We start from the raw sequence: 57,433 nt of genomic DNA, 5'->3' as shown, positions 1-57,433 counted from the left end.
GGCATGCGACGCGGAGCGGCGCACGATAGTTGAGATTCCGCATGCTCCAGCCATATAACCATTTAAAACTATTACCCTTTCTTCGCTGTCTCTGACTTAACGCCACTCAGAGCACACGCAAACGGATGAGCAGACCCACCGATTTCGCTCGACGATGGTTTCTCGCCCGGGGCTGGAAGCCGTTCGCTTTTCAGAAGGAGGTCTGGGCGGCGGTGAAGAAAGGTGAGTCCGGCCTGCTGCATGCCAGTACCGGCTCAGGCAAGACTTATGCAGTCTGGTTTGCCGCGCTCAACCGCTTTGCCAAAGCCAATGCGCTCACCGCTGACAACAAACCTCGTAAACGCAAACCGCCCGCTGAACCGCTGAGTGTGCTGTGGATCACGCCCATGCGCGCCCTGGCCGCCGATACCGCACGCGCCCTTGAGGCGCCGTTGGCCGAACTGGATATCCGTTGGTCGGTGGGCTTGCGCACCGGCGATACCAGCGGCAGCGAACGCGCCCGGCAGAGCCGGCGATTGCCCTCTGCCCTGATCACCACCCCTGAAAGCCTGACGCTGCTGCTGACTCGTGCCGATGCCCAGGTCGCCTTGTCGACGCTGAAAATGGTGGTGGTGGATGAATGGCACGAACTGATCGGCAACAAGCGCGGCGTGCAGCTGCAATTGGCACTGGCGCGTCTGCGGCGATGGAATCCGCAACTGATCGTGTGGGGCATTTCGGCAACGCTGGGCAATCAGGAGCATGCGCAGCACGTACTGATCGGCGACGGCGGCGTGACCGTGCAAGGCAAGATCGTCAAGGATTTACAGGTCGATACGCTGTTGCCGTCCTCCATCGAACGCTTCCCGTGGGCCGGGCATATGGGCCTGCGCATGCTGCCGCAAGTGGTCTCCGAGGTGGATAGCAGCGCCAGTTGCCTAGTGTTCACCAATACAAGGGCGCAATCGGAAATCTGGTATCAGGCGCTACTCGAAGCGCGCCCGGACTGGGCCGGATTGATTGCCCTGCATCACGGGTCGCTGGCGCGAGAGGTCCGTGACTGGGTCGAACGCGCGCTGAAAGAAGGCGCGCTCAAGGCCGTGGTGTGTACATCGAGCCTGGATCTGGGCGTCGACTTTCTGCCGGTCGAGCGCGTGTTGCAAATCGGCTCGCCTAAAGGTGTCGCACGGCTGATGCAGCGTGCCGGACGCTCAGGCCACGCGCCGGGTCGCCCTTCGCGTGTCACGCTGGTGCCGACCCACAGCCTGGAACTGGTCGAAGCTGCTGCCGCTCATGACGCCGTCGCCGCGCGGATGATCGAGCCGCGCGAATCACCACAGCAGCCGCTGGACGTTCTGGTCCAGCATCTGGTCAGCATCGCGCTGGGCGGTGGCTTCATGCCCGATGAGCTGTTGACCGAAGTGCGCAGCGCCTGGGCCTACCGCGACCTCAGCGACGAGCAATGGCAATGGGCGCTGGCCTTTGTGCGCAACGGCGGCCACTCACTGACCGCCTACCCCGATTACCGCCGCGCCGAACCGGATGAACAGGGTATCTGGCGTGTTCCCGATGCGCGTCTCGCCAGGCGCCACCGCATGAGCGTCGGCACCATCGTCAGCGAAGCCACCGTTAACCTGAAGTACTGGAAAAAAGGCGGCGGTGGCGGCTCGCTGGGCAGCGTTGAAGAAGGTTTCATCGCCCGGCTCAAACCTGGTGACGGCTTTCTGTTCGGCGGGCGCCTGCTGGAGCTGGTCCGGGTGGAAAACATGACCGCCTACGTCAAGCGGGCTACGGGCAAGAAAGCCGCCGTGCCACGCTGGAACGGTGGTCGAATGCCACTTTCCAGCGAACTGGCGGACGCCGTGGTGGAGAAGTTCGATGCGGCGGCACGGGGTGAATTCACCAGCCCGGAAATGCAAGCCATCAAACCCTTGCTGGAAGTGCAGCAACAATGGTCCGGGCTACCGCAACGCGACACGCTGCTGGCTGAAACCCTTAAATCCCGTGAAGGCTGGCACCTGTTTCTCTACCCGTTCGCCGGTCGGCACGTGCATTTGGGGCTGGGTAGTCTGCTGGCCTGGCGTCTGAGCCAGCATCGACCGTTGACCTTTTCCATCGCCGTCAACGACTACGGGCTGGAACTGCTCAGCGCCAGCGAGATTGACTGGGCCCAGGCATTGCAGGCTGACCTTTTCAGCGAGACCGATCTTTTGGCCGACATTATTGCCAGTCTGAATGCCGGCGAACTGGCGCTGCGACGCTTTCGCGAAATTGCCCGCATCTCGGGACTGGTGTTTTCCGGCTACCCGGGTGCGGCGAAAAGCAATCGACAACTTCAGGCATCGAGCGGGTTGTTCTTTGAGGTATTCAAGCAATACGACGCTGACAACATGCTGCTGACCCAGGCCGAACAGGAAGTGCTACGCCAGGAGCTGGATCTGCAGCGTCTGGAGCTGACATTGCGCCAGATCAACAGTCGCAGGCTGGACCTGCATGCGATAAAGCGCGCGACCCCGTTGGCTTTTCCTCTACTGGTAGAGCGCTTCCGCGAAAGTCTCAGTTCGGAAAAACTCGCTGACCGCATTGCGCGCATGGTCCGCGACCTGGAGAAAGCCGCAGGTCCGGAGCATGAGCAATGAAGCCGTACGTCGCGATAACACTGGCGGGAGAAGAGCTGTGGCTGCTGGCCGACAAGGCCATCTACTACCCCGCAGAACGATCCTTGCTGATTGCCGATGCGCACTTTGGCAAGGCAGCGGCCTACCGCAAGCTGGGTCAACCAGTGCCACACGGCACCACTCAAGCCAATCTGCGACGACTGGACAGCCTGCTCGATGCGTATGCCTGCGATCATCTGATCTTTCTGGGCGACTTTCTGCACGCGCCGGAATCACACGCAGCGGGCACGCTCGCGGCACTGGAACAATGGCGGGGCGAACACCCGGCGCTACGCATTACCCTGATCCGCGGCAACCATGACAAACGGGCGGGCGATCCACCCGCCTATCTGGGCATTGATGTGGTTCCCGAACCCCTGATGCTGGGCCCTTTTTCCTTGCAACACGAGCCTGACCCACACCCGCAATTGCACGTACTGGCCGGGCACGTTCACCCGGTTTACCGGCTGCATGGGCGTGGCAGGCAAAGCTTGCGACTCGCGTGCTTCTACCTGGGCCCAAGCGTCAGCCTGCTGCCAGCGTTCGGTGAGTTTACGGGTGGGTTTCAGATTCGTCCGGCGCAGGAGTGCTCAGTCTATGTGACAGGCGGTTATGCGGTATGGCGAGTAGTGTAGCGTCGCTCTCAGCCGTATAAGACAAGAGTCCCCTGCCCCTCACAAGGAGAAGCAGGGAACCGGTAATCAGGCAACCGGAGCAGGTGGCGGCTCGTCAGGAACGGTAGGTCCACCTGGCTCAGTGGGCTCCGGAAAAGGAGTATCTGGCCCTGGATCACCCGGAATGCCACCACCGACCACATTCAGCTCGGGAAGCAGGTCTGAATGAGCCATCAATGACCAGGCCAGCAGCCCGATCTCGTTAAGCGGAGATTCAACCTGTTCAGAGATTTTGAAAGTAGTCTTCATAGGGCACTCCAGATCAAAGGCCGTCGCACATATCGATTATGCGAAAGCATGTGAGCAGATAGAGTGCGAAATAGAGTATTAATTCAATTCCACTAATCACCTGACCGGCAAATCAGGTGCGAGGCAGGGTGACGCCGCGCTGGCCCTGGTATTTGCCGCCTCGATCCTTGTAGGACACTTCACATTCCTCATCGGACTCAAGGAACAGCATCTGCGCCACGCCTTCATTGGCGTAGATCTTGGCCGGCAATGTCGTGGTGTTGGAGAACTCCAGCGTCACATGGCCTTCCCACTCTGGTTCAAGCGGCGTGACGTTGACGATAATGCCGCAACGCGCGTAGGTGCTTTTGCCCAGGCAGATGGTCAGAACGTTCCGCGGAATGCGGAAGTATTCGACGGTGCGTGCCAGTGCGAACGAGTTGGGGGGAATGATGCACACGTCGCTCTTGATATCGACGAAGCTTTTTTCATCAAAGTTTTTCGGATCGACCGTGGCCGAATTGATGTTGGTAAACACCTTGAATTCGTCGGCGCAACGCACGTCGTAGCCGTAGCTGGACACGCCGAAGGAGATCACCCTGTCAGCCCCTTCACCACGTACCTGGCGCTCGACGAAGGGCTCGATCATCCCGTGTTCCTGCGCCATGCGGCGAATCCACTTGTCCGATTTGATGCTCATGGCGGTGTCCTGAATAGCGAGGTAAAAAAGATATCCGGCATCTTACCGGGCCGGGGCCGACGGTTCAAAGGCAACCGGTAGCGAGTTTGCGTGACAGGCCGGGCTCTTTCACTGCGAATGGAAATAATCATCAACAGACCATTGGCACGTTCGGAAAAAAGGGTTAAGGTGGCGTCACTGTGTTGCTTGTGTCACTGAGAATCTCTACACGATGTTGAATTTCGATCCAACCATCTCCATGAATTTTCCAGCTCTTTGCACTCAGTCTCGGCCAGGGCTCTTCCTACGCCGCAGTTAACTTTGTCCAAGGAGATATACTATGTCCAATCGCCAAACTGGTACCGTTAAGTGGTTCAACGATGAAAAAGGCTTCGGCTTCATCACTCCACAATCCGGTGACGACCTGTTCGTGCACTTCAAAGCTATCCAATCCGACGGCTTCAAAAGCCTGAAAGAAGGCCAACAGGTTTCTTTCATCGCTACCCGCGGTCAGAAAGGCATGCAAGCTGAAGAAGTTCAAGTTATCTAACTTGTACTGATTCGCTTAAAACCCCGCCCTTAAAAGCGGGGTTTTTTATTGCCTGTCGTTTGAGCATCTGCTTACCCGTAAAGCCATGCACCAAGCCTGACCGAGAGACGCCAACTCGCTGCGCCTCCCCGCCAGAACATCGCTACAGCATCAATCGTCGCTGACAGAAATGGTCGGCATCGCCGGGCTTACAGCTTCCTGCAAGACGATTCGTGCGCCAACGTGACGCGCCAACTCCTGATACACCATCGCAATCTGACTTTCAGGCTCGGCAATAGCGGTAGGCTTACCGCCATCTGCCTGCTCGCGAATCAGCATCGACAACGGCAGTGATGCCAACAACTCGACATTGTACTGCGACGCCAGCTTCTCGCCCCCGCCCTCACCAAACAGATGCTCGGCATGGCCGCAGTTGGAGCAGATGTGCACCGCCATGTTTTCCACGACGCCCAGCACCGGGATGTTGACCTTACGGAACATCTCGACACCCTTCTTCGCATCCAGCAAGGCCAGATCCTGAGGCGTAGTGACAATCACGGCACCGGCAACCGGGACTTTCTGCGCCAGCGTCAACTGGATATCGCCTGTGCCGGGCGGCATGTCGATAACCAGATAGTCCAGATCATTCCAGGCAGTCTGCGTGACCAGTTGCAGCAACGCCCCTGAAACCATCGGCCCGCGCCAGACCATAGGCGTGTTGTCATCGGTCAGAAACGCCATCGACATGACGTCAATGCCATGAGCCTGGACCGGCACGAACCACTTCTGGTCCTTGATCTTTGGCCGCGTGCCTTCGGCAATACCGAACATCACACCCTGACTCGGCCCATAGATATCTGCATCGAGGATACCGACCCGTGCACCCTCGCGAGACAGTGCCAGTGCCAGATTGGCCGCCGTGGTGGACTTGCCGACACCGCCCTTGCCCGACGCGACAGCCACGATATTTTTCACATTGGCTAGACCGGGGATCTGACTCTGCGCCTTGTGCGCGCTGATCACGCTTTTAATGGCAACCGTGGCCGAGCTGACGCCGTCCAGGTTCTCGATGGCGGTTTTCAGCACTTGCGCCCAGCCGTTCCTGAACAGGTCGGCGGCATAGCCCAGTTCGAGTTGCACGCTGACCTGCGCACCCTGGATATCGATGGACCGCACGCAACCGGCACTGACCGGGTCCTGATTCAGATAAGGGTCGGTGTACTGGCGAAGAATCGTCTCCACCGCTGCGCGATTGACTGCGCTCATGGGCTTACTCCGTAAAAGACTGAGTGAAACAGCCGGCTATCGTACCTGTTCTGTCCGTAGCCGACATGATTTCACTGAACCCTGCCCAACCGTTCAGGAGCATTCACGCAACCGAGCGGGGTGAAAAAAATCGCTCAGACCTTTATAGTGGCCGGTCTCCGTTTCACTTCAAGTAGCCGAGCCCCATGTCCGAGCCACGCAAGATTCTCGTTACCAGCGCCCTGCCCTATGCCAATGGTCCCGTTCACCTTGGCCACATGCTCGAGTACATCCAGACCGACATGTGGGTGCGCTTTCAGAAGCACCGCGGCAACCAATGCATTTATGTCTGCGCGGACGACGCTCACGGTTCGGCAATCATGCTGCGCGCTGAAAAAGAAGGCATTACGCCAGAACAGCTGATCGCCAACGTCAAGGCCGAGCACAGCGCCGACTTCGCCGATTTTCTGGTGGACTTCGACAACTTTCACTCGACGCACTCGGACGAAAACCGCGAGCTGTCGAGCATGATCTACACGCGTCTGCGCGACGCAGGTCATATCGCGACGCGTTCGGTGACGCAGTATTTCGACCCGGAAAAGAAAATGTTCCTGGCCGACCGCTTCATCAAAGGCACCTGCCCGAAATGTGCGGCTGAAGATCAGTACGGTGACAACTGTGAAAAGTGCGGCGCAACCTATGCCCCGACCGACCTGAAAAACCCCAAGTCGGCAATTTCCGGGGCCACGCCGGTACTCAAGGACTCGAAGCACTTCTTCTTCGACCTGCCTGCATTCGACACGATGCTCAAAAGCTGGACGCGCAGCGGAACCCTGCAGGACGCCGTCGCCAACAAGATCGCCGAATGGCTGGACAGCGGCCTGCAGCAGTGGGACATCTCCCGCGATGCGCCGTATTTCGGCTTCGAAATCCCCGATGAGCCGGGCAAATACTTCTACGTATGGCTGGATGCACCGATCGGCTACATGGCCAGCTTCAAGAACCTGTGTGCACGTCGTCCGGACCTGGACTTCGACGCGTACTGGGGCAAGGGTGCGACCACCGAGCTCTATCACTTCATCGGCAAGGACATCGTCAATTTCCACGCCCTGTTCTGGCCAGCCATGCTGGAAGGTGCGGCCTTGCGCACGCCGACCGGTATCAACGTACACGGCTACCTGACCGTCAATGGTCAGAAGATGTCGAAATCGCGCGGCACCTTTATCAAGGCACGCACCTACCTCGACCACCTACCGCCCGAGTACCTGCGCTATTACTACGCGTCGAAACTGGGTCGTGGCGTCGACGACCTGGATTTGAACCTCGAAGACTTCGTGCAAAAGGTCAACTCTGACCTGATCGGCAAGGTCGTGAACATCGCCAGCCGTTGTGCCGGGTTCATCCACAAAGGCAACGCCGGTGTAATGGTCGAGGCCAATGCGGCTCCCGAATTGACCGATGCCTTCCTCGCGGCAGCCCCAAGCATTGCCGACGCCTACGAAGCCCGCGACTTCGCCCGCGCCATGCGCGAAACCATGGCTCTGGCGGATCGCGCCAACGCCTATATCGCGGAAAAAGCGCCGTGGGCGCTGGCCAAACAGGAAGGTAAACAGGATGAGGTGCAGGCGGTCTGTGCGCTGGGTATAAACCTGTTCCGCCAGCTGGTCATTTTCCTCAAACCGGTATTGCCGAATCTGGCCGCCGACGCAGAGAAATTTCTCAACGTCGAGCCGCTGACCTGGGAAGACCACAAGACCTTGCTGGGCAATCATCAGCTCAATCCGTTCTCGGCCCTGATGACCCGCATAGATCCACTCAAGGTAGAAGCCATGGCTGCTGCTTCCAAGGAAGACCTGACCGCTACCGACACTACCGCGAGCAGTGCGCCTGCCGGTAATGGCGAACTCGCCAAAGACCCGCTGTCGGCGGAAATCGACTTTGACGCTTTTGCCGCCATCGATCTGCGTGTTGCACTGATTCTCAAGGCCGAACACGTGGAGGGTGCCGACAAGTTGCTGCGCCTGACCCTGGACATCGGCGACGAGCAGCGCAATGTCTTTTCCGGCATCAAGAGCGCCTACCCGAACCCGTCCGAACTCGAAGGCCGTCTGACCATGATGATCGCCAACCTCAAACCGCGAAAAATGCGCTTCGGCATTTCGGAAGGTATGGTGATGGCGGCAGGTCCTGGCGGCGAGGAGATCTATCTGCTCAGCCCGGACAGTGGTGCAAAACCCGGCCAGCGCATCAAGTAAACCCGGACAAGGCCCGGTATCCAGCTATCAGGCGGATACCGGGCCTTTGCGCATTCGCAAACCTCCCGGTCTGTCCGATAATGCTGCATCCTCGATAGACAGAACACCTGTTGGTCACCTGGCAAGATCATGACTGAATTGATTCGCCTGCTTCCCGGCGTGGACCTCATCCGCAGTATCGACGCCCTTCTGCCGCAGACTCAGTGCGGCAAGTGCGGCCATCCCGGCTGCAAGCCCTACGCCGAAGGCATCGCTGGCGGTGAAGCCATCAACAAATGCCCGCCGGGCGGGGACGAAACAATAGCCCAACTGGCAGAGCTGTTGGGTGTTCCGGCTCTGCGGCTGGATATGGAACGCGGTGCAGCCCCTGCGCAGGTTGCGTTCATTCGCGAAGCAGAGTGCATCGGTTGTACCAAATGCATTCAGGCCTGCCCCGTAGATGCCATTCTCGGCGCATCCAAGCTGATGCACACCGTGATTATCGATGAATGCACAGGCTGCGATCTGTGCGTTGCGCCATGCCCGGTGGACTGCATTGAAATGCATCCGCTGCCACTGGCAACGGTCACGCCCATCGTGGGTGGTCTGGCCCCTACACCCGAGCTGCAGGAGGCGCGGCAGCGCAAGCGTAGCCATGCCCGGAAGCGTTTCGAAGCACGAAATGCGCGCCTGCACCGTGAACAGCAAAAACGGCTGGCAGAGCGCCTTGCGCGGTCGCAACGCATTGAATCCGCTCGTGACGTGCTGCCTCATTCCGCCGTTGCACTCGCCCGAAACGACAAACCTGCCGGACCGGATGAAGCGGTGAAAAGAGCCCGTATTGCCGTGGCCATGAGCCGCGCGCAGCTCAACAAGTCGCTCAAGGCCTTCGGCCATCCACCGATTGCCGAGCAGGCCGCCAGGCTCGTGGAGTTGCAGCGCGAATACGAAGCCGCCGAGCAAACACTTGCAGCACTTCTGCCGCCTCCCGCACAGTCTAATTCCGAGGAAAAGCTCCGTCCATGAATGCCGCAAAACGCCAGGAAATCTTTCGCAGGCTGCATGAGGACAATCCGGACCCTAAAACCGAACTGGCCTACACCACGCCTTTTGAGCTGTTGATCGCCGTCATCCTTTCTGCCCAGGCCACTGACGTGAGCGTCAACAAGGCCACGGCGAAGCTGTACCCGGTTGCCAATACGCCACAAGCCATATATGACCTGGGCGTCGAGGGGCTGTCCGAGTACATCAAGACAATTGGCCTTTACAACAGCAAAGCCAAAAACGTAATTGAAACCTGCCGGATGCTGGTGGAGCTGCATAACAGCGAAGTACCGCAGACCCGAGAAGCACTCGAGGCATTACCGGGCGTAGGACGCAAGACTGCCAATGTCGTGCTCAACACTGCTTTCCGTCAGGTCGCGATGGCTGTAGACACTCACATCTTTCGCGTCAGCAACCGTACGGGCATCGCGCCAGGGAAAAATGTGGTGGAGGTGGAGAAGCAATTGATGAAATTTGTGCCAAAGAACTATCTGCTCGATGCGCACCACTGGCTGATCCTGCACGGACGCTACGTTTGTCAGGCACGCAAGCCGCGATGCGGCAGTTGCCGCATAGAAGACCTGTGCGATTACAAGGAAAAAACGTCCGACGATTGAGCCAGACAGGTGGTTGCTATCCTGTCGATTGAAAAAATCTTTTTTACCCGCTTGTGGATTGTCGATATAAGAGGCGCCAGAGAGCCCAAGCCCTGGAGTCGACTTCATGAGCACTGACAACGAGCAACTGGACGTGGACGATGACCTTGTTTCCGTCGAAACGGATGAAACCGAAACAGCGACTATTGAGCCGGCAAAGACCAATCTGAGCAAACGACGCACCATCGACAACCTGCTTGAAGAGCGGCGCTTGCAGAAACAGCTGGCCGACTACGATTTCGACTTCTAGACAAGCGTAAAAAACCTCGCACCGGCTTCCTGCCACCTACCGTTCCATTCAGGCATTTGAAGCCTCTCACAGAAGAGGCTTCAATACGTGACTGGCTGCTCTTCACCCGCTCCACATACGTGGGCACCAGGCACGCTTCCTTCTCAAACAGACCGGTTATTCAGACCAGCCCGTTACGCTGGGCGAGCTCGATCAGATCGACCAGTGAATGCGCGTTGAGCTTGAGCAACAAACGCGTTTTATAGGTACTGACGGTTTTGTTGCTCAGAAACATACCGTCTGCAATTTCCTTGTTGGTCTTGCCTCTGGCCAGTTGTTGCAGAACCATCATCTCCCTGCCGGAAAGTCGGTCAACCATGTCCGACTCGCTCGCGTTGCCCATACTGGAACGAACCGTGTGCAACGCCTGATTGGGAAAGTAGCTGTACCCCGAGAGTACCGCCTTGATAGCGCTGAGCAGCTCGGTCAGGTCCTGTTGCTTGCAGACATATCCGGCGGCCCCTGCCTGCATGCAGCGCATGGAAAAGTGGCCGGGTGCCTGAGACGTCAGAATCAGGACCTTGAACGGCAATGTCATGGCTGACAGTCGGGCAATAACTTCCAGCCCGTCGAGCTTGGGGATACCAATATCAAGAATGACGATATCAGGAAGGTGCTCACGAGCCAGTTGCAGCGCATCCACACCGTTGTCAGTCTCCGCAATGACCTCATAGCCATGACGCTCCATCAGCATGCGTACAGCAAGGCGAATGACGGGATGATCATCCACGATCAGCACTTTATTCATGGGCAGTCCATTTTTCGCTATTCGAATTTTCAGAGCCAGCACAATAACTTAGTCGTTTACTGCTTTGCATGGCGCTCACCCTTGTGGACTGACAGCCAAAGACCATTCCTACAATTACAGCAGAAACTTCCTACAAAACTCGGCAGGAACGTACATTTTTTATTAATTTTCACAGAGCCTTCCTTTTCGGAATCTGGTGATTTTTTATTGCTGGCGGCTACGGCATAAGCATCACAGCGCCAGTAAGTAAATGCATGCAGCAAACCCAGCCAAACTTTTACGTTCAAAAATGACCTTGCTGCATCTGTTAAAAGTATCGCCACACTGTTTTTGCGTTAGCGTCAGAACACGCCGGGCACATGGCTTATCGCCAGCAAAAACAGCCGGAAAACTGTAGAGGCCTTGCATCCGGATGCCCTACCCGAAACCCCATGATGGAAAATCAGTGAATACACACCACGCATTACATACGCAAACGGGGATTAAAAATTACACATCGATTCCGGAATTTCGTACAAATATTTATTTAAGGACGCTCCTTACAGGCATGAAGGAAAGTTCCTACAACCGAAGCGCACAACATAAACGCGGCGTGCCAATTGAACCATTGCCGACAAACGCCAAATAATGATAGTCCATCCCCCTTGCATTGTCGCAAGATCTTACACACACCATAGCATAACCCTACATCATTCAAGACCATAAGCAGCTCTTTCGACAAGTAGCAAATACCATTTTCTATTTCAAATCCAGACACAGGGAATCGAATAGGAAACGTACTACAAAATTCACGGACACAACATTACAGCACGTAAGACTTTATAAAGAGCGACAAATCAATTCTGGCGGCACACCATTTTTCACTTGCAAATTTTATTACCAGTCGTTACTTTTTTAACAGAGACTTTATTACTTACTGCCATTAACCATGTGCAGCCCTATGAAACACTATCATTGGGTCATACACGTTTGCAGTTCATGAGCGGCGCGTTTACACGCACTTGGTGTATCACGCGAACCGGCTGAATTCAGGTGTTGCGTACACGGCTCATCAGGCGACACTGCCGCGTGACAAACTCTGAGTGCCTGGCAACTCTTTTGAATGGGCCCTGTGTATAACCATGTTCAAAAAGGGATACACCATGAATACTAGATACGCGCGCACGCGCTCATCAATACCCACCGCTTCCGAGTTAATCACCGCTGTGGAAAACTTTGTTGCCAAAGGCGGTATTATTGCAGTCATACCCGATGGAGAGATGGCAGGCGCATCAAACCCGTCCTCGACCGATATAGCGCCAACCCTGCCAGACGGGCCTGAACACGCTGGCAAGCTTGAACAACTCAAATACTTGGCCGCCAAGGGCGCAGGCTTTACAGCGCTGCAATATTCATTACGCATGAATAAAAAAGACGTTCGCCAACTGGCTACCGAAAACGGTGTGACGATCACTGTCAGTCAGCCCATGCTCACCACCCGCAGGGAGGCCCGTCATGACGCTACGGATATCGACGACGTGGTGGCCGGCCACGCCATGCATTACTCGGCGCTGGGCTATACCGCAGCCGAGATTGCCCAGGTACTGGACCTGAGCCTTCGCCAGGTATGGAATATCGGCAAGGCCTATCGATTCGAGTTCAAGCAGCAACGCGAGAGCGACACGACCTGAAGCCCGACTCTAAAACAGGTATCGAGTGCGTAAGTTTCGACTGCCACGCAGAAAGCACCAGGCACCCTGCTTTTAACTTCGACAGCCACTGTAGGAAAAAACCAAAAGCAGACCTGCACTTTTCGCCATGAACGGTAAGAACGAATTTAATGAGTACATGCGCGGCGATACATAATCGCCTGCACCCGGCGAACTGCTGCTTACATGACTTGCCGATGGAAATACTCTGTCAATATCAAACGAGTACTGCGACGCCGAAAACACACTGAGCGTCCGGCAGGACGGTCTAGAAACACTCATGAACAATGAGCAACTTGTCAGAGAGCCTGAATTCGAGAAATGGCTACAGACGTTGACGCTTTAAAGGCGTGACGGGGAACCTGGATTTAAAGTGCAGCCCTGCAAGGGCTGCACTCATCGAACAACCAGCAGTATCAGAACAGCTTACGGCCTTTATTCGCAGCAATACGCATACGCAAGGCATTGAGCTTGATGAAGCCTGCCGCATCGGCCTGATCATAGGCACCTGCGTCATCTTCGAAGGTAGCGATATTGGCATCGAACAACGAATCGTCCGACTTGCGACCGGTAACAATCACATTGCCTTTATAAAGCTTCAGACGTACAACACCGTTCACATGGGCCTGAGACGCGTCGATCATCTGCTGCAGCATCAGACGCTCCGGGCTCCACCAGTAACCTGTGTAGATCAGGCTGGCGTATTTGGCCATCAGTTCGTCCTTGAGGTGGGCGACTTCACGGTCCAGAGTGATCGATTCGATGGCGCGGTGAGCACGCAGCATGATGGTGCCGCCCGGCGTCTCGTAGCAGCCACGGGACTTCATGCCCACGTAACGGTTTTCAACGATGTCCAGACGTCCGATGCCGTTTTCGCCACCGATGCGGTTCAGGGTCGCCAACACAGTGGCAGGCGTCATCTCAACGCCGTCCAGCGCAACGATGTCGCCATTGCGGTAGGTCAGCTCCAGATAAGTTGCAACGTTCGGCGCGTCCTCAGGAGACTTGGTCCAGCGCCACATGTCTTCTTCGTGCTCGGTCCAGGTGTCTTCCAGCACACCGCCCTCATAGGAGATGTGCAGCAGGTTGGCATCCATCGAGTACGGGGATTTCTTCTTGCCGTGGCGCTCGATCGGAATGTTGTGCTTCTCGGCGTAGTCCATCAGCTTTTCACGAGAGAGCAAGTCCCATTCACGCCACGGAGCAATCACTTTGACACCTGGCTTGAGCGCATAGGCGCCCAGCTCGAAACGCACCTGATCGTTGCCTTTACCGGTGGCACCATGGGAAATGGCATCAGCGCCGGTTTCGTTGGCGATCTCGATCAGGCGCTTGGCGATCAGCGGGCGAGCGATGGAAGTGCCCAGCAGGTACTCGCCTTCATAGACGGTGTTGGCACGGAACATCGGGAACACGAAATCACGCACGAACTCTTCGCGCAGGTCATCGATGTAGATTTCTTTCACGCCCATGGCCTGAGCCTTGGCGCGTGCCGGCTCGACTTCTTCACCCTGACCCAGGTCAGCGGTAAAGGTCACCACTTCGCAGTTGTACGTATCTTGCAGCCACTTGAGGATTACCGAAGTATCCAGGCCACCGGAATACGCGAGAACTACCTTGTTTACGTCCGCCATGCCATCACTCCACCGGGTTGTACGGAAAACCGCTGATTCTACCGTTCAAACCAGCAAATTTACAGGGGCGCGACAGCTTGTGACGACAAGGCGACGTTTGGCAGGAGCCTTATGCAGCCATCAGGACGTGTGCGCTGCACTGACCGCAGAGGCTACCGGCACCGGACGCTCATCGGGCGCAACACGCTCCAGATGCACGTTCACGCGGCGGTTGCGCGCACGATTGGCCTCATTGGTGTTGGGCACCAGCGGGTAGCGTTCGCCATGAAAGCGCAGGGTGATTTGCTGCTCGGGGATGCCCTGAGCCTTGAAGTAGTCCATGACCGCCAGCGCACGGCGGCGGGAAAGGTCGCGGTTGGTGAGCCGATTGCCACTGTTGTCCGAATGGCCGTCAAGCTCGATACGGTTAACCGTCGGGTCGGCCTTCAAATAAGCCACCATGTTGTCCAGACGCGCCTTGGCATGGGCATCCAGTTCAATACCGCCACCGGGAAATCCTACTTCAGCCTGTTTGACCTGATCGAAGTTCATCGGCAGAAGTTTGGCTGTGCACGCCTGGTAATCACTGAACGCCTTGCTGAACTTGACCGGCAGCAGGCGCACTTCCATCTGGCCACCGTCACGGGTGTAGTGACGGATAAGCGGGCTGCGACCGTCCATCAGACCACTGATCAGACGCCCGGCCTGTGCCTGGGAAGTATTGAAGGGTATGTCGCCATTGCTGACGCGCACCGACCCCAGATTGATATCACCACGCCCCGGCTGCCACGGTGCGGCGGCGGCCAGCAGCGTTGCGGAACCGTTGCCCAGCATGTTGTAGGAAGCCTTGAGGCGAAACGTCGCCTGCTCACCGGCACGGCGCACGAACTCACCGGCACCGAAGTCGGTGATCGGCTGAGTCAGGCGGCATTCGAACTGATCGCCTTCGACCTTCCACTCGATGCTCTCCAGACGAGTCTGGAAACTGATAGCCATCGCCGGGAGGCTGGCAAACATGCTGAGCAGGGCTAAATATCGCTGGCGCACGGGAGGCTCCACTGGAAATAAACGCGAAACAAAAAATGACTGACTGACAAGGGGGCTATCGGTAACTTCGTGCAAAACTTGATAGCGGATGCCTGAGAGAGTCTTTTCCGGTAGCATTCCCAGCGAGTTTGACCCGCCTGGAATCCCCAATGTCTGACCGCCTGACCCTCCTGCGTCCCGACGACTGGCACATTCACCTCCGTGACGGAGCTGTCTTGCCTCATACCGTTGCTGACGTAGCGCGAACTTTTGGCCGCGCAATCATCATGCCCAACCTCGTGCCTCCGGTGCGCAACGCGCAGCAAGCCGATGCCTATCGTCAGCGCATTCTGGCTGCACGCCCGGCCGGCAGCCGCTTCGAGCCGTTGATGGTGCTGTACCTCACCGACCAGACCACGCCCGACGACATCCGTACCGCCAAGGCCAGTGGCTTCGTGCACGCCGCCAAGCTGTATCCGGCCGGCGCGACCACCAACTCCGATTCCGGTGTCACCAGCATCGACAAGATTTTCCCGGCGCTCGAGACCATGGCCGAAGTCGGCATGCTCCTGCTGGTACACGGGGAAGTGACGCGCGGCGAGATCGACGTGTTCGACCGCGAAAAGGTCTTCATCGATGAGCACCTGCGTCGTGTAGTCGAACGCTTCCCGACCCTGAAAGTGGTGTTTGAACACATCACCACCGGTGAAGCGGTGCAGTTCGTCAATGAAGCATCAGCCAATGTCGCGGCGACCATCACCGCGCATCACCTGCTGTACAACCGCAATCACATGCTGGTTGGCGGCATTCGCCCGCACTTCTATTGCCTGCCGATTCTCAAGCGCAATACGCACCAGACGTCCCTGCTCGACGCCGCCACCAGTGGCAGCGGCAAGTTCTTCCTGGGCACCGACTCGGCACCGCACGCCCAACACGCCAAGGAAAACGCTTGCGGTTGCGCCGGTTGCTACACCGCCTACGCGGCCATCGAATTGTATGCAGAAGCTTTCGAGCAGCGTAACGCGCTGGACAAGCTGGAGGGCTTTGCCAGTCTTCACGGTCCGGAGTTCTACGGCCTGCCCGCCAATCAGGACACCATCACGCTGGTGCGTGACGAGTGGACCGCCCCTGCCAGCCTGCCGTTTGGCGAGTTGAACGTTATCCCGCTGCGCGCTGGTGAAAAACTGCGCTGGCGCCTGGAGGAACACGCGTGAGTGAAGATCATTTTGACGACGAACACGAAGGCCACGGCGGTGGCGGCGGTTCTCGTCACCCGATGGCAGCACGCTTTCGCGGGTACCTGCCCGTGGTCGTCGACGTAGAAACCGGCGGTTTCAACTCAGCCACCGACGCACTGCTGGAAATTGCTGCCGTGACCATCGGCATGGATGAAAAAGGCTTCGTGTTCCCGGAACACACCTATTTCTTCCGCGTCGAGCCGTTCGAAGGCGCCAATATCGAAGCCGCTGCGCTGGAGTTTACCGGGATCAAGCTGGATCACCCGTTGCGCATGGCGGTCAGCGAAGAAACCGCAATGAACGACATCTTCCGCGGCGTGCGCAAGGCCCTCAAGGCCAATGGCTGCAAACGCGCCGTACTTGTCGGCCACAACGCCAGCTTCGACCTCGGCTTCGTCAATGCCGCTGTCGCGCGAATGGACATGAAGCGCAACCCGTTTCACCCGTTCTCAAGCTTCGACACCGCTACCCTCGCAGGCCTGGCTTACGGTCAGACCGTGCTGGCCAAGGCCTGCCAGGCTGCCGGAATCGACTTCGACGGCCGCGAAGCCCACTCGGCTCGCTACGACACCGAGAAGACTGCAGAGCTGTTCTGCGGCATCGTCAACCGCTGGAAGGAAATGGGCGGCTGGGAAGACTTCGACGACTAACGTCGGCACGGCAGTGAATGGACCGGCTTCGCGCCGGTTTTTTCATGCCTGCCTGAAACGTGATGGCTGGATGCGCTCAGGATGAAAACAACCGCTCATCGTTCTACCTGAATCGAACCCAAAACAGTTTTGACAAGCATTCTCATTAACATTAAGCTCCTCGGCACCAAGCAATAAACCAGCGACGGTCAATAGCTTATGTATGTTTGTCTTTGCCAAGGTGTCACAGACGGTCAAATCCGGGATGCAATTCTGGAAGGCTGCTGCAGTTATCGTGAAGTCCGTGAAACGCTGGGTGTTGCGAGTAAATGCGGAAAATGCGCCTGCCTTGCGAAGGAAGTGGTGCGTGACACGCTGACAGAACTGCAAACCACTCAGGCATCGCTGGCGTATCCAGCAGAATTTTCAGCCGCCTGAATCCCCCTCTTTTAAAGAACCGGGCACCCTGCCCGGTTTTTTTATGCCTGTAATTCAAGCGCTTAGCGTCAAGATGCGGAACTCAAACATTCTTATTCCTATTTAAATTCACTTATTATTCAACAACTTAGGTTTGACAGGCGTTTAAGCGCGGCTCACACTCGGCGCTTATATACACAAGCCACCGGCAGGACCTCGAACATGAAAGGCGACATTACAGTCATCCAGCATCTCAACAAGATCCTCGGAAACGAGCTGGTCGCCATCAATCAGTATTTCCTGCATGCGCGCATGTATGAAGACTGGGGTCTGAAAAAGCTCGGCGGCCATGAGTACAAAGAATCCATCCATGCGATGAAGTATGCCGACAAGCTGATCAAGCGCACGCTGTTCCTTGAAGGGCTGCCAAACCTGCAGGATCTGGGCAAGATCCTGATTGGTGAGCACACCAAGGAAATGCTCGAGTGCGACCTGAAGATCGAGCAGAAAGGCCTGGCTGATCTGAAAGCGGCCATTGCTCACTTTGAAACGGTAGGTGACTTCGGCAGCCGTGAACTGCTGGAAGACATCCTCGAGCCCAAGGAAGAGCAAATCGACTGGCTGGAGACCCAGCTGGGTCTGATCGTCAAGGTCGGTATCGAGAACTACCTGCAGTCGCAGATGGGCGACTGATTCACCGGTTGCGCTGCAATGAAAAAGCCCGCCTCAATCGAGAGCGGGCTTTTTCTTGTGCGTAAAACCATGCTTGGGCGCAGGGCACGATAATCTCGACTATCGTGCCCACGATGCAGCGCAAGGCTTTACTCGGCTTTGGCGGCCGATGCTTCCTTGACCAGAGTTTGCAGCGAACCATCAGCCATCATTTCGGTGATGATGTCGCTACCGCCGACCAGTTCACCAGCCACCCACAGTTGCGGGAAAGTCGGCCAGTTGGCGTACTTTGGCAGGTTGGCGCGAATTTCAGGGTTTTGCAGAATGTCGACGTAGGCAAATTTTTCGCCACACGCCATCAATGCCTGGGAAGCCTTGGCCGAAAAGCCGCATTGAGGGGCATTCGGAGCGCCTTTCATGTAAAGCAGAATGGTGTTGTTGGCAATCTGCTCTTTGATCGTTTCGATGATATCCATGGAGCACCTCGGCTGAAATATCCGACTCAGTTGTCGGCACGGTGGCGCATTGTAACGAAATCCCGAGCATGACGCTCTGTCTTGAGCCTTAACAGGCAGCCACCTGTACCGGCACACCGTTCAACGCCGCATTGCCGGAGAGTACGTCGAGTTGCCGTTCGTCGGTCAGGTCATTGGCGCTCACCCCTGGCTGACTCCGGGCGATATCCATTTTCACCCCGGTACGCGAATGTCCCCAGCCATGCGGCAGGCTGACCACCCCGGGCATCATGTCGAGACTGCCCAGCACCTGCACCTCGATCGTCCCGACCCGAGAGCTGACCCGCACCTGCTGGCCATCGTTCAAACCACGACAGGCAAGATCGTCAGGGTGCATCAGCAATTGATGCCGGGGCTTGCCTTTTACCAGCCGGTGATAGTTGTGCATCCACGAATTATTGCTGCGCACGTGCCGACGACCAATCAGCAACAACGCTGCGGAATCGGGAGCGGGGTCGGCCGCGAAGCGCGCCAGGTCGGCCATGATGACCTCTGGGGCCGCCTGAATCCGCCCGTTGGCGGTTTTCAGGCGCTCAGTGAGGTTAGGCTTCAACGCCCCCAGATCGAGCCCGTGCGGGTGACTGGCCAACGTTTCCAGTGACAGTTTGTGCGGCGATGCATCGCCATAGAAGCCTGCGCGCAACCCGCGATCAATCATCTGCGCGGGTGGCAGGGTCGGTTTGAGTTCCCGCTGCGCCCTGGCTGCAAATGATCTGGCCAGACCGACAAAGATCTCCCAGTCATGCAGCGCACCTTCGGGCTTGTCGAAAATGGCCTGATTGAAGCGAGTGACGTTGCGCACTGCCAGGGTATTGAAGGTGGTGTCGTAGTGATCGTTTTCCAACGCTGAGGTGGACGGCAGGATCAAGTCGGCGTGGCGGGTAGTTTCGTTGATATAAAGATCAATGCTGAGCATGAACTCCACACCTTCGAGCGCCTGTTCCAACTGACGGCCATTGGGGGTGGACAGAACCGGATTACCCGCGACAGTCACCAGTGCGCGAACCTGCCCTTCCCCGTCCACGAGCATTTCCTCGGCCAGCGCCGACACCGGTAATTCGCCGCCGTACTCAGGCAGGCCGGACACCCGGCTTTGCCATAGATTGAAATGGCCGCCCGAAGTCGAACTGACGAGATCAACTGCGGGTTCCGTACACAGCGTTCCGCCCACGCGATCCAGGTTGCCGGTCACCAGATTGATCAGTTGCGCCAGCCAATGACACAACGTGCCGAAGGTCTGGGTCGACACCCCCATTCGGCCATAACAGACCGCCTTGTCAGCGGCCGCGAAATCCCGCGCCAGTTGCCGGATCTGCTCGGCAGCAATGCCGCAGCGTGGGCTCATGGCCTGCGCAGTGAAGCCTGCAATGGCGTGTCGCACCTGATCCAGGCCATCGATAGGCAAGTGACTCTCGCGAGTCAGACCTTCTTCAAACAGAGTATTGAGCAGACCGAACAGCAGCGCTGCATCACCGCCCGGACGCACGAACAGATGCTGGTCGGCGATGGCCGCCGTCTCACTGCGGCGCGGGTCGATGACCACCAGTTTACCGCCGCGCTGCTGGATCGCTTTCAGACGCTTTTCAACATCCGGCACGCTCATGATGCTGCCGTTGGACGCCAACGGGTTGCCACCCAGGATAAGCATGAAGTCGGTGTGATCGATATCCGGAATCGGCAACAGCATGCCGTGGCCATACATCAGAAAACTGGTGAGGTGATGCGGCAACTGATCAACCGAGGTCGCCGAGAAGCGATTACGTGTCTTGAGCAGCCCGAGAAAATAATTGCTGTGGGTCATCAGCCCATAGTTGTGCACGCTGGGGTTGCCCTGATAAACCGCTACCGCGTTCTGCCCATGGCGCTGCTGAATGGCGTAAAGCCGCTCTGCCACCAGATCGAACGCGGCCTGCCAGGCGATCGGTCGCCATTGGTCACCGCTGCGCAGCATCGGCTGACGCAGGCGGTCGGGGTCGTTCTGGATGTCTTGCAGCGCAACAGCCTTGGGGCAGATGTGGCCACGGCTGAAAGTGTCCAGCGGGTCACCCTTGATCGAGGTGATGCGCGGGGCAGAATCCGGCTCGGTAACGGTCTCGATGGCAAGACCGCAAATGGCCTCACACAGGTGGCAGGCGCGGTAGTGTTCAGTCCGGGTCATCACAGCCTCAGATCTTGTCATGGCAATCCGGTTGATTGCCTGACAAGCACTATGGCCGCTGCCAATAACCCGCGCCACTGACGTTTGTCGTGTGAATCGGGGGGCATCAGGCGGGCCGATGAGTGGACCGTATCAACCGCCGATAGGCGTGACGACCTTACGCTGCAACTGGATTTCAGTGACGGTTTCGACCTGCTCCTGAGCCAGGTGAACACCGGTCAGGTCACCGATCAGGCGCCAGTGCTCGTCGAGTCCCGAGCTGATGGTCGCCATGCGATCAATCATGCGCCGCCCCGCATTACGCGTGACTTCGTCCTCGCTGCGCAGCAACTCAAAGGACATCGAGGTCATTGAGGCGGTCAGATGGGTAAGCGTGCGGGCGGTCAGCCCGAGTAACTCCGTTAGTTGACGCTCTTTTGAGTCCATTCCCCACCCCTCGATCAGTAATGTATCGGCAACGATTTATAACCTACGCCCGGCATTAAAGAAACGGTCCTTGTTTCCAGCCCGTGAAGCGGGTCGCATTCAGCGCGCCCGCGCAAACCCGGACTGTTGCAGGATTGGTACTAATTGCCAAGCGCTATTTGAGCAGTGTACAAATGCTGCCTTCGGAAAAAGCAGAGATGGCTATTGGCCTTATCAGCTTAGCCAGTTTTTAACTCGTCAACAAAGAATAACAGTGCCCCCTGACGGGGAGCGCCAGTGACATCGGTGTTTCAGAAAACAGCATGCTATTGGTAAGACGCGACATTTTTTTATACTATCGCGCCTTTCTTATTCGTCGCCTCGTGCGGCTTCCGCCGCAGGTCTCGCCCGTTTTCCCGATAAAAACCGGCTTTGATAACCTGCGGTCTGTTGCAAAAAAGGTAGTTAATCATGAACGCCAGGCACTTTCTCTCGATGATGGATTACACCCCAGATGAACTCCTGGGCTTGATCCGTCGTGGCGTAGAGCTCAAAGACCTGCGAAATCGCGGTGAGCTTTTTGAACCGCTGAAGAACCGGGTATTGGGGATGATTTTCGAGAAATCCTCGACACGTACCCGTCTTTCTTTTGAAGCAGGGATGATTCAGCTGGGTGGCCAGGCCATCTTTTTGTCCCATCGCGACACCCAATTGGGCCGTGGCGAGCCGATTGCCGACAGTGCAAAAGTCATGTCACGCATGCTCGATGCGGTAATGATCCGTACCTACGCGCACAGCAATCTGACCGAATTCGCCGCCAATTCCCGCGTTCCGGTTATCAATGGTCTGTCGGATGACTTACACCCGTGTCAGCTGCTGGCCGACATGCAGACCTTCCTGGAGCATCGCGGCTCGATCCAGGGCAAGACCGTTGCCTGGATCGGCGATGGCAACAACATGTGCAACAGCTATATAGAAGCGGCGATTCAATTCGACTTCCAGTTGCGTGTGGCCTGCCCTGCCGGCTACGAGCCAAACGCCGAGTTCCTGACGCTGGCTGGCGAGCGTGTCACCGTGGTCCGCGACCCGAAAGCCGCAGTTGAGGGCGCCCATCTGGTCAGCACCGATGTGTGGACCTCCATGGGTCAGGAAGAGGAAACCGCCCGGCGCAAGAAGTTGTTCGCGCCGTTTCAGGTCACGCGCGCCCTGCTCGACCTGGCTGACAAGGACGTGCTGTTCATGCACTGCCTGCCTGCTCATCGCGGCGAAGAAATCAGTGTCGACCTGCTGGATGATTCACGCTCGATCGCCTGGGATCAGGCAGAAAATCGCTTGCACGCGCAGAAAGCGCTGCTGGAGTTTCTCGTCGCGCCGGCCTGCAAGCCCGCATGAACCCGTTGCTGCTGAACCTGCGCAACCTCGCTTGCGGCTATCAGAAACAGCGCGTGGTGCAGGATTTGAACATGCACCTCAACGCGGGCGATATTGGCTGCCTGCTAGGCTCGTCGGGCTGCGGCAAGACCACCACACTGCGTGCGATTGCCGGTTTCGAGCCGATACATGCAGGGGAGATAACCCTGGCGGGCGAAGTCATTTCCCGTCCGGGCTGGACTCTGGCACCGGAGAAGCGCCGTATCGGCATGGTGTTTCAGGATTACGCGCTGTTCCCGCACCTGAGCGTCGCCGAGAACATCGCATTCGGCATTCGCAACCAACCGCGCCTTGATCAGGTGATCGCCGAGTTGCTTGAACTGGTCAACCTCGGTGCCCTGGGCAAACGCTACCCTCACGAGTTATCCGGCGGGCAGCAACAACGAGTGGCCCTGGCCAGGGCGCTGGCACCGGAGCCGCAACTGTTGCTGCTCGATGAACCCTTCTCCAACCTGGATGGCGAGTTGCGTAGACGTCTGAGCCATGAAGTGCGCGATATTCTAAAGGCACGTGGTACCAGTGCCATTCTGGTGACCCATGATCAGGAAGAGGCTTTCGCGGTCAGCGATCATGTCGGCGTATTCAAGGAAGGTCGCCTGGAGCAGTGGGATACGCCTTACAACCTGTATCACGAACCTCGTACGCCCTTTGTCGCCAGCTTCATTGGCCAGGGGTATTTCATTCGCGGGCAGATGATAGACCCCGAATCGGTGCGCACCGAACTGGGTGTTCTGCGCGGCAACCGGGCATATCCGGGCGTCAGCGGCAGCGCCGTGGATGTCTTGCTGCGACCTGACGATATCGTCTACGCGCCGCACAGCGACCTGAAAGCGCGGGTAATCGGTCGAACATTTCAGGGCGCATCGACGCTGTATCGCCTGCAGCTGTCTACCGGCAGCCAACTTGAAGCCATTTTCCCCAGTCATGCCGATCACGGTCAGGGCGAGGAAGTCGGTATTCGTGTGGCAGCTGACCATCTGGTGCTGTTTGCAGCGCCCGGCAGCGTCGCGGCGCATACGGTCAATCACTGAGCCGCAGCTTATTCCCGGCCAATCGCTGCGAACCGAGCCTGCGTATGCTCGGCCAGCACGGCTGCCGAAAGCTCAACCTCCAGCCCCCTCCTCCCGGCGCTGACGTAAATACTCTCAAAACCCTGCGCTGTGTCGTCAATGAACGTACGCAGGCGCTTCTTCTGGCCCAGTGGGCTGATACCACCCAACAGGTAGCCCGTTGAGCGCTGCGCCGCCGCGGGGTCAGCCATTTCGGTTTTTTTCGCCCCGGCGGCCTGTGCCAGAGCCTTCAGATCAAGCGTTCCGACGACCGGCACTACGGCGACCAGTAACTCGCCCTTTTCGGTACTGGCCAACAATGTCTTGAAAACCCGCGCGGGCTCCAGCCCCAGCTTTTCCGCTGCTTCCAGCCCATATGACGCTGCTTTGGGATCGTGTTCGTAACTGTGGATACGATGTTCGGCGCGAAGTTTTTTCAGTAAATCCAGTGCAGGGGTCATGCAACGCTCCTTAGGCTTCCGACTGCCTGCCACTTTAAGCCAAGTAAAGTGAACATGCCTTGATTCACGCCACCTGCAACACTGATGGCTTTTTGGTAACAGCCATAAAATCCCGGTATAAAGCGGCTGTGCGGGCTCGTATCCACTCCATGACCGTTCGGTTCCGACCTTTGACAGCGTTGTTTCTTGTCTATATTTTTTCGTTTACGAATATTATCGAAAGCGGTTTTTCGGTATAACTCGCACCAGCGATCAGAAATGGGGTTTTTCTGATACGCACGAATAACGAGCACCCATGCCTGTCTCAGGGTGCCGAGACAAAAACAAAAATGAGGTATCCATGACCATCGCACTAAAACAACCGACACTCACCGGGCAATGTGTAGCTGAATTTCTTGGCACAGCCCTGATGATTTTTTTCGGCACAGGATGCGTTGCAGCGCTCAAGGTCGCGGGAGCCACTTTCGGCTTGTGGGAAATCTGCATCATCTGGGGCATGGCCGTCAGCATGGGGATCTACCTCAGTGCCGGCATTTCAGGTGCCCACCTCAACCCGGCTGTCAGCATCGCGCTGAGTCTGTTTGCCGGTTTCGAAAAACGTAAGTTGCCTTTTTATATCTCGGCGCAAATCGCAGGCGCGTTCTGCGGAGCTGGCTTGGTGTACCTGCTGTACATCAGCCTTTTTTTCGACTTCGAACATGCGCACCACATTATTCGCGGCAGCGAACAGAGCCTTGAACTGGCCTCGGTGTTTTCGACCTATCCAAACCCTGCCATTTCCGTGGAGCAGGCATTTCTGGTCGAAGTGGTCATTACCACCATTCTGATGGGCGTCATCATGGCTTTGGGCGATGACAGCAACGGCTTGCCGCGCGGCCCGCTGGCGCCCTTGCTGATCGGCCTGCTGGTAGCCGTGATAGGCAGCTCGATGGGCCCACTGACCGGTTTTGCCATGAACCCGGCGCGCGACTTCGGTCCGAAGCTGATGACGTTCTTCGCTGGCTGGGGTGAAATGGCCTTCACCGGCGGTCGTGACATTCCTTACTTCCTGGTTCCGATTTTTGCGCCCATTCTGGGTGCCTGCCTTGGTGCTGCTGGCTACCGCGCGCTGATTGCGCGTCATCTGCCCAGCGCCGCTCCTGTTGAAAATGAAAAAGAGGCTCCTGTGGTTCGCGGCAAAGTTCAGGCTTCATCTTGAGCACCCCTCAATTTGAATCTCACTCAACTGAATCCCACCCAATAAATGCAAGGCAATCGACATGACTGACACACAGAACAAGAACTACATCATTGCTCTTGACCAGGGCACCACCAGCTCGCGCGCCATCATCTTCGACCGCGATGCCAACGTGGTGAGCACTGCCCAAAGCGAATTCGTCCAGCATTACCCGCAGGCAGGCTGGGTCGAGCATGACCCGATGGAAATCTTTGCCACCCAGACGGCCTGCATGACCAAGGCGCTGGCGCAGGCCGATCTGCACCACAACCAGATCGCCGCCATCGGTATCACCAACCAGCGTGAAACCACGGTCATCTGGGAGCGCGACACCGGCCGCCCGATCTACAACGCAATCGTCTGGCAGTGCCGCCGCAGCACCGAGATCTGCCAGCAGCTCAAGCGCGACGGTCTTGAGGAGTACATCAAGGACACCACAGGTCTGGTGATTGACCCGTACTTCTCCGGCTCCAAGGTCAAGTGGATTCTGGACAACGTCGAAGGCAGCCGCGAGCGCGCCCGCAAAGGCGAGCTGATGTTCGGCACCATCGATACCTGGCTGATCTGGAAATTCACCGGCGGCAAGGTTCACGTCACCGACTACACCAACGCCTCGCGCACCATGCTGTTCAATATCCATACGCTGGAATGGGATCAGCGCATGCTCGACGTGCTGGACATCCCGCGCGAGATACTGCCAGAGGTCAAAGCCTCCTCCGAGGTCTACGGTCACAGCAAAAGCGGCATCCCGATTGCCGGTATCGCAGGCGACCAACAGGCGGCGTTGTTCGGCCAGATGTGTGTCGAACCCGGCCAGGCCAAGAATACCTACGGCACCGGCTGCTTCCTGCTGATGAACACCGGCAAGAAAGCCGTGAAGTCGGCGCACGGCATGCTGACCACCATCGGCTGCGGCCCGCGTGGTGAAGTGGCCTATGCACTGGAAGGCGCGGTCTTCAACGGTGGCTCGACCGTGCAGTGGCTGCGCGACGAACTCAAGCTCATCAACGACGCGCTGGACACAGAATACTTCGCTGGCAAGGTCAAGGACAGCAACGGCGTGTATCTGGTGCCGGCGTTCACGGGCCTGGGCGCACCTTACTGGGACCCGTACGCACGAGGCGCATTGTTCGGCCTGACCCGCGGAGTGAAAGTCGATCACATCATCCGTGCAGCGCTGGAATCCATCGCCTATCAGACCCGCGACGTGCTCGACGCCATGCAACAGGACTCCGGCGAACGCCTCAAGTCGCTGCGCGTGGACGGCGGTGCCGTGGCCAACAACTTCCTGATGCAGTTTCAGGCGGACATTCTCGGCACCCACGTCGAGCGTCCGCAAATGCGTGAAACCACGGCACTGGGTGCAGCCTTCCTGGCCGGCCTGGCGATCGGGTTCTGGAGCAGCCTGGACGAGTTGCGCAACAAGGCCGTGATCGAGCGCGTGTTCGAACCTTCCTGCGAAGAGGCCCACCGCGAGAAACTCTACGCAGGCTGGCAAAAAGCCGTCGCGCGCACCCGTGACTGGGAACCGCACGAAAACGAAGAGTGATACCCGCTGTTGTGCGGAGGGGACAGGATTCCGGCTGACAGGTCACACTTTCCTGCGGCATGATGGGCGCCATTTGCAGAGGGCGCTCAAGGAAAAACAATGAACCTGCCTCCCCGCCAACAACAGATCCTCGAACTGGTCCGTGACCGTGGTTACGTCAGCATCGAGGAAATGGCGACGCTGTTCGTCGTGACCCCACAAACCATCCGCCGTGATATCAATCAATTGGCGGAAATGAATCTGCTGCGTCGCTACCACGGCGGCGCGGCCTATGACTCCAGCATCGAAAACACCGCCTACGCCATGCGTGCGGATCAGATGCGCGACGAAAAACAACGGATCGCCGAGGCCATCGCCGCGCAGATCCCGGACAACGCCTCGTTGTTCATCAATATCGGCACCACCACCGAATCCATCGCACGCGCCCTGCTCAACCACAACAACCTGAAGATCATCACCAATAACCTGCATGTGGCATCGATCCTCAGTACCAAGGACGATTTCGAGGTCCTGATAGCCGGTGGCAATGTGCGTCGTGACGGCGGCGTGGTGGGCCAAGGCAGTATCGACTTCATTACCCAGTTCAAGGTGGACTTCGCGCTGGTCGGCATCAGCGGCATTGATGAAGACGGCAGCCTGCTGGATTTCGATTATCAGGAAGTACGGGTTTCCCAGGCGATCATCGCCAACGCACGCAAAGTGCTGCTTGCCGCTGACTCCAGCAAGTTCGGGCGCAATGCGATGGTCCGGTTGGGACCAATCACCCTGATCGATTGCCTGGTCACCGATCAGCCACCTGTGCCCGCACTGCAACAACTGCTGACCCAGCACAAGATTCGTCTGGAAGTGGTGTGATTGTCAGGAACGACCGGTGTCCGCGATAACACATGCCGTTCTGGACACGCTGGAGCGTGAGGAACGATAAGCCCGAATATCGTGCGACGCTCCGCGTCGCATGCCGTTCCGGACGCTCTGCGTCCTCTTTTATGCGCAGAGCGTCGCGAACTTGATTCCCGCTGGAGCCTGAGACACGAGAGGTGTCCAGGCTGGCGCGTGCAGAACGAAAAGCATCAGATAGTACGATCATCCCCCGCGTGACATCCCGCCCTACAATGTTCATTTTTGTTCTTTTCCTGACTTCACCATCAGTATTTTCAATCGATACTCGCTAGCAAGGGTCATTTTATTGAGCTATTATTTTCGAAAGTGAACATTAATGTTCAGATTCGCCTTTCGAGCTTTGCTCACGAATTGTCCAGGAGGCCACCAATGCCCCACACTACCGTGCCAACCCAACCCCTCTCCGAGGTTTACGACATCGCCGTTATTGGCGGTGGCATCAATGGTGTCGGTATTGCGGCGGATGCCTCCGGTCGCGGCCTGTCGGTTTTTCTTTGCGAAAAGGACGACCTGGCCAGCCACACGTCTTCGGCCAGCAGCAAGCTGATTCATGGCGGCCTGCGCTATCTTGAGCACTACGAATTCCGTCTGGTCCGCGAAGCACTCGCAGAGCGCGAAGTGCTGCTTGCCAAGGCGCCGCACATCGTCAAACCCATGCGTTTTGTCTTGCCGCACCGTCCGCACCTGCGTCCAGCGTGGATGATCCGCGCCGGCATGTTCCTGTATGACAACCTCGGCAAGCGCGAAAAGCTGCCCGCCTCGAAAACCATTCGTTTTGGTGCGGACAGCCCGCTCAACTCGAGCATCACCCGTGGCTTCGAATACTCCGATTGCTGGGTCGACGACGCCCGTCTGGTGGTGCTCAACGCCATGGCCGCGCGTGAAAACGGAGCGCATATTCATACGCAGACCCGCTGTGTCAGTGCCCGCCGCATCAAGGGCATGTGGCACCTGCACCTGGAACGCAGCGATGGCAGCCTGTTCTCGATCCACGCCAAGGCATTGGTCAATGCGGCAGGCCCGTGGGTGGCCAAGTTCATCCGTGAAGACCTCAAGCTCGATTCGGCTTACGGCATCCGCCTGATTCAAGGCAGCCACCTGATCGTGCCGAAACTGTACGAGGGTGAGCACGCGTTCATTCTGCAGAACGAAGACAAGCGCATCGTGTTCACGATTCCGTACCTGGAACACTTCACCATCGTCGGCACCACTGACCGTGAGTATCAGGGCGATCCGAACAAGGTGGACATCACCGAAGGCGAGATGGATTACGTGCTGAAAGTGGCCAACGACCACTTCAAGAAACAGTTGAGTCGCGCAGACGTGCTCCACACATTCTCTGGCGTGCGCCCGCTGTGCAACGACGAGTCCGATAATCCGTCTGCCATTACCCGTGATTACACGCTTTCGTTGTCAGGCGGCGCGGACGAGGCGCCAATTCTGTCGGTGTTCGGCGGCAAGCTGACCACCTACCGCAAACTGGCCGAATCGGCGATGACGCAGTTGGCACCGTTCTTCAAACAGATGAAACCGAGCTGGACGGCCAAGGCAGCACTGCCAGGCGGCGAAGACATGACCACGCCAGAAGCCCTGGCAGCAGAAATGACTCGCCGCTTCAGTTGGCTGCCCGCACCTATCGCCAAACGCTGGGCGATTACCTACGGCAGCCGCAGCTGGCGTTTGCTGGAAGGCGCGCAAGGTCTTGAAGACCTCGGCCAGCATCTGGGTGCCGGTCTGTACACTCGAGAGGTCGATTACCTGTGCGACCAGGAATGGGCTACCAGCATCGAAGACATCCTGTGGCGCCGTACCAAGCTTGGCCTGTTCACTACGCCTGAAGAACAGGCCGCTGTGCGCAGCTACCTGGAAACTGTTGTGCGCAACAAGGCAGCTATCGAGGCTGCCTGATAGCTCGCATACCACCTGTTCGCCCATCGCGCGGCGAACAGGTTTGTTCCTCTGCACCGCCCTCCCCCTGAATACTCCGTTGCATTCGGTTTTCCGAACATTTCGCTCTGCCTGATTCGGCTTCCCGGACGCTTCGATTCCGGGCGTCGCATTCAACCACGAATAAAATCCTTTAAATTCATAGCCTTGATTGATTCAAGCTGCTTGGCACGACTCATGCTCTACACTCTGAACCGAGCGTTTCGACAGGGCGTGTGTCTGGATCTGGACGCCGTTGAAGCATTCGCCAAGAAGCGGGCCGACTCCCATTGCGGCCCCATCAATAAAAATGAAATCAAGGATTCATCAATGCGCATCGTTCCCCATCTGTTGGGCGTAGCAATCACTGCCGCTCTGATCAGCACCCCGGTTTTCGCCGCCGAACTTACCGGCACCCTGAAGAAAATCAAGGAATCCGGCACCATCACGCTGGGCCACCGTGACGCGTCCATTCCGTTTTCCTACATCGCAGACGCTTCTGGCGTACCGATGGGCTACTCGCATGACATTCAGCTGAAAATCGTCGAAGCCATCAAGAAAGAACTGGACATGCCTGACCTCAAGGTCAAGTACAACCTGGTAACATCTCAGACCCGTATTCCGCTGGTTCAGAACGGCACCGTCGACGTTGAATGTGGTTCGACCACCAACAATGTCGAGCGCCAGCAGCAGGTCGATTTCTCCATCGGCATCTTCGAAGTCGGCACGCGTCTGCTGTCGAAAAAGGACTCCAGCTACAAGGACTTCGATGACCTGAAAGGCAAGAACGTCGTGACCACCGCTGGCACAACGTCCGAGCGCATCCTCAAGGCGATGAACGCCGACAAGCAGATGGGCATGAACGTGATCTCGGCCAAGGACCACGGCGAATCCTTCCAGATGCTTGAGTCCGGCCGTGCGGTCGCATTCATGATGGACGACGCACTGCTGGCCGGCGAGATGGCCAAGGCCAAGAAGCCGGATGACTGGGCAGTGACCGGTACTGCGCAATCCTACGAAATCTACGGCTGCATGGTCCGCAAGGGCGATGCCCCGTTCAAGAAGGCAGTGGATGACGCCATTGTTGCCACCTACAAGTCTGGCGACATCAATGCCATCTACAGCAAGTGGTTCATGTCCCCCGTCCCGCCTAAAGGGCTGAATCTGAATTTCCCGATGAGCGACAAGCTCAAGGAACTGATTCAGAACCCGACCGACAAGGCCGCAGAAGACAAGAAAGCCTGAGCAACCGGTTCAGCCAGTCTGAACTGATGGCATCCCGAACAGGCAAAACCTGTTCGGGACCGGCCCCTCACTCTCGAAGTCCGACAGTGCGTGCATCTCGATATAAATAGAAAAATAGGGGGAGACCCTGATGAATTACAACTGGGACTGGGGCGTGTTCTTCAAGTCCACCGGCGTCGGCAGCGAGACCTATCTGGACTGGTTCATATCCGGCCTGGGCTGGACCATCGCCATTGCTGTCGTTGCCTGGATCATTGCCCTGATACTGGGTTCGGTACTGGGCGTCATGCGCACCGTACCAAGCCGTCTGGTGTCGGGTATTGCCACGGTATACGTGGAAATTTTCCGTAATGTGCCACTGCTGGTGCAGCTGTTCATCTGGTACTTTCTGGTGCCCGATCTGCTGCCGGAAAACCTGCAGGAGTGGTACAAGCAGGACCTCAACCCGACTACCTCAGCGTTCCTGAGCGTGGTGGTCTGCCTGGGTCTGTTTACCGCTGCACGGGTCTGCGAACAGGTGCGTACCGGCATTGAAGCACTGCCAAAGGGCCAGGAATCGGCCGCGCGTGCAATGGGCTTCAAGCTGCCGCAGATCTACTGGAACGTGCTGTTGCCACAGGCTTACCGGATCATCATTCCGCCGCTCACTTCCGAATTCCTGAACGTGTTCAAGAACTCGTCGGTAGCGTCGCTGATCGGCCTGATGGAGCTGCTCGCGCAGACCAAACAGACCGCCGAGTTTTCCGCCAACCTGTTTGAAGCCTTTACGCTCGCAACCCTCATCTACTTCACGCTGAACATGAGCCTGATGCTGCTGATGCGCATGATCGAGAAGAAAGTCGCTGTACCCGGACTCATCTCACTGGGGGGCAAATAATGGACTTCACTGGAATCGTTCCAGCCATTCCCGGCCTGTGGAACGGCATGGTCATGACCCTCAAGCTGATGGCAATGGGTGTCGTCGGCGGCTTGGTACTCGGTACGCTGCTGGCCTTGATGCGCCTGTCATCGAACAAGCTGCTGGCCAATTTGGCTGGCGCTTACGTGAACTACTTCCGTTCGATCCCGCTGCTGTTGGTGATCACCTGGTTCTACCTCGCAGTGCCATTCGTGTTGCGCTGGATTACCGGTGAAGACACGCCCATCGGGGCCTTCGCCTCCTGCGTCGTGGCCTTCATGATGTTCGAAGCCGCGTACTTCTGCGAAATCGTCCGTGCCGGCGTGCAGTCGATTTCCAAAGGACAGATGGGCGCAGCCCAGGCGCTGGGCATGAATTACTCGCAGATGATGCGACTGATCATCCTGCCCCAGGCATTTCGCAAGATGACGCCGCTGTTGCTGCAACAGAGCATCATTCTGTTCCAGGACACCTCTCTGGTGTACACCGTGGGCCTTGTGGACTTTCTCAACGCATCGCGCTCCAGTGGCGACATCATCGGGCGCGCCAACGAGTTCCTGATCATTGCCGGTCTGGTCTATTTCACGATCAGCTTTGCCGCCTCGCTGCTGGTGAAGCGTCTGCAAAAAAGGTTTGCCGTATGATTTCCATAAAAAATGTCAACAAATGGTATGGCGACTTCCAGGTGCTGACCGATTGCAGCACCGAGGTCAGCAAAGGTGAAGTGGTGGTGGTGTGCGGGCCCTCCGGTTCCGGCAAGTCGACCCTGATCAAATGCGTGAATGCGCTGGAACCGTTTCAGAAAGGCGACATTGTCGTCGACGGCACTTCCATTTCCGACTCGAAGACCAACCTGCCAAAACTGCGCTCGCGGGTCGGCATGGTGTTTCAGCACTTCGAGCTGTTTCCGCACCTGAGCATTGTCGAAAACCTGACCATCGCGCAGATCAAGGTACTGGGCCGCAGCAAGGCCGAAGCGACCGAAAAAGGCCTGAAATTGCTGGACCGCGTCGGCCTCTCCGAGCATGCGCACAAGCATCCCGGGCAGCTTTCCGGCGGTCAGCAACAACGTGTTGCCATCGCTCGCGCCCTGGCGATGGACCCGGTGGTCATGCTGTTTGACGAACCGACGTCTGCGCTGGACCCGGAAATGGTCAACGAAGTGCTCGACGTGATGGTGCAACTGGCGCACGAAGGCATGACCATGATGTGCGTGACCCACGAAATGGGCTTCGCTCGCAAGGTCGCCAATCGGGTGATTTTCATGGACAAGGGACAGATTGTCGAAGACTGCGAAAAAGAAGAGTTTTTCGGTGACGTCAGCGCACGCTCGGAACGCGCTCAGCAATTTCTCGCCAAGATTCTCCAGCACTAGGTAATGCCGGCTGCCCGCGCGCTCGCGGGCAGCTGTTCGGTTCAGGACGACTGTGATGAAATGCGACCCCACTCTGTATCGCGCCGCGCCGCCATCACTCGCCGTGAAACCTCGTCTGATACGCCAACTGTTTTTGCCGCCACTGATCCTCATGCTGATGATCGGACTGGGCTATATCGCCTACCTGATCAGCGAACACAGCGGTATCAAGAGCCTGCGCGAGACCGGTGAGCGCCAGCTGGAGCTGCACGCCCGTACGGTCGAGAGCGAAATAAGCAAGTACACCTATTTGCCCAGCGTGCTGGAGCTTGAATCCAGCGTGTCGCAGATGCTCAACAAGCCGAGCCCCGAGCTTCAGCAGCAGGTCAACCGTTATCTGGAAGGGATGAATCGACGCAGCGGCAGCCGCGCCATTTATGTGATGGACACCACCGGCCGAGTGCTGGCCACCAGCAACTGGCGTGATTCCGACAGCTATCAGGGTGAAGACCTGTCCTTCCGCGCCTACTTTCAGGACGCCGTGCGCGGCCTGCCCGGCCGTTTTTACGGGATTGGCACCACCACGGGCGAATCGGGTTACTACCTGGCCCACGGGCTGGAAGACAAAGGCCGGATCATCGGCGTCGCCGTGATCAAGGTGCGCCTTGAAGCACTGGAAGAACGCTGGCAGCGTGCTCGTCTGGAGGCATTTGTCAGCGACGAGAACGGCATCATCATCCTCTCAAGTGACCCGGCTCGACGCCTGAAGTCAGTTCGACCGCTCACTCCGCAGGTCAAGGAACGTCTGGCCCGCAGCCTGCAATATTACTGGTGGCCGCTTAACGAACTGGTGCCGCTGGAACGGGAAACCCTTTCCGAAGGCGTCGAAAAGCTTGTGTTCCCGGCCAACGTCAGTGTCGATCGAGAGCACAAGCAGGTCAGCTATCTGGCCCAGAGCCGCCCGCTGAGCGATACCGCCTGGCACCTGACACTGCTTACGCCCCTGGAAGACCTGCGCCGTGAAGCGGCCAACCAGGGCATGCTGGTAGCTGTGGCCTGCGCGCTGGTGACCTTTCTGCTGATTGCCTGGAACGAGCGGCGCAAGGTTATCTCGACCCGGCTGGCGGCCAGAGAGGCGCTGCAGGCTGCGAACAATGAGCTGGAACGCAAGATCGCCGAGCGTACCGAACACCTGCGTGCCAGCAACGAACGCCTCAAGGCGCAGATTCGCGAACGAAGACAGGCTGAAGACACCCTGCGCAAAGCCCAGGACGAGTTGGTGCAAGCTGGCAAGCTGGCGGCTATCGGCCAAATGTCGACCAGCATCGCTCATGAACTGAACCAGCCTCTGGCAGCATTGCGCACCTTGTCTGGCAACACCGTGCGTTTTCTTGAGCGAGGCGCACTGGACACCGCCAGCGCCAACCTGCGCACCATCAATGATCTGGTCGACCGCATGGGCCGCATTACCGCCAGCCTGCGCGCATTCGCCAGACGCGGCGACGATCAGGGCCAGGCGCAACTGAGCAAGGCCGTCGAGGCGGCGGCGCAGTTGCTCGGCGTACGCCTGGAGCAGTCCGGCCTGGCATTGCATCGAGACTTCGTCGACGCCACCCTGACCATCGATCAGACCCGTCTGGAACAGATTCTGGTCAACCTGATCGGCAATGCGCTGGACGCCATGTTCAACCAGCCAGCGCCCGAATTGTGGCTTACCGGGTCAATTGAAGACGGCCGTTATCGCTTGCGGGTGCGTGATAACGGACACGGCGTCGATACCGAAACCCGCAAGCACCTGTTCGAACCTTTCTTCACCACCAAACCCGGCGAACAAGGCCTGGGACTGGGCCTGACGCTGTCGGCGAGCCTTGCCGCCGCAGCCGGGGGCAGCCTGAGCGCAGAGCATCCGGGTGACGGCGGCACAACATTTGTCCTGAGCCTGCCATTTGTCACCGATGCCCCGACCGACAATCGCCCGACCGGCCCCGGCCCAGGTGGACTGACATGAGACGACACCCATGAGCATCAACAGCGACCTGACTGTGCTGATCGTCGAAGACGACCCGCATGTGTTGCTCGGCTGCCAGCAGGCGCTGGCGCTGGAAGACATTGCCAGCGAAGGCGTATCCAGCGCCGAAGACGCCCTCAAGCGCATTGGTGACAATTTTGCCGGTATCGTCATCAGCGACATTCGTTTGCCGGGTATCGACGGCCTGGAATTACTGAGTCGCCTCAAGGCGCGTGACAGCAGCCTGCCGGTGGTGCTGATCACCGGTCACGGCGATATCACCATGGCCGTCAACGCAATGCGCGATGGTGCTTACGATTTCATGGAGAAACCCTTTTCTCCCGAGCGCCTGGTCGACGTCACCCGGCGCGCGCTGGAGCAGCGCGGGCTGGCCCGTGAAGTCTGGGCCTTGCGCAAGCAACTGGCCGAACGCGATTCGCTGGAAGGCCGGATCATCGGCCGCTCCCCAGCCATGCAAAACCTGCGCGCATTGATTGCCAACGTCGCCGATACATCGGCCAATGTGCTGATCGAAGGCGAGACCGGCACCGGCAAGGAGCTCGTTGCGCGCTGCCTGCACGACTTCAGCCGGCGCAAGGACAGCCAGTTCGTGGCACTCAATTGTGGCGGGCTGGCAGAAAGCCTGTTCGAGTCGGAAATTTTCGGTCACGAAGCCAATGCATTTACCGGCGCGGGCAAGCGGCGCATCGGCAAGATAGAACACGCCCACAATGGCACGCTGTTTCTTGATGAAGTGGAAAGCATGCCGGTCAACCTGCAGATCAAACTGTTGCGCGTCCTCCAGGAACGAACTCTGGAGCGGCTTGGTTCGAACCAGAGTGTCGCGGTGGATTGCCGGGTCATTGCGGCGACCAAATCCGACCTCAATGCACTGAGCAAGACCAGTCAGTTCCGCAGCGACCTGTATTACCGTCTGAACGTCGTCACGCTGGAGCTGCCGCCATTGCGTGAGCGCCGCGAAGACATTCTGCAGCTGTTCGAACATTTCCTGCAGTTGTCGTCATTGCGCTTCGACCGTGAGCCGCCAACGCTGGACAGACAGACCAGTTCAAGCCTGATGAGCCACGACTGGCCAGGTAACGTGCGGGAACTGCGCAATGTAGCCGAGCGATTTGCCTTGGGTCTGCCAGCGTTCAAACAGGCAGGCACGGTCAGTGAAAATCAAAGCCTGGGATTTGCCGAAGCGGTTGAAGCCTTCGAACGATCCCTGCTCAGCGAAGCCCTGCAACGCAGCGGCGGCAACCTCAGCCAGGCCAGTCAGGAACTGGGCATGGCCAAAACCACCTTGTTCGACAAGGTCAAGAAATACGGGCTTTGAGCACTGCGTCCGATCTTGAGTATGCGGCGTAACGCAGATCTGTGACGCAGAGCGTCACCCACTGCATTCCCACGCTGGAGCGTGCGGAACGATAGGCGTCCGCACGTCCCTAAGCAGGAGCGCGAGGAACGATAGGCGTCCGCAAGACACCTATCGTGCCCATGCTCCGCGTGGGCATGCCTTTCCGGACGCTCTGCGTCCTATCCTGCACAGGCAGTGCGTTACTGCGATTCACCGACAATCTGGCGGATCGCGCTGACGAATACCTCGACCGGCTGACCGCCCGAGACAGCGTACTGGTCGTTGAAGACCATGGTCGGCACCGACGTGATACCACGGGATGTCCAGAGTTGCTCGGCTTCGCGGACCTCTGCGGTGTACTCGCCGCTGTCGAGGATGGCCTGAGCGCGCAAACGGTCCAGGCCGACCTTCTGCGCTACGTCTGCCAGAGTCTGGTGGCTGGACGGGTCTTTCAGGTCGCTGAAATAGGCTTCGAACAGCGCCTGTTTCAATGCGTACTGCTTGCCTTGTTGTTCGGCCCAGTGCAACAGGCGATGGGCGTCGAACGTGTTGTAGATACGCCGCTCGCCGCTGGCAAAAGTGAAGCCGAGTTCAGCACCGCGTTCACGGATGGTCTGGTGAATACCTTCGATCTGTTCCGGCGTGGAGCCGTACTTTTCGGCAATGTGCTCTTTGATGTCCTGCCCTTCGGCAGGCATGTTCGGGTTCAGCTCGAAAGGCTGGAAGTGAATGTGCGCTTGCACCTCATCCCCCAGTGCCTCCAGCGCCTGATCCAGCGCGCGCAGGCCGATGACACACCAGGGGCAGGAAACATCGGAGATGAAATCGATCTTCAGTGCAGTCGTCATGTCGGCCCTTTTCAGTCAGCTAATTCAATAAGCAAGGGCCATACGATACACCTCTGTCGGAGCCTGACAACCGGGCAGGCTTCACAGTTGAGCAAGGCTGCGACCGTCCTCATGCTGGGCTTTCAGGTACGGCAGCACCGCCCCGAGCAACGGTGCCTTGAAGGCTTCCTGAAAACGGTGAGCCAGCCCCGGAATCAGGCGCAACTGGCTGCCCTGAATGTGCGCGGCCACATGCACACCATGCATGACCGGCAACAATGGATCAGCCGTGCCATGCACTACCAGAACCGGCAGGCGCAGACGGTTCAGCAACTCCACCCGGCTCGGCTCGGCCAGAATCGCCATGATCTGACGCTTGACGCCCTCGGGATTGAAGGCCCGGTCGTAGGACACCGCAGCCTGATGCAGCAATTGCTGGCGATCGTCCTTGACCTGCGGGCTGCCAAGCGCTGCAAGCAGATCAGCCTGTTGCTCGATGGCCATTTCCCGGTTGGGCGCGCCACGCCGCGCCAGCAGTTGCATCAACGCCGCACTGGGCATCGGTAAGCCCTGTGCACCGGAGCTGGTCATGATCAGCGTCAGGCTTTCGACCCGCGACGGGGCCAGATCGGCCAGGTGCTGGGCAATCATGCCACCCATGCTCGCGCCAAGAACGTGAAACTGGCGAATCTGTAAGGCGTCCATCAGGCCCAAGGCATCGTCGGCCATATCGGTCAGCGAATAAGGCGCAGAGACCGGCAGGCCCAGCTTGTAGCGCAGCACTTCAAAGGTCAGATTGGCCTCGGCGGGCTGTTGCACCCAGGTGGACAGACCGACATCGCGATTGTCGTAGCGAATCACCCGGTAGCCCTGCTGACACAGCGCGACCACAACCTCGTCCGGCCAATGAATCAACTGCCCGCCCAGGCCCATTACCAACAGCAAGGCAGGGTCGGACTCACTGCCGATGCTTTGATAGGCAATTCGTACCTCTTTAAGGTCAGCATGCTGTACAGGAACATCGACATCACAACGATCGGCCGCAAAAGACGGCAAGCCGCACAGAAGCGCGGCCAGAAAAATTAAAACCCGCATGAAAAACACCAAAAAACAGATCCCCAGTAGGCAGAGAGTCTGATGATGTTTTGCCAAGCGCGCTGCCACACTTGCGTGACAGTTTGATGAATGGCGCTGAGCGGTCGTTAATCGGGTGTTGCGTTACGCGGCGACCTGATCCGCCACCATCAGGTTTTCCCCAAAACGGGCGCGCGCTTCGAGGAGGGACTCCTGGTGCCAGCCCGAATGCGTGTCGCACTCGCCCAGGGACAGGACCTTGTAAACCGGCAGACGATCAAACACCGGAGCCAGCAGCTCCGGTTCGGTCACGCTGTCCAGATGCAACCCTGCAACCGGCAGCAAGGCCGCGACACCCAGGTTGGGCCGCAGGTCACCGTGATAAAGCCCAATGAGCTTCTTCAACGGCGAATACTGAAGAATGTGATAGGCGCGTTCGAAGGCGTTGCTCCATGCCAGCGGCAGGTCGAGCGCCAGGATCGGTTCGTCGATCTGAATCCACTCGACACCGCGCGCCGCCAGACGCCCGAAGATCTCGCCATACACCGGCAGTAGATGCTCCAGCAGGTCGAGGCGATCGACCTCGCCACCCTGAACATCACTTAGCCAGAGCAGTGTCAGAGGACCGATCAACGCAGGCTTGCGGCCTTGCTCGCACGCTTCAGCGACGCTCGCCAGCAGCGGTGCCCAACCAGGCTGGAAACGCTGGTCGCGTTTCAGGTGTGGCACCTGCTGCGGGTAACGCGCCATCAACCAGGTGCGCAGTTCGGCGTCCGTTGTCGCAACACCCTGATCCTGTTTCCAGAAAGCCTGCAAAGCGTGCTGCAATTCACGGTCTGCGCCAATGTGAAAATAGTCAGGGTGTTGAGTCAGGGCCACGATGCGTCCTCCATAAAAGATGGGTCTATTGTCGACAGCTGACACAACATGAGACAAACTCATTTTTTTCGTGTTGATCACAAATACTGCTCATGGAGCGCTGACGGTGCTTGAAATACGCCACCTCAAAACCCTGCACGCCCTGCGCGAGGCCGACAGCCTTGTGGAAGCCGCCGAACGCCTGCACCTGACGCAGTCGGCGCTGTCCCATCAGTTCAAGGAACTGGAAGAGCGCATGGGCATGCCGTTGTTCGTGCGCAAGACCAAACCGGTACGGTTTACCAGCGCCGGTCTGCGCCTGCTGCAACTGGCCGACTCCATGCTGCCGCAACTGCGCAGTGCCGAGCGCGACATTGCCCGTCTGGCAGGCGGCACGGCGGGACGGCTGCACATGGCAATCGAATGCCACAGCTGTTTTCAATGGTTGATGCCGACCATCGACCAGTTCCGCGATGCCTGGCCCGAGGTCGAGCTGGACCTGTCTTCCGGCTTCTCTTTCGCGCCATTGCCGGCGCTGGCGCGTGGTGACCTGGACCTGGTGGTAACGTCCGACCCGCTGGAATTGCCCGGCATCACCTACGTGCCGCTGTTCACCTATGAAGCGATGCTGGCGGTGGCCAATCAACACGCGCTGGCGGGCCGGCCGTACATTGTTCCGGAAGACTTGCTGACTGAAACGCTGATCACTTACCCGGTGGAACGCGACCGGCTGGATATCTTTACGCGCTTTCTGGAACCCGCCGACATCGAACCGGCACAGGTACGAACATCAGAACTGACGGTGATGATGATGCAACTGGTCGCCAGCGGACGCGGGGTCTGTGGCATGCCGCACTGGGCGCTGCATGAATACAGTTCACGCGGTTATGTGAAGGCCAAGCGCTTGGGCGAGAAAGGGCTGTTCGCAACGCTGTATGCCGGTATTCGCGCCGACATGCTCGACGCCCCCTACATGCGCGACTTCCTGCTGACCGCCAAGGACACCTCGTTTTCGACACTGGACGGGGTGAGCGTGGTTCGCTGACAGTATCGTCCTGCGCCACGGCACAGGACGACACGGGTTCAGTTCGCTGGAGTCTGCCGCTCGCGGTACAACGGCAGGATCAGGTCGCGTGTCAGCGGAGCCAGATGTACATCCGCAAGACTTTCTGCGCCGACCCACAGCACTTCTTCGATCTCGGCGGCGGGCAGAACCTGGGCATCAGTTCTGACCTCGTAAAGCTGACAACACACCTCAAAGCCCGGCTCGTTGGCAGCCGGTGCAGCGAACTCGCCGAGAAACAGCGCCTGCTGCGGATCGATGATCAGCCCGAGTTCTTCTTCAAGCTCCCTGGCCAGCGCCCGCGGTGCCGGTTCGCCAGGTTCAATCTTGCCGCCCGGCTGCATGAATGCCTGAGTGCCGCGCTTGCGCACCAGAAGAGTCCGGCCGTCTGCGCCGATCAGCAGCGCCGCCGCGATGCGGATTATCTTCATGCAAAGATTTCCGTTTTCAGCAAACGCGCCTGATCAGCGCGCTCAAGGGCCAGCACGATCAGGCGATGGATCAGTTCGGCATAGGTCAGGCCACTGGCCTGCCAGAGCTTGGGGTACATGCTGATGGAGGTGAAGCCGGGCAGCGTGTTGACCTCGTTGATGATGATGTCATGCGTATCGGTCACGAAGAAATCGACCCGCGAAAGCCCTGCGCAACCCAGCACTTTGTAAGCCTGCAACGCGACTTCACGTACCTGATCACTCAGATCGGCGGGAAATTCGGCGGGTATCGCGATGCGCGCCTGATCACCATTCAGGTACTTGGTGTCGTAGGCGTAGAACTCGTCGTTGGCAATCACTTCGCCACAGACACTGACCTGCGCATCGAAGTTACCCAGTACGGCGCACTCCACTTCGCGGCCGACGATGCCCTGCTCAATCAGCAGCTTGTGGTCAAATTCGAAACCCAATGCCAGTGCAGCCACGAAGCCAGCCTCGTCAGACACTTTGCTGACGCCCACCGACGAGCCTTGATTGGCCGGTTTGACGAACATCGGCAGGCCCAACTGCGTGGTCGCATCGGCGAATGACAGGGTTTCCCCACGGCTGAGCACCATGAACGGCGCGACAGCAATGCCTGCATCGCGCAGCAGACGCTTGGTCACGTCTTTGTCCATGCACGCCGCCGAGGCGAGTACGTCAGCGCCCACAAACGGAACGGCCAGCATGCGCAGCACGCCTTGCAATGCACCGTCTTCACCAAACGCGCCGTGGATCAGCGGAAATACCACGTCGATAGCTGCCAGCGGTTTGCCTGTCTCGACCTCGACAAACTGGCCGCCAGTGCTGCCAGGCAACAGCGACAACTGCTTGCCGGATGCACTCAGTTTGATCCGCGCAGGATCATTGGCATTGAGCAGGTAGTCGGCTTCGTCGAAGCGCAACCAGCGGCCCAGCTTGTCGACACCGATCAGGGTCAGCGCATAGCGATCACGATCAATCGCATTGATCACGTTGCGTGCCGACTGCAACGAAACCTCATGCTCGCTGGATTGCCCACCGAAAACGATGGCGACTGACTTTTTCAAAGCGGTTACTCCTGTTTTTCAGGCCGCGAAGATAAAAGCAATGTCGGCTGTTAGTCCAGCAGATGATTGGCCGCACACCTGAAATTCAGGCAAAAAAATCCCGGTGGTGGGCAATCCATGCGAAATGCCCATCACCGGGAGGTCAGACAGCTCATTGAGCCGCTGCGGTTTCTTTCTTGCCGCCAGAGCCAAAGGTGGCGAAACGCTTGTTGAAACCCGCGATCCGGCCTTCGTTGGTGGTCTTGCGCTGCTGCCCGGTGTACATCGGGTGCGAGGCGCTGGACACGTCGAGTGCGACATAAGGATAGGTGTTGCCGTCGGTGTGCTGCTGCGTGCGGTCTGTGTCTACGGTCGAGCCGATCAGGAAGTAAACGTCGGCAGCGGTGTCGTGGAACAGCACAGTACGGTAAGCAGGATGGATATCGGGTTTCATGGTTAGCTCTCCGGTGAGTTGACTGCAATCGTTATACAGTAACATAACAGAAGATGAGAATGATTGCTGTTGATTGCCATCATCGGCGAGCTTGATCGAACGCGCGCATGCAGCCGCTGTCGCCCTGAAACCGCCAGAACCAGCGTGCCAGAGACATTCTGTAATAGCGTGACTTTGCAATCGAGCCGAATTAACGGCACCCTGCCGCGCCGCCGAACGTCACTGGTCGCCGGCCTGGAACCTGAGCCTCTGTGGCCGATCTTTACTCATTAGCACTTTCAAGAGTCCACCGTTATGAATAACGGACGCGATCATCGAATCGACTTCTTTCGCGGCCTGGCGCTGATCTTCATATTCTGGGATCACGTGCCGGACAACCCGCTCGCGCAGTTGACCGTACGCAACTTCGGCTTCAGCGACGCAGCGGAAATCTTTGTCTTTCTTGCCGGTTACGCATCGATCCTGGCCTATGGACGCATCGCCCGGCGCGACGGCATGCTGGTGGCTGGCGTGCGGATCCTGCGCCGCACCTGGGTGCTGTATGTGGTGCATATCTTTCTGCTGACCCTGCTGATGGGCATCGTCTTCGTCGCCAACAATCATGTCGAGACGCGCGACATGGTCCAGCAGATGGGCCTTGAATACTTCGTCGGCAACCCGCAACAGGCATTGGCCGATGAACTGCTGCTGCGTTTCAAGCCCAACCTGACCGACCCGTTGCCGCTGTATATCGTGCTGTTGCTGACCTTGCCGCTGACCTTGCCATTGATGCTGCGCAAACTGGAACTGGCGGTCGGCCTGTCGATTGCCCTGTACCTGATGGTGCCGTTGTTCGGCTGGAACCTGCGTGCCTATGAAGGCGGTGGCGTGTGGTATTTCAATCCGGTGGCCTGGCAGTTGCTGTTCATTCTCGGCGGTGCCTGTGCATTGCGCAGCGAAACAGCCACACCCGCCGTACGCTCTCCGTTGCGCCAACAACCGCTGTTCCTGATGGCCGCCATCTACGTGTTGATCGCCGGGATGCTGACCTTCAGCGAAAAATGGCCCGGCCTGCACACTGCAATGGTCTCGACCCTGCACCTCGACGCCCTGTACCCCATCAGCAAGACCGACCTGGCACCCGCGCGCCTGCTGCACTTCCTTGCACTGGTCTACGTCGTCGCCCGACTGCTGCCAACCTCAAGCGCCTGGCTCGAAAACTGGCCCGCCCGACAGACCTGCCGCATGGGCCGTTATTCGCTGGAAGTCTTCTGCCTGGGCGTATTGCTCGCGCCACTGGCAGACATGGCAAACGCACTGGCAGGTGATACATGGCCTATGCAGGTGACTACCGCGATTGTCGGGCTGGGCTTGATGATGTTGATGGCCAATGGGTTGGAATTGAATAAGCGGCTGGGGAAATCGCCCCGCTTGTTAACTACTTGAGAACAGCGTCACGTTTGCACGCCCTCTCGGAAATCTCCTACTGGTTTATCAGGCCAAGTTTTTCAGGAACTGGCCGCTATTCGTTATGAGACCAAAGGGAGGGCAACGTTTTGAACATTAATGGCATTCCGAATCAGGCAAACACCCTGCAACAAACGGCGCTGATACCTGGCACCAAAAATGGCGATCCGACAGAAGATGCTGGCTTGGAAAAGGCCATTGCATCCGAAGCAAAAAAGACAGAAGAAAATGTATTTTATGAATATCAGAAAGAGCCGTGGTTATTGGAGTCGATCAACGAGCACATTACAAATCGGCTCGACTACGTGGCGCATAAAAAAATAGTCGACGTACTGGAGCTTGCGTTGATAAATGTCACCTACGACAGTTTTCGTAAAGACCTGCAAGAAACGCACCCCGACATCGCAAGTAAAAAATTTGGTTTTACACTGAACGAAAGCGCGTCCATCAAGATAATTGACTACGATAACAGCCTGACTGAGAATGACACATCAGTGCTTACCCATGCCATCAACGGGTTCAGAGAGTTCAAAGAGCAAATACAGCAGCACGCAAAGACGGTCATGACCTTGGTTGACCATGATCATGAAACATTTGGTGGTCGATATAAACTGGATATCAGTAATTTTCAGGATGTGATCGATTATGGCAAGATTATGAGCACCAGCGTGCAAAAAATGCAGGACGAATGGATACAGCAAGTCCAGAGCAATGCTGAAAAGCGAGATTTTTCCTATATTTCTTTGGCGGTATGAGAAATCAGTCTGGCGAGACAAACGGCTCGCCAGACTGAGCTGAATGTTAACCACGAGGAGCGACAGTTCGCAGAACGGTCTGTGTACAGATATGCCCCATGTAAAAAATATGAGGGGTCGCTGTCATTGGTCCCAATGAAAAATTGTGTACGGTGTAGCCAGCAACTTTATAGTGACTTCTCCATGTATTGAAACCTCTTTGTGCGTGCACAAAATCCTGGGCCTCCACGCCACCGTAACAGCGTCCAAACTCGATACGCTGAGAAGCAAAGCCGGTAGCATCACTGACTACAACATGCTCAATTGAAGGTTCTGCTTTACCAAAACTCAGGTCAAGAATCGCCATGCCGCCTTCCAAGGGCGTGCCTTTGGTGTCGGTAAATCTCGCCTCAAAAACAGCCTCTTTGTAAATCTGGGTGGCCAACCAGTCAGGATTGGTATACCCACTTGGAATCCTTATCACACCCGGCTCGTCAAGCAGTTCGTAGCTTTTTAGAACAGGGTAGGAACCAAATCTGACGGTGTATGGGAGAGTGCTCCCTACTAACGGGTTTCTTGGCGTGATTCTGACAATCACCTCTGCCTCGGGAGTCAGATTTGTAAAAACCTTGGTCTCAAGTGTCTGAGCAACCCACTCACCATTTTCGTAATACTCGGTCTTCCACTCGTTAGTTACCGGGTCACCAACAGGCGCATAGAGCAGTACATCTTGCCCACGATGCGACACAAAACCGTAGTAGTGAACAGGATGTTTAACTGTCAACGCATCTGCTACCGAGTGCAGCTTATCCAGCATGACGGTGAATCTTGGCTCGGAAATTTCTTGAACAGCTTCAGCCAAAACGGTTTCGCTGGTTTCGTTAGTTGATGCAACGACCGGATCCTCACTACCTGTATTGGCGTGAGCGCCGGACGCCGATGCCAGTACCACGAAGATAGAAAACAACCAAAAACCAACACATTTTTTCCCATAAATATTCATAGATACTCTCGCAGATTATGCAGAGGCAGGTTGCCACTGACAAAATCGACGTAATAGAGAGCCGAACACTTAGTCAACCATCATATTGAAATTAAGGAAATCTCCTACAAAAACAACCACCACCTACAGCCTGGGAAATATCCTACACGCTTATCAGGCAAAGTTTTGCAAAGGCCTGCCGTTAGATAGCTATCACTAACACCAAAGAGCGCCTAGCATGTATATCAACCCCTTGGCTTTTCCATTACAAAATCAACAGCGCACTCTCTTAGGCTCGCCACCCCTCAATTCATCTGCTGCTCTGCCGATCAATGTCCCTCTGGCACATGATAAACCGCGTGACCCGAACGCTGAATTCTATACAACCGAAGAGACACCTTGGTTTTCCAGCTACAAAAATTCGGCGGCAGGACGCGCTATTTTAGAGAACATGTCTGAAAAGGAAGCAAAAGATATCCGAGGCAAGTATCTGGAAAACTACATTAAGGATTTTGACCAAACCATATGCCGTATGTACGACAATTTCCACGATTTCAAGCAGCAGCTTTTTTACCTCAATACTGAGCTGTCAAAAAAGCATTTCGGCTTCACGCTGGGCTTTAATCAGGACATTCAGGTGACCGACCCGGACGAGGTTCTCACCCCGGCAGAGTTCACGTACCTGACCGAAAAGCTGAACGAACGTCAACAACTGAAAGAAGATCTGCGTGCGCACGCAAAAATCGTGATGACGCTACTCGACCATTACACGGAAAAATTCGGCGATCAGCACACGCTCAACCTTGAGAATTACAGCAAGGTCATCGACTACGGACAGATCTTCAGCCGCAACCATATTGGCAATTTCATGGACACGATTATTTACCAGATCGAGCGCTATGCGCCGAAGCGTGAGGAAGAACCAAAACCTCTGGTTGATGTACACGTTTGATGAATGCAAATACAGGCCGTTGATATTTCGCTCGGAATAACCAGTGACATGCGGTTGGTTCGTGACGCAGATCACACAAAGCCTGTGACCAGGAATTTTCCCACAGCTTTATCAGCCCAAGTATCCAGCCCATTCACCGATAACAAGAAAGATACAGTCATTCAGCAAGGAGCAGAAAATGTACATTAGCACTATTACTTCCGACTTTTTACTTCCTCCGTCGCGCCCCTTGACCCACCTTCAAACAAAACCCCTCCCACGATCGCCTGAGGATAAACCGGCACTGAGTAAAAAAGAAGAGTTTGCAAATGCTTTCTACACGCGTGAGGAAGAGCCGTGGCTGCAATTCACCTCCAACCATCCCGACGAGAAAGACCCGACTAAAAAAGTCATTCGCCCAATGACAAAAGAGCTTTATCTAGAGCACCTTAATGTGGATGCATTGCTCATGTCGGAATTACAATCCTGTTTCTACCAAGAGTTCAGAGCGGAGCTTATAGATTTGCGGCCCGACCTGACGGGTAAAAATTTCAGCTATACGATAGGCGATGATGCCGAGCTTAAAATAATAGACTTGGACGATAAGTTAGGCACCAATGAAATCAAGTATTTATCAGATGCCATCAACCAAAAAAACCATCTCAAGGATGCTGCGATCACGCATGCCAAAATCCTCATGACGCTGGCTGACCATGACACAGACACATTCAAAGGAACCTACAAACTGGACCTGCTAAATTTTCAAAACGTCATTGATCTTGGAAAAATAGCACTCAGCAAAAAAGATGACCCTAGTGAAATCTGGATAAGTCAGATCAAAGAAAAAGCAGAAAAAGATTCGACACACTTGATCGATACGAGGGCCTGACGGTCAGAAAACGCTCTGTAGCGCCTACGGCAGACAGAGCGTTTTTTTAAATCAGTTCCTTGACCAGTTGATCAGCCAGCGATTGCAAATCAGCCCCAAGTTGTACACATGAGGTTTATCCGCCAATTGTTCAGCGAGCCTATTATTAGCCCAATACTTTTTTGGCTCGTAGCGAGTACTCCAGGTTTCTCGCCCGTTTTCACTCAAGTGAGTGAAGTTATCAGCGAGCAAACCACCCTCGCAGCGTTTAAACGTTACCCGCTGCATTATTTTCCCCGAACTGTCCGAGGTGTATTGCCCGTTAGCCTGGTGATGTTTGATACTGAGCTCGAAATCAAAAACACCGCCCTCCAGCGGAAAAGCCTTGCTGTCGGTAAACGTAACCTCGAGCATTGCCTCTGTGAGCGCTTGAGTCGCCAGAAAAGCGGGTTTGGTGAAACCATAGGGAATCAACCTGAAGCCCTCTTCGTGGTGCAAGTCATAACGCATATGAGGAAACGAGCCAAACACCACGCTGTAATCAGTGGTATCAAACCTGGCACCGTCAGTCGCGATAATACGTATATTGACTTGTGAACCAGGATTGAGCCCTTCGATTCTCTGCGCCGATGAATGACGCTTGGGCTGCCACTCTCCGCCATCCACCTGATACTCCAACCTCCATTTCTGGTCGTAATCCGAATCCGGCGTTGTAATCAGCACATTCTGGCCGCGCGTAGCGGTGAAATTATACTGATGAACTGCCGAGGTATTCTCCAGAATATGACTGATCTGATGAATCTTGTCCGACAGCACCACAGGATTCGAATGGCTTGGGTTTTGTACAGCCTGTTCCTGCAACATAGGTTGTTGACTGACTACAGGAGCTCCTTCTACTTGTGCCATTGCGTGGTAAGACATTGCCAATAGCAATCCAGACACAAACGCACGACCTGCTTTGTTTTTCTTGTTATTCATTTTATTGATCTCGATAGGGATTAACTAATCAGGGCATCATTGCCACTGACAAAACCGGACGTAATCACCTGTTTAATTCAAGATCAAGCGCTGGAAACAATTATCAGAAACGTCCTACAAATAACCGATAGGCTTTTATAAGTCCAGCGCCTGGATTTATAAAGACTGGTTTTCAGGCGCTTATCTATGACTGATATTTTTTCAGTCAAATCCTGTGCTTAGACGAAAAAGCATACAAGCCATGCAAGTCCAGGCATCGCCTCAGCCAATCTCGAAAACCACCACACAATTCCCCCCACATTCCCATCCAGCGTCTAAGCTTGGGTCAGGTGCGTTGACAGGATGACCGGACAATCGACTATGGGCGTATTTCGGCATTCCGATAGCAAGCATGAAGCGCTGTCAGCTGACCGCCAGGATGACCCACGCGCGCCAAAGCGTCCGCGTCGCAAGCGATACGGATGGCGGGTGTTTTGGGTGATTGTGGTGCTGGCCTGCATTGCGCTGGGTGTTGCAATAACGGTGGAGAGCCGCAGTTCAAGGCTGCAGGCGCGGGAGTTCAGCCGCTTTGCCGCGAGCCTGAGTTATTCAATGCAGCCTGGGCCGAGCCATGACGTGGTGTATCCCGGTGACGGGCCGTTCGACAGGCGCCTGGGCTATTCGTCGCTTGATGAGTTCCTGCAGCGCCTGCTCAAGCGCGATTATGTGATTACTCGCCAGACCCGTTTCTCTCCAGAGCTGATGCGCTACGTTCAGCATGGCTTTTTCGTGCCTTACGAGGAAAAAACCCAGGCTGGCCTGTCGATCACTGATTGCCGAAATGAACCGTTGTATGAGTTCAGATACCCACAACAGTTTTACCCGACCTTTACCGCTATTCCGCCACTGCTGGTGAACAGCCTGCTGTTTATCGAAAACCGCGACTTGCTGGACCCGCAGCAACCCTTGGCCAACCCGGCAGTGGACTGGCCACGCTTCGTAAAGGCTGCGTGGTCGCAACTGGCGAAGATGTTCGCCCTCCCCGGCCAGTCGGCCGGCGGCAGTACGCTGGCGACTCAACTGGAAAAATATCGCCACTCACCCGACGGGCTGACGCTGTCGGGTTCAGAGAAGTTGCGGCAGATGATTTCCGCCAGTGTTCGCGCCTATCAACCGGGCACCGAGACCCTTGCGGTACGCCAACGGGTGGTGCGTGATTACCTGAACAGCGTGCCGTTGTCCGCGGTGCCGGGGCACGGTGAAGTGCACGGGCTGGCCGAAGGGTTGCGGGTGTGGTTCGGTGCGGATTTTGCCAAAACCAATGAATTACTGGCCTCCAGCCCGACTGACAAACAACGGCTGGCCGATAAGGCACTGGCCCTGCGCGAAGTGCTGTCACTGGTCATTGCTCAGCGTCGTCCGTCGCATTATCTGGCCAAGGGTCGCCTGGAACTGGCGGACCTGACCGATAGCCACCTACGCCTGCTGGCCCAGGCCAATGTCATTGATCAACCGCTGGCCGATGCCGCATTGGCAGTCCAGGTTACCTACCGTGACTGGGCACAGCAGCCGACCATTCAGCCTATCGAAACCAACAAGGGCATCAGTGTCGCGCGCACTCGTCTGTCGAACCTGCTCAATCGCCCGCTTTACGATCTGGACCGTCTTGATCTATCGGCCACCAGCACCTTGCACGGCGAATTGCAGCGCAGCGTCAGCCAATACCTGCGTGACCTGGCCAACCCTGAGTTTGCCGCAAGGATCGGGTTGATGGGCGAGCGCCTGTTGACCCCGGCCAGCACAACGCAGGTGCGCTACAGCTTCACGCTGTTTGAACGCGGCGTGGACGGCTCGCGGGTCAGGGTCCAGACCGACAGCACTGATCAGCCGTTCGATATCAACGAAGGCAGCAAGCTGGAGCTGGGCTCGACGGCGAAGATGCGCGTGCTGACGACGTATCTGGAGATCATCGCCGAACTGCATGGGCGCTATGCGAGCCTGAACCCTGCGCAATTGCGCAAAATCCCTGTCGAGGAACCGGATCGGCTGACCCGCTGGGCGGTGGATTATCTGCTGCTGAACAAGGACCATGACCTGGCGAAGATGCTGTCGGCAGCACTCGACCGCACCTATTCGGCCAGCCCCGCAGAAGCGTTCTTCACCGGTGGCGGCATGCACCGTTTCAATAATTTCCGGCGCGAAGACAACGAGCGGATTCCAACCCTGCGCGAGTCGTTGCGTGAGTCGATCAACCTGCCGTTCATTCGTCTGATGCGCGATGTGGTGCGCTACAGCACATATCAGGCACCCAACAACAGTGCCGAGTTGCTCAAGGATGACGACAACCCGCGCCGTCAGGAATACCTCGCGCAGTTTGCCGACCGCGAGGGCACGGTGTTCCTGCTGCGCTTCTGGAAACGCTACAAGGAAAAGACCACTCAGGAACGCCTCGATACTTTTCTGGACGGTATCCATCCCACGGCCATCCGCTTGGCTGCCGTGCATCGCTACTTGCTGCCTGGGGCTGATCAAGCGACGTTCAACGCGTTCATCCGCGCGCATCTGGATGAGCCGAAAGCAACCTCGAAGCTGACCGACAAGCGTCTTGCCGACTTGTACAAGGGCTATGGGCCGGGGACTTACGACTTGCCCGATCAAGGCTACATCGCCCGCGTCCACCCGCTGGAGCTGTGGCTGGTGGGCTACCTGCTCAAACACCCTGAAGCACAATTCAAGGACGCCGTGGCCGCCAGTCGTTACGAGCGTCAGGAAGTCTACGGCTGGCTGTTCAAGAGTCGCCACAAAAGCGCTCGCGACAGTCGCGTAAGGACCATGATGGAGGTCGAAGCGTTTCTGGATATCGAACAGCGCTGGCAGCGCGTGGGCTATCCGTTCGACCATCTGGTGCCATCGCTGGCAACGGCTATCGGCAGCTCGGGTGATCGCCCGGCGGCGCTGGCCGAGCTGATCGGCATTATCCAGAACGATGGCATCCGTTTGCCGCCCGTGCGTATCGACAGTCTGCATTTTGCTGCTGATACACCTTACGACACCGAACTGACCATCAACCCGGAGCTGGGCCAGCGCGTGCTGCCATCAGAAGTTGCCGCGGCAATGCGCGAAGCCTTGTCGCAGGTGGTGGATGGCGGCACCGCCAAGCGTGTGCAAGGCACCTTCAAGATGCAGGACGGCAGCGTGCTGGCGATGGGCGGCAAAACCGGCACGGGTGATAACAGGATCGAGAGCATTGGCGCAGGCGGACGCATTCTCAGTTCCAGGGCGATCAATCGCACGGCGACCTTTGTGTTTTATATCGGCGACAACCACTTCGGCGCATTGACCGCGTTCGTGCCAGGGCGCGCCGCCGAAGGCTTTCGCTTTACTTCGGCGCTGCCGGTGCAGGTACTCAAAGGCATGGCTCCGATCCTGACCCCGTACCTGGAGAATCATGGGCAGGCGATGTGCAATACCCCACTTCCCGACCCACCCAAGGGTGCCTGACCGTTAACGACCGCTCGTCTGCCGACTCTGTGAATAAGTTTAGATATATCTTAAGGTATATCTAACGTGTAACCAGAGATCAAAAACATGCGTGAAGACAAACACCCTCCCCACCACCGTCCGCCGCATCTTCGTGAAGCAGGTGATGACCGCGACGGCTTTGAAAAACGCCCGGGCCGTGAACGCGGTGGACGTGGCCCTCGGGTTTTCGCCCCTGGCGATCTGAAATTACTGCTGTTGGCGTTGATCGCCGAACAGCCCGCCCACGGCTATGACCTGATCCGCAAGATCGAAGGTCTGTTCGAAGGTGCGTACTGCCCCAGCCCCGGCGTTATCTACCCCACCCTGACGTTTCTTGAAGAAAGCGAAATGGTGGTCGGCGATGCCCAGGCCGGCAAGAAGCTCTACACCATCACCGATGCGGGTCGCCAGTCACTGCAGGATCAGGCCGTGGCGCTGGAAGGTGTGCGGATGCGTATCGGCGTGACCAAGCGCTCATTGCGCGGCCATGATCGACCGCCGGAAGTTCTTGAAGCCGTGCATAACCTGCGCCACGCGTTGCATATGCACCACGGCCGCTGGACACCGGAAGAAATTCTGCGGGTCAGCGAGTTGCTCAACACCACTGCCAAGGCCGTTGTCGACGGACCTCAACCTGCGTCGGAGGCAAGCGTATGAATTCGCCACAAGCAATCCATCGGGTCATGCATGAGCTCAAGCGTCGCAAGCTGCAAGTGTTGCGGGTCACAGAGCTGACTCCGCTGATGCGCCGCATTACCTTGCAGGGCCCGGAACTGGCAGGCTTCATTAGCCTGGGCACAGACGACCACGTCAAACTGTTTTTCCCGCAGACAGCGCAAGAACAGGCTGCCCTGGAAGACCTGACCGCTACCAGCGACAAGGACGCACCACGTCCGCCGATGCGCGATTACACCCCGCGTCGCTATGACGAAAGCAGCGGTGAGCTGGATATCGACTTCGTTCTGCACGGCGAAGGCCCGGCTGCCACCTGGGCGGCTCAGGCTGAACCGGGGCAATTTCTGCACATCGCAGGGCCAAAGGGTTCGATGGTGGTGCCGGACATGTTCGACAGCTACCTGCTGATCGGCGATGAAACGGCGATTCCCGCCATCGCTCGACGCCTGGAGTCGCTGCCCGCCAACCGTGCTGCGCTGGTGGTGGTCGAAGTGGCCAACCCGCAGGAACAGCAGGTGTTCGACAGCGCCGCACAGGTCGATGTGATCTGGATCGTACGCGGCGAGCAGAGCCTGGTGGACGTCACACGCCGCCTGGAGATGCCCGAGGGCAAGCTGTACGCGTGGGTCGCGACCGAATCCGCGCTGTCACGCAAGCTGCGCCGTGTGCTGCTCGATGAGTTCGGCCTGCAAGAGGATTTCGTCAAGGCCGCTGGCTACTGGAAGCTGGACGGCACTGAAGAGTAGGCAAGCCTGGGCGACTCACACCTTACGACGAGCCGCCCATTTGTCGACCCCAAGCAACAACAGTGCAACCAGCACGAACCCGAGCAGCACGCCCAGCGCGTTGATGAATGCCTTTGGAAAACCGATCGTGCCGACGTCAATGAACGGATACAGATAGTCACCAAGCATGTGACCACGCAGCAGGACGTAGGCGAAGTAGATGATCGGATAGATCGCCCACAGCGGTACATGGCTCAAGCGCAACGCGCCTTTGGGCACGTACAGCCACCAGTACAGTACGAACGCCAGCGGCATTATGTCGTGCAGCAACTCATCGGCCACCCACTGCCAGCCTTGCGGGTGCCACAGATGGCGCAACAGAATGTTGTAAGCGATGCCCACCAGCGCAATGCTCACCGCAATACCGCCGCACACCACCGGATGCCGGAAAAAACGGTGGCCTGCCGACTGCCGCGACGTCAGGACACAACTCAGCGCAACGGCTGCAAGGGTGTTGGTCAGTACGGTAAAGAAACTTAAAAACCGCACCAGACCGCCCAGCAGACTGGCGTGATCGGCATAACGGCCAATGAAGATCAGGTACAGCTGGATGACCAGCCCCGACCAGCCGAGGCAGGCTGCAACAAGGGTGTAATAGCGCTGTCCCTGCGCAGTTGAGTGTTCGCGGTGCATCAATCGTTATCCTTGAGTTCCAGCGTCCATGCCGGGCTTTTCTGGCGGGCCTGTTACCAGCCCTTGCCGCGATGCAACTTCACATACAGCGCTTCAACCTTTTCACGCGCCCAAGGTGTCTTGCGCAGAAAAGTCAGACTGGATTTGATGCTTGGATCGCTTTTGAAGCAGCGAATGTCGATACGCTCGGCCAGGCCGGACCATTCGTAATGTTCGACCAGAGCCCTGAGAATCTGCTCCAGCGTGACGCCGTGCAGCGGATCGGAATTGGGTGTTGTCATGATGAGCCTTGAAGCTGATGAAGAGGGATAGCAGCCTGAACAGCTTTCTGGAACGCGCTGGTCTTCCCGAAAAGTCTGCCATTGTAAGCGCCGCGCTTTCATAAAACACAGTCGGCTTGAGGCACTGTTGCCGACCTTGCAATGATCCATGTCAGGTTTATGGCTTTTAGAAAAATCGTTAGCGTCCTATCATTGCGCGTTTAAGGATTGCAGGTTTCCTTTCTGAAGAGGCTCCGCTGAATAAACGCCTATGCACGAATTCGGGCGGCAATGGTCTACGAATCAATGACCGGGCCGCGCTGAATGGGCAACCGTGTTCTGTGTGACGTTGAATTCGACCGTCGGTGATTCGTTTCAATAAACAGCCTCAAGGAATGCTGCCAGGGTCGGCGGCGTACATGAAAACAAGATATCAACTACTTACTTCTCGCGGAGATTCGCATTATGAGCACTGACAGTGCTTCAAATAGAAATCGCCTGTTGCCGACCCTGCTCGGGCTGGTGATCCTGTTGATGGGGCTGGCCTTGCTGGTCGGTGGTGCCCGACTGCTGCAACTGAATGGCTCGTTGTATTACCTGCTGGCGGGTATCGGTTTTGCCGTGACCGGCGTGTTGCTGATGACCGGCCGTGCTGCTGCACTTGGCCTGTATGCACTGCTGCTGTTCGCGAGCACCGTATGGTCGTTGTGGGAAGTCGGTCTCGACTGGTGGCAATTGGTGCCGCGCCTGGCGCTGTGGTTCGCACTGGGCATCGTCCTGCTGCTGCCGTGGTTCCGCAAGCCACTGCTGCGCAATGGCCCGGCGCGCCTGGGCACTGGCGCATTGAGCGTTGCTGTCGTGCTGGCCGGTCTGACCGCGCTGGCGAGCCAGTTCACCAACCCTGGCCGTATCGAAGGCCAACTGGACCGCGAAACTGCCGGTACCACCAACACCGCTCCGGCCATGCCTGACGGCGACTGGCAGTCCTACGGCCGCACCGCATTCGGTGATCGTTACTCGCCACTGGCGCAGATCACCCCGGAAAACGTCAACAAACTGGAACCGGCCTGGACCTTCCGCACTGGCGACATCCCTGGGCCTAACGACCCGGGTGAAACCACTGCCGAGAACACTCCGCTCAAGGTCAACGGCATGCTCTACGTGTGTACGCCGCACAGCCAGGTAATCGCGCTTGATCCGGATTCGGGCAAGGAAATCTGGCGCTTCGATCCGAAGCTCAGCACCCAGAATGCGAAAAACTTCAAAGGCTGGGCGCACATGACCTGCCGTGGCGTCACTTATCATGACGACGCAGCCTATGCAGCCAGCGCCCCGGCGCAAAGCCAGACGGTCCCGGCTGCTGACGGCACGGCCACTGCCAGTGCTGCCTGCCCGCGCAGAATCTTCCTGCCGACTGCCGACACCCGTCTGATCGCGCTGAACGCCGATACTGGCAAGATGTGTGAAGACTTCGGCAACAAGGGTTCGGTTGACCTGACCGCCAACATGGGCACCTTCGCTCCGGGCGGCTACTACTCCACGTCGCCACCGGCAGTGACCAAAGACCTGGTGATCATCGGCGGCCACGTTACCGATAACGTCTCCATGGACGAACCGTCCGGCGTGATCCGTGCCTACGACGTGCACACTGGCCGTCTGGTGTGGAACTGGGACAGCGGCAATCCGGAAGAAACTGCACCGATTGCCGAAGGCAAGATCTACACGCGCAACTCGCCGAACATGTGGTCCATGTTCAGCGTCGATGAAAAGCTCGGCATGATCTACCTGCCGATGGGCAACCAGACGCCTGACCAATGGGGCGGCGACCGCACGCCGGATTCCGAGAAATACAGTGCGGGCCTGGTTGCACTGGACATCGCGACCGGTCGCGTACGTTGGAATTACCAGTTCACCCACCACGACCTGTGGGACATGGACGTGGGCGGTCAACCGACCCTGCTGGATATGAAAACTGCTGATGGTGTGAAGCCGGCGGTATTGGCATCGACCAAGCAGGGCAGCATCTACGTGCTGGACCGCAGCACCGGTCAGCCTATTGTGCCGATCAACGAAGTACCGGTTCCGCAAGGCGCTGTTGCAGGCGATCACACCTCGCCGACCCAGCCCAAGTCCGACCTGAACTTCATGCCGCCGCCGCTTAAAGAGCGCGACATGTGGGGCGTGACGCCATTTGACCAGATGATGTGCCGGATCGACTTCAAGTCGCTGCGCTACGACGGCCCGTTCACGCCGCCTTCGCTGCAGGGTTCGATTGTTTATCCGGGTAACTTCGGCGTGTTCGACTGGGGCGGTATTTCCGTCGACCCGGTTCGTCAGATTGCCTTCGTCAACCCTAGCTACATGGCGTTCCGTTCAAAGCTGGTACCTGCTGCCGAAGTCGAAGGCGGACCTGGCCGCAAGAGCGAAACCGAAGGCGTGCAGCCGAACAAGGGCGCACCTTATGGCGTGATCCTGGAAGCACTGCTGTCGCCAATGGGCCTGCCGTGCCAGGCCCCTGCGTGGGGTTACGTGGCGGCGGTCGATCTGACCACCCACAAAACCATCTGGATGCACAAGAACGGTACCGTGCGTGACAGTTCGCCAATCCCGATCCCGCTGACCATGGGCGTTCCAAGCCTGGGTGGCCCGATCACAACGGCGAGCGGTCTGGCCTTCCTGAGCGGTACGCTTGACCAATACCTGCGCGCCTACGATGTACGTAACGGCAAACAGCTGTGGGAAGGTCGCCTGCCAGCAGGCGCCCAAACCACACCGATGACCTACACCGGCAAGGACGGTCAGCAATACGTGCTGGTCGTGGCAGGCGGTCACGGTTCACTGGGCACCAAACAGGGTGACTACGTGATGGCATTCAAACTGCCGAAGTGATGCATTAGTGCGGTAAATGGAAAGCGGCTATCGAGAGGTAGCCGCTTTTTTTGTTGCTACTGAAACCTTGTCTCGGCTGCATTTGCTACCGGACAAGGCTGTAGATCTGTGACGCGGAGCGTCACGAAATGCATGCCAACGCGGAGCATTGGCACGATGGTGCTCTGACGATTATCGTTGCGCACGCTCCAGCGTGGGAATGCCGTTCTGGACGCTCTGCGTCAGCTCTTGAATGTGCGGTGCGGCGCAGACCTGTG

General features: G+C 57.3%; 53 protein-coding genes. 33 read left to right on the top strand and 20 right to left on the bottom strand.

The features are described from left to right. Nucleotides 1-125 precede the first annotated feature (125 nt). Nucleotides 126-2,618 carry a ligase-associated DNA damage response DEXH box helicase gene (locus RYB09_RS24630; protein ID WP_122280759.1) on the top strand — a complete coding sequence of 831 codons (2,493 nt, stop codon included), beginning with the start codon at nt 126-128 and terminating at the stop codon, nt 2,616-2,618. Further along, nucleotides 2,615-3,271 carry a ligase-associated DNA damage response endonuclease PdeM gene (gene pdeM / locus RYB09_RS24625; RefSeq protein ID WP_058401646.1) on the top strand — a complete coding sequence of 219 codons (657 nt, stop codon included), beginning with the start codon at nt 2,615-2,617 and terminating at the stop codon, nt 3,269-3,271. The genes RYB09_RS24630 and pdeM overlap by 4 nt, the downstream gene beginning before the upstream one ends. Before the next feature lie 66 nt (nt 3,272-3,337). Here pdeM and RYB09_RS24620 read toward each other — a convergent pair whose 3' ends face one another. Both RYB09_RS24620 and dcd read right to left on the bottom strand, forming a co-directional pair. Next, nucleotides 3,338-3,559 carry a hypothetical protein gene (locus RYB09_RS24620; RefSeq protein WP_058401645.1) on the bottom strand — a complete coding sequence of 74 codons (222 nt, stop codon included), beginning with the start codon at nt 3,557-3,559 and terminating at the stop codon, nt 3,338-3,340. Between the two features lie 112 nt (nt 3,560-3,671). Further along, entirely contained in the window at nt 3,672-4,238 is a 567-nt protein-coding gene (gene dcd / locus RYB09_RS24615; protein WP_002554836.1) for a dCTP deaminase, read from the bottom strand. A gap of 319 nt (nt 4,239-4,557) precedes the next feature. Between dcd and RYB09_RS24610 the strand changes: the two genes are divergently transcribed. Further along, entirely contained in the window at nt 4,558-4,767 is a 210-nt protein-coding gene (locus RYB09_RS24610; RefSeq protein ID WP_002554837.1) for a cold-shock protein, read from the top strand. A gap of 150 nt (nt 4,768-4,917) precedes the next feature. Here RYB09_RS24610 and apbC read toward each other — a convergent pair whose 3' ends face one another. Then, nucleotides 4,918-6,012, bottom strand: a complete 1,095-nt coding sequence (gene apbC, locus RYB09_RS24605) for an iron-sulfur cluster carrier protein ApbC (protein WP_316890612.1) — start codon at nt 6,010-6,012, stop codon at nt 4,918-4,920. Nucleotides 6,013-6,197: 185 nt separating this feature from the next. Between apbC and metG the strand changes: the two genes are divergently transcribed. From metG to RYB09_RS24585, 4 genes are all read left to right on the top strand, one after another. Continuing rightward, nucleotides 6,198-8,246 carry a methionine--tRNA ligase gene (metG, locus tag RYB09_RS24600; protein ID WP_122280758.1) on the top strand — a complete coding sequence of 683 codons (2,049 nt, stop codon included), beginning with the start codon at nt 6,198-6,200 and terminating at the stop codon, nt 8,244-8,246. Nucleotides 8,247-8,375: 129 nt separating this feature from the next. After that, nucleotides 8,376-9,251, top strand: a complete 876-nt coding sequence (gene rsxB / locus RYB09_RS24595; RefSeq protein WP_122280757.1) for an electron transport complex subunit RsxB — start codon at nt 8,376-8,378, stop codon at nt 9,249-9,251. Next, on the top strand, nt 9,248-9,886 hold the full coding sequence (gene nth, locus RYB09_RS24590; protein ID WP_002554841.1) for an endonuclease III: 639 nt from the start codon (nt 9,248-9,250) through the stop codon (nt 9,884-9,886). Before rsxB ends, nth begins: the two co-directional genes overlap by 4 nt. Before the next feature lie 106 nt (nt 9,887-9,992). Next, entirely contained in the window at nt 9,993-10,175 is a 183-nt protein-coding gene (locus RYB09_RS24585) for a PA3496 family putative envelope integrity protein (protein ID WP_122258363.1), read from the top strand. Between the two features lie 160 nt (nt 10,176-10,335). On the opposite strand, the gene RYB09_RS24580 is transcribed toward RYB09_RS24585, so the two are convergent. After that, nucleotides 10,336-10,962 (bottom strand): response regulator transcription factor, encoded by a 627-nt coding sequence (locus RYB09_RS24580; RefSeq protein ID WP_002554843.1) that lies wholly within the window; start codon nt 10,960-10,962, stop codon nt 10,336-10,338. 1,142 nt (nt 10,963-12,104) lie between these two features. Here RYB09_RS24580 and RYB09_RS24575 point away from each other — a divergent pair. Then, the gene (locus RYB09_RS24575; RefSeq protein ID WP_063611886.1) at nt 12,105-12,632 is read left to right on the top strand and encodes a hypothetical protein; all 528 of its coding nucleotides are present in this window, start codon (nt 12,105-12,107) and stop codon (nt 12,630-12,632) included. Nucleotides 12,633-13,066: 434 nt separating this feature from the next. Here the strand turns inward: RYB09_RS24575 and RYB09_RS24570 are convergent, their stop codons facing one another. Next, nucleotides 13,067-14,284, bottom strand: coding sequence for an argininosuccinate synthase (locus RYB09_RS24570; RefSeq protein ID WP_003412906.1), 1,218 nt, complete (start codon nt 14,282-14,284; stop codon nt 13,067-13,069). Between the two features lie 120 nt (nt 14,285-14,404). Further along, a complete protein-coding gene (locus RYB09_RS24565; RefSeq protein WP_057455933.1) occupies nt 14,405-15,310 on the bottom strand; it encodes a flagellar protein MotY in 906 nt (301 codons plus the stop codon). A 149-nt stretch (nt 15,311-15,459) separates the two neighbouring features. Here RYB09_RS24565 and pyrC point away from each other — a divergent pair, with 149 nt between their 5' ends. The 4 genes from pyrC (at nt 15,460) to bfr (ending at nt 18,266) form a co-directional block, all read left to right on the top strand. After that, nucleotides 15,460-16,503, top strand: coding sequence for a dihydroorotase (pyrC, locus tag RYB09_RS24560; RefSeq protein ID WP_122280755.1), 1,044 nt, complete (start codon nt 15,460-15,462; stop codon nt 16,501-16,503). Next, on the top strand, nt 16,500-17,177 hold the full coding sequence (rnt, locus tag RYB09_RS24555; protein ID WP_003363600.1) for a ribonuclease T: 678 nt from the start codon (nt 16,500-16,502) through the stop codon (nt 17,175-17,177). The genes pyrC and rnt overlap by 4 nt, the downstream gene beginning before the upstream one ends. Before the next feature lie 198 nt (nt 17,178-17,375). After that, nucleotides 17,376-17,594: a bacterioferritin-associated ferredoxin gene (locus RYB09_RS24550; protein WP_002554850.1), complete on the top strand. Its 219-nt coding sequence runs from the start codon at nt 17,376-17,378 to the stop codon at nt 17,592-17,594. A 201-nt stretch (nt 17,595-17,795) separates the two neighbouring features. Next, entirely contained in the window at nt 17,796-18,266 is a 471-nt protein-coding gene (gene bfr / locus RYB09_RS24545; protein WP_002554851.1) for a bacterioferritin, read from the top strand. A 128-nt stretch (nt 18,267-18,394) separates the two neighbouring features. Here bfr and grxD read toward each other — a convergent pair whose 3' ends face one another. The 3 genes from grxD to RYB09_RS24530 form a co-directional block, all read right to left on the bottom strand. Further along, nucleotides 18,395-18,721 carry a Grx4 family monothiol glutaredoxin gene (gene grxD / locus RYB09_RS24540; protein WP_002554852.1) on the bottom strand — a complete coding sequence of 109 codons (327 nt, stop codon included), beginning with the start codon at nt 18,719-18,721 and terminating at the stop codon, nt 18,395-18,397. A gap of 88 nt (nt 18,722-18,809) precedes the next feature. Beyond that, nucleotides 18,810-20,918 carry a molybdopterin oxidoreductase family protein gene (locus RYB09_RS24535; protein WP_316890608.1) on the bottom strand — a complete coding sequence of 703 codons (2,109 nt, stop codon included), beginning with the start codon at nt 20,916-20,918 and terminating at the stop codon, nt 18,810-18,812. A 132-nt stretch (nt 20,919-21,050) separates the two neighbouring features. Further along, nucleotides 21,051-21,344 (bottom strand): hypothetical protein, encoded by a 294-nt coding sequence (locus RYB09_RS24530; RefSeq protein WP_002554854.1) that lies wholly within the window; start codon nt 21,342-21,344, stop codon nt 21,051-21,053. A 450-nt stretch (nt 21,345-21,794) separates the two neighbouring features. Here RYB09_RS24530 and argF point away from each other — a divergent pair, with 450 nt between their 5' ends. Both argF and RYB09_RS24520 read left to right on the top strand, forming a co-directional pair. Continuing rightward, a complete protein-coding gene (gene argF / locus RYB09_RS24525; RefSeq protein WP_058408367.1) occupies nt 21,795-22,715 on the top strand; it encodes an ornithine carbamoyltransferase in 921 nt (306 codons plus the stop codon). After that, entirely contained in the window at nt 22,712-23,785 is a 1,074-nt protein-coding gene (locus RYB09_RS24520) for an ABC transporter ATP-binding protein (protein ID WP_219169997.1), read from the top strand. Before argF ends, RYB09_RS24520 begins: the two co-directional genes overlap by 4 nt. An 8-nt stretch (nt 23,786-23,793) precedes the next feature. Here RYB09_RS24520 and ybaK read toward each other — a convergent pair whose 3' ends face one another. Further along, entirely contained in the window at nt 23,794-24,264 is a 471-nt protein-coding gene (gene ybaK / locus RYB09_RS24515; RefSeq protein ID WP_316890604.1) for a Cys-tRNA(Pro) deacylase, read from the bottom strand. Nucleotides 24,265-24,604: 340 nt separating this feature from the next. On the opposite strand from ybaK, the gene RYB09_RS24510 reads away from it, so the two are divergent. The 10 genes from RYB09_RS24510 to RYB09_RS24465 all read left to right on the top strand — a co-directional run bounded on the left by RYB09_RS24510 (nt 24,605) and on the right by RYB09_RS24465 (nt 36,699). Continuing rightward, nucleotides 24,605-25,462 (top strand): MIP/aquaporin family protein, encoded by an 858-nt coding sequence (locus RYB09_RS24510; protein WP_219169999.1) that lies wholly within the window; start codon nt 24,605-24,607, stop codon nt 25,460-25,462. 61 nt (nt 25,463-25,523) lie between these two features. Next, entirely contained in the window at nt 25,524-27,029 is a 1,506-nt protein-coding gene (glpK, locus tag RYB09_RS24505; RefSeq protein ID WP_003363615.1) for a glycerol kinase GlpK, read from the top strand. A gap of 99 nt (nt 27,030-27,128) precedes the next feature. After that, nucleotides 27,129-27,884, top strand: coding sequence for a DeoR/GlpR family transcriptional regulator (locus tag RYB09_RS24500; RefSeq protein ID WP_011169330.1), 756 nt, complete (start codon nt 27,129-27,131; stop codon nt 27,882-27,884). Nucleotides 27,885-28,298: 414 nt separating this feature from the next. Then, entirely contained in the window at nt 28,299-29,837 is a 1,539-nt protein-coding gene (gene glpD / locus RYB09_RS24495) for a glycerol-3-phosphate dehydrogenase (RefSeq protein WP_002554862.1), read from the top strand. Between the two features lie 348 nt (nt 29,838-30,185). Continuing rightward, a complete protein-coding gene (locus RYB09_RS24490; RefSeq protein ID WP_058401656.1) occupies nt 30,186-31,100 on the top strand; it encodes a glutamate/aspartate ABC transporter substrate-binding protein in 915 nt (304 codons plus the stop codon). Between the two features lie 130 nt (nt 31,101-31,230). Continuing rightward, a complete protein-coding gene (locus tag RYB09_RS24485; RefSeq protein ID WP_004658194.1) occupies nt 31,231-31,977 on the top strand; it encodes an amino acid ABC transporter permease in 747 nt (248 codons plus the stop codon). Continuing rightward, the gene (locus RYB09_RS24480; protein WP_177342370.1) at nt 31,974-32,642 is read left to right on the top strand and encodes an amino acid ABC transporter permease; all 669 of its coding nucleotides are present in this window, start codon (nt 31,974-31,976) and stop codon (nt 32,640-32,642) included. Before RYB09_RS24485 ends, RYB09_RS24480 begins: the two co-directional genes overlap by 4 nt. Beyond that, nucleotides 32,639-33,373, top strand: a complete 735-nt coding sequence (locus tag RYB09_RS24475; protein ID WP_002554866.1) for an amino acid ABC transporter ATP-binding protein — start codon at nt 32,639-32,641, stop codon at nt 33,371-33,373. The genes RYB09_RS24480 and RYB09_RS24475 overlap by 4 nt, the downstream gene beginning before the upstream one ends. A 55-nt stretch (nt 33,374-33,428) precedes the next feature. Then, nucleotides 33,429-35,360 (top strand): ATP-binding protein, encoded by a 1,932-nt coding sequence (locus RYB09_RS24470; protein ID WP_058401631.1) that lies wholly within the window; start codon nt 33,429-33,431, stop codon nt 35,358-35,360. A gap of 10 nt (nt 35,361-35,370) precedes the next feature. Beyond that, nucleotides 35,371-36,699, top strand: coding sequence for a sigma-54-dependent transcriptional regulator (locus tag RYB09_RS24465; protein WP_219170003.1), 1,329 nt, complete (start codon nt 35,371-35,373; stop codon nt 36,697-36,699). Nucleotides 36,700-36,920: 221 nt separating this feature from the next. On the opposite strand, the gene RYB09_RS24460 is transcribed toward RYB09_RS24465, so the two are convergent. From RYB09_RS24460 to RYB09_RS24450, 3 genes are all read right to left on the bottom strand, one after another. Continuing rightward, nucleotides 36,921-37,568 carry a DsbA family oxidoreductase gene (locus RYB09_RS24460; RefSeq protein ID WP_058408371.1) on the bottom strand — a complete coding sequence of 216 codons (648 nt, stop codon included), beginning with the start codon at nt 37,566-37,568 and terminating at the stop codon, nt 36,921-36,923. Nucleotides 37,569-37,649: 81 nt separating this feature from the next. Continuing rightward, a complete protein-coding gene (locus tag RYB09_RS24455) occupies nt 37,650-38,642 on the bottom strand; it encodes an alpha/beta fold hydrolase (RefSeq protein ID WP_080164866.1) in 993 nt (330 codons plus the stop codon). A gap of 123 nt (nt 38,643-38,765) precedes the next feature. Then, nucleotides 38,766-39,500 carry a 5-methyltetrahydropteroyltriglutamate--homocysteine methyltransferase gene (locus RYB09_RS24450; RefSeq protein WP_193601281.1) on the bottom strand — a complete coding sequence of 245 codons (735 nt, stop codon included), beginning with the start codon at nt 39,498-39,500 and terminating at the stop codon, nt 38,766-38,768. Between the two features lie 106 nt (nt 39,501-39,606). On the opposite strand from RYB09_RS24450, the gene metR reads away from it, so the two are divergent. Further along, nucleotides 39,607-40,524 carry a transcriptional regulator MetR gene (metR, locus tag RYB09_RS24445; protein ID WP_122280745.1) on the top strand — a complete coding sequence of 306 codons (918 nt, stop codon included), beginning with the start codon at nt 39,607-39,609 and terminating at the stop codon, nt 40,522-40,524. 38 nt (nt 40,525-40,562) lie between these two features. Here metR and RYB09_RS24440 read toward each other — a convergent pair whose 3' ends face one another. The 3 genes from RYB09_RS24440 to RYB09_RS24430 all read right to left on the bottom strand — a co-directional run bounded on the left by RYB09_RS24440 (nt 40,563) and on the right by RYB09_RS24430 (nt 42,494). Continuing rightward, entirely contained in the window at nt 40,563-40,973 is a 411-nt protein-coding gene (locus tag RYB09_RS24440) for an NUDIX hydrolase (protein ID WP_122280744.1), read from the bottom strand. Then, entirely contained in the window at nt 40,970-42,061 is a 1,092-nt protein-coding gene (gene ddlA / locus RYB09_RS24435) for a D-alanine--D-alanine ligase (protein ID WP_122280743.1), read from the bottom strand. The genes RYB09_RS24440 and ddlA overlap by 4 nt, the downstream gene beginning before the upstream one ends. 151 nt (nt 42,062-42,212) lie before the next feature. Then, complete coding sequence (locus tag RYB09_RS24430; protein WP_002554875.1) at nt 42,213-42,494, bottom strand: type B 50S ribosomal protein L31; 282 nt, start codon at nt 42,492-42,494, stop codon at nt 42,213-42,215. Nucleotides 42,495-42,788: 294 nt separating this feature from the next. Here RYB09_RS24430 and RYB09_RS24425 point away from each other — a divergent pair, with 294 nt between their 5' ends. Together RYB09_RS24425 and RYB09_RS24420 are read left to right on the top strand one after the other, a co-directional pair. Continuing rightward, nucleotides 42,789-43,919 (top strand): OpgC domain-containing protein, encoded by a 1,131-nt coding sequence (locus tag RYB09_RS24425; RefSeq protein ID WP_122280742.1) that lies wholly within the window; start codon nt 42,789-42,791, stop codon nt 43,917-43,919. Between the two features lie 110 nt (nt 43,920-44,029). After that, nucleotides 44,030-44,695, top strand: coding sequence for a hypothetical protein (locus RYB09_RS24420; RefSeq protein ID WP_122280741.1), 666 nt, complete (start codon nt 44,030-44,032; stop codon nt 44,693-44,695). Nucleotides 44,696-44,741: 46 nt separating this feature from the next. On the opposite strand, the gene RYB09_RS24415 is transcribed toward RYB09_RS24420, so the two are convergent. Further along, complete coding sequence (locus RYB09_RS24415; protein WP_057401537.1) at nt 44,742-45,491, bottom strand: hypothetical protein; 750 nt, start codon at nt 45,489-45,491, stop codon at nt 44,742-44,744. A 403-nt stretch (nt 45,492-45,894) separates the two neighbouring features. Between RYB09_RS24415 and RYB09_RS24410 the strand changes: the two genes are divergently transcribed. After that, complete coding sequence (locus RYB09_RS24410; protein WP_316890596.1) at nt 45,895-46,608, top strand: hypothetical protein; 714 nt, start codon at nt 45,895-45,897, stop codon at nt 46,606-46,608. Nucleotides 46,609-46,786: 178 nt separating this feature from the next. After that, nucleotides 46,787-47,476, top strand: a complete 690-nt coding sequence (locus tag RYB09_RS24405) for a hypothetical protein (protein WP_058408377.1) — start codon at nt 46,787-46,789, stop codon at nt 47,474-47,476. A 51-nt stretch (nt 47,477-47,527) separates the two neighbouring features. On the opposite strand, the gene RYB09_RS24400 is transcribed toward RYB09_RS24405, so the two are convergent. Continuing rightward, on the bottom strand, nt 47,528-48,433 hold the full coding sequence (locus RYB09_RS24400) for a hypothetical protein (protein ID WP_193600946.1): 906 nt from the start codon (nt 48,431-48,433) through the stop codon (nt 47,528-47,530). A 360-nt stretch (nt 48,434-48,793) separates the two neighbouring features. Between RYB09_RS24400 and RYB09_RS24395 the strand changes: the two genes are divergently transcribed. The 3 genes from RYB09_RS24395 to RYB09_RS24385 all read left to right on the top strand — a co-directional run bounded on the left by RYB09_RS24395 (nt 48,794) and on the right by RYB09_RS24385 (nt 53,355). Beyond that, a complete protein-coding gene (locus RYB09_RS24395) occupies nt 48,794-51,913 on the top strand; it encodes a transglycosylase domain-containing protein (protein WP_058401622.1) in 3,120 nt (1,039 codons plus the stop codon). Nucleotides 51,914-52,000: 87 nt separating this feature from the next. Further along, the gene (locus RYB09_RS24390; RefSeq protein ID WP_058401621.1) at nt 52,001-52,591 is read left to right on the top strand and encodes a PadR family transcriptional regulator; all 591 of its coding nucleotides are present in this window, start codon (nt 52,001-52,003) and stop codon (nt 52,589-52,591) included. Beyond that, nucleotides 52,588-53,355, top strand: coding sequence for a siderophore-interacting protein (locus tag RYB09_RS24385; RefSeq protein ID WP_058401620.1), 768 nt, complete (start codon nt 52,588-52,590; stop codon nt 53,353-53,355). Before RYB09_RS24390 ends, RYB09_RS24385 begins: the two co-directional genes overlap by 4 nt. A gap of 15 nt (nt 53,356-53,370) precedes the next feature. Here the strand turns inward: RYB09_RS24385 and RYB09_RS24380 are convergent, their stop codons facing one another. After that, nucleotides 53,371-54,027, bottom strand: a complete 657-nt coding sequence (locus RYB09_RS24380; protein ID WP_058401619.1) for a Pr6Pr family membrane protein — start codon at nt 54,025-54,027, stop codon at nt 53,371-53,373. 53 nt (nt 54,028-54,080) lie between these two features. After that, nucleotides 54,081-54,308: a VF530 family DNA-binding protein gene (locus RYB09_RS24375; RefSeq protein ID WP_004658220.1), complete on the bottom strand. Its 228-nt coding sequence runs from the start codon at nt 54,306-54,308 to the stop codon at nt 54,081-54,083. Between the two features lie 444 nt (nt 54,309-54,752). Between RYB09_RS24375 and RYB09_RS24370 the strand changes: the two genes are divergently transcribed. Continuing rightward, on the top strand, nt 54,753-57,176 hold the full coding sequence (locus RYB09_RS24370) for a glucose/quinate/shikimate family membrane-bound PQQ-dependent dehydrogenase (RefSeq protein WP_316890593.1): 2,424 nt from the start codon (nt 54,753-54,755) through the stop codon (nt 57,174-57,176). Nucleotides 57,177-57,433: the final 257 nt, after the last annotated feature.

The sequence above is a fragment of the Pseudomonas syringae group sp. J254-4 genome, from assembly GCF_032586855.1.
Taxonomy (GTDB): domain Bacteria; phylum Pseudomonadota; class Gammaproteobacteria; order Pseudomonadales; family Pseudomonadaceae; genus Aquipseudomonas; species Aquipseudomonas amygdali.
This window is presented reverse-complemented; position numbering and strand designations above follow the sequence as displayed.

What these genes read in the sequence shown, in the direction of transcription:
- RYB09_RS24520 (WP_219169997.1), top strand. Translation starts at nt 22,712, where the DNA reads ATGAACCCGTTGCTGCTGAACCTGCGCAACCTCGCTTGCGGCTATCAG.
- apbC (WP_316890612.1), bottom strand. Translation starts at nt 6,012, where the DNA reads ATGAGCGCAGTCAATCGCGCAGCGGTGGAGACGATTCTTCGCCAGTAC.
- glpD (WP_002554862.1), top strand. Translation starts at nt 28,299, where the DNA reads ATGCCCCACACTACCGTGCCAACCCAACCCCTCTCCGAGGTTTACGAC.
- RYB09_RS24490 (WP_058401656.1), top strand. Translation starts at nt 30,186, where the DNA reads ATGCGCATCGTTCCCCATCTGTTGGGCGTAGCAATCACTGCCGCTCTG.
- RYB09_RS24465 (WP_219170003.1), top strand. Translation starts at nt 35,371, where the DNA reads ATGAGCATCAACAGCGACCTGACTGTGCTGATCGTCGAAGACGACCCG.
- RYB09_RS24390 (WP_058401621.1), top strand. Translation starts at nt 52,001, where the DNA reads ATGCGTGAAGACAAACACCCTCCCCACCACCGTCCGCCGCATCTTCGT.
- RYB09_RS24585 (WP_122258363.1), top strand. Translation starts at nt 9,993, where the DNA reads ATGAGCACTGACAACGAGCAACTGGACGTGGACGATGACCTTGTTTCC.
- pdeM (WP_058401646.1), top strand. Translation starts at nt 2,615, where the DNA reads ATGAAGCCGTACGTCGCGATAACACTGGCGGGAGAAGAGCTGTGGCTG.
- RYB09_RS24530 (WP_002554854.1), bottom strand. Translation starts at nt 21,344, where the DNA reads ATGGACTCAAAAGAGCGTCAACTAACGGAGTTACTCGGGCTGACCGCC.
- RYB09_RS24455 (WP_080164866.1), bottom strand. Translation starts at nt 38,642, where the DNA reads ATGCGGGTTTTAATTTTTCTGGCCGCGCTTCTGTGCGGCTTGCCGTCT.
- dcd (WP_002554836.1), bottom strand. Translation starts at nt 4,238, where the DNA reads ATGAGCATCAAATCGGACAAGTGGATTCGCCGCATGGCGCAGGAACAC.
- metG (WP_122280758.1), top strand. Translation starts at nt 6,198, where the DNA reads ATGTCCGAGCCACGCAAGATTCTCGTTACCAGCGCCCTGCCCTATGCC.
- RYB09_RS24470 (WP_058401631.1), top strand. Translation starts at nt 33,429, where the DNA reads ATGAAATGCGACCCCACTCTGTATCGCGCCGCGCCGCCATCACTCGCC.
- RYB09_RS24620 (WP_058401645.1), bottom strand. Translation starts at nt 3,559, where the DNA reads ATGAAGACTACTTTCAAAATCTCTGAACAGGTTGAATCTCCGCTTAAC.
- RYB09_RS24485 (WP_004658194.1), top strand. Translation starts at nt 31,231, where the DNA reads ATGAATTACAACTGGGACTGGGGCGTGTTCTTCAAGTCCACCGGCGTC.
- RYB09_RS24385 (WP_058401620.1), top strand. Translation starts at nt 52,588, where the DNA reads ATGAATTCGCCACAAGCAATCCATCGGGTCATGCATGAGCTCAAGCGT.
- RYB09_RS24610 (WP_002554837.1), top strand. Translation starts at nt 4,558, where the DNA reads ATGTCCAATCGCCAAACTGGTACCGTTAAGTGGTTCAACGATGAAAAA.
- RYB09_RS24510 (WP_219169999.1), top strand. Translation starts at nt 24,605, where the DNA reads ATGACCATCGCACTAAAACAACCGACACTCACCGGGCAATGTGTAGCT.
- RYB09_RS24500 (WP_011169330.1), top strand. Translation starts at nt 27,129, where the DNA reads ATGAACCTGCCTCCCCGCCAACAACAGATCCTCGAACTGGTCCGTGAC.
- RYB09_RS24630 (WP_122280759.1), top strand. Translation starts at nt 126, where the DNA reads ATGAGCAGACCCACCGATTTCGCTCGACGATGGTTTCTCGCCCGGGGC.
- RYB09_RS24535 (WP_316890608.1), bottom strand. Translation starts at nt 20,918, where the DNA reads ATGACCCGGACTGAACACTACCGCGCCTGCCACCTGTGTGAGGCCATT.
- RYB09_RS24395 (WP_058401622.1), top strand. Translation starts at nt 48,794, where the DNA reads ATGGGCGTATTTCGGCATTCCGATAGCAAGCATGAAGCGCTGTCAGCT.
- RYB09_RS24550 (WP_002554850.1), top strand. Translation starts at nt 17,376, where the DNA reads ATGTATGTTTGTCTTTGCCAAGGTGTCACAGACGGTCAAATCCGGGAT.
- bfr (WP_002554851.1), top strand. Translation starts at nt 17,796, where the DNA reads ATGAAAGGCGACATTACAGTCATCCAGCATCTCAACAAGATCCTCGGA.
- RYB09_RS24475 (WP_002554866.1), top strand. Translation starts at nt 32,639, where the DNA reads ATGATTTCCATAAAAAATGTCAACAAATGGTATGGCGACTTCCAGGTG.
- grxD (WP_002554852.1), bottom strand. Translation starts at nt 18,721, where the DNA reads ATGGATATCATCGAAACGATCAAAGAGCAGATTGCCAACAACACCATT.
- RYB09_RS24375 (WP_004658220.1), bottom strand. Translation starts at nt 54,308, where the DNA reads ATGACAACACCCAATTCCGATCCGCTGCACGGCGTCACGCTGGAGCAG.
- RYB09_RS24380 (WP_058401619.1), bottom strand. Translation starts at nt 54,027, where the DNA reads ATGCACCGCGAACACTCAACTGCGCAGGGACAGCGCTATTACACCCTT.
- RYB09_RS24425 (WP_122280742.1), top strand. Translation starts at nt 42,789, where the DNA reads ATGAATAACGGACGCGATCATCGAATCGACTTCTTTCGCGGCCTGGCG.
- RYB09_RS24570 (WP_003412906.1), bottom strand. Translation starts at nt 14,284, where the DNA reads ATGGCGGACGTAAACAAGGTAGTTCTCGCGTATTCCGGTGGCCTGGAT.
- RYB09_RS24400 (WP_193600946.1), bottom strand. Translation starts at nt 48,433, where the DNA reads ATGAATAACAAGAAAAACAAAGCAGGTCGTGCGTTTGTGTCTGGATTG.
- glpK (WP_003363615.1), top strand. Translation starts at nt 25,524, where the DNA reads ATGACTGACACACAGAACAAGAACTACATCATTGCTCTTGACCAGGGC.
- RYB09_RS24410 (WP_316890596.1), top strand. Translation starts at nt 45,895, where the DNA reads ATGTATATCAACCCCTTGGCTTTTCCATTACAAAATCAACAGCGCACT.
- RYB09_RS24405 (WP_058408377.1), top strand. Translation starts at nt 46,787, where the DNA reads ATGTACATTAGCACTATTACTTCCGACTTTTTACTTCCTCCGTCGCGC.
- RYB09_RS24430 (WP_002554875.1), bottom strand. Translation starts at nt 42,494, where the DNA reads ATGAAACCCGATATCCATCCTGCTTACCGTACTGTGCTGTTCCACGAC.
- pyrC (WP_122280755.1), top strand. Translation starts at nt 15,460, where the DNA reads ATGTCTGACCGCCTGACCCTCCTGCGTCCCGACGACTGGCACATTCAC.
- RYB09_RS24460 (WP_058408371.1), bottom strand. Translation starts at nt 37,568, where the DNA reads ATGACGACTGCACTGAAGATCGATTTCATCTCCGATGTTTCCTGCCCC.
- rsxB (WP_122280757.1), top strand. Translation starts at nt 8,376, where the DNA reads ATGACTGAATTGATTCGCCTGCTTCCCGGCGTGGACCTCATCCGCAGT.
- RYB09_RS24575 (WP_063611886.1), top strand. Translation starts at nt 12,105, where the DNA reads ATGAATACTAGATACGCGCGCACGCGCTCATCAATACCCACCGCTTCC.
- argF (WP_058408367.1), top strand. Translation starts at nt 21,795, where the DNA reads ATGAACGCCAGGCACTTTCTCTCGATGATGGATTACACCCCAGATGAA.
- RYB09_RS24415 (WP_057401537.1), bottom strand. Translation starts at nt 45,491, where the DNA reads ATGCTGGATAAGCTGCACTCGGTAGCAGATGCGTTGACAGTTAAACAT.
- RYB09_RS24370 (WP_316890593.1), top strand. Translation starts at nt 54,753, where the DNA reads ATGAGCACTGACAGTGCTTCAAATAGAAATCGCCTGTTGCCGACCCTG.
- nth (WP_002554841.1), top strand. Translation starts at nt 9,248, where the DNA reads ATGAATGCCGCAAAACGCCAGGAAATCTTTCGCAGGCTGCATGAGGAC.
- RYB09_RS24440 (WP_122280744.1), bottom strand. Translation starts at nt 40,973, where the DNA reads ATGAAGATAATCCGCATCGCGGCGGCGCTGCTGATCGGCGCAGACGGC.
- ybaK (WP_316890604.1), bottom strand. Translation starts at nt 24,264, where the DNA reads ATGACCCCTGCACTGGATTTACTGAAAAAACTTCGCGCCGAACATCGT.
- RYB09_RS24580 (WP_002554843.1), bottom strand. Translation starts at nt 10,962, where the DNA reads ATGAATAAAGTGCTGATCGTGGATGATCATCCCGTCATTCGCCTTGCT.